This is a genomic window from Dactylosporangium sp. NPDC000244, assembly GCF_040300725.1.
Lineage (GTDB): Bacteria > Actinomycetota > Actinomycetes > Mycobacteriales > Micromonosporaceae > Dactylosporangium.
The window spans coordinates 1-55,603 of sequence record NZ_JBEPEH010000035.1 but is presented as its reverse complement, the minus strand read 5'-3'; the positions used below and the strand labels follow the sequence as shown (position 1 = coordinate 55,603).

Below are 55,603 nucleotides of genomic sequence, written 5' to 3'. Positions count from 1 at the left end.
GCGTTGGCCAGCGAGGTCGCGGCGTTCGCGGCGTTGCGGAACGGGGTCGCGATCGAGTCGCCGACGCCGGGCACCTTGTCGATCTTGTCGCCGGCCGAGTTGAGGTTCGAGGCCAGCCCGTTGCCGGCGCCCTCGAGCTTCTGGCCGGGCACGGCGAGCTTCTGGATGAGGTCGAACAGGCTCATCCCGAGCCGGATCCAGGCGTACACCCACACGACGACGAGCGCGTCGGTCAGGAACTGCCGGAAGGCGACGGGGGCGCGGTCGGCATAGAGCTTCATGGCTCCCAGCGTCGCGTACGCCGCGGGTTATTGCAGTGTCTGGTAGAGGGAATCGGGCGCCTGCTCGACCGTGGAGGAGTCCGGGCGTTCGATCTTGATCGTCTTGCTGCCGAAGTTCGCGAACTTCGCCGTGGTGCTCGACGCGGGCGCGGAGCCGAGCGGCGGGGTGTGCGTGACGAGCTGCGTGACGTATCCGTTCGCGTCGACCGTGGCCTCGAACGGCACGCTCTTGAGCGCCTCGGTCGCGCCGGCGCCGGCCGCGACCGGGTTCTTCGTCTTGTCCAGGGTGCCGCTGAACGTGCCCGGACCCGTCTGCGTCACGGTGACGATCTCGCCGGGGAGGGCGCCCAGGCCGGTCGGGCTGCCGGTGGCGTCGAGCCCGAGCTTGGACAGCGACTTGACCTTGGTGACGTCCAGGTGTGCCCAGCGGTCGGTGGTGATCCCGGTGACCTGCAGGTACAGGTCGGGGCTGACCAGTACCGCCGAGATGTCGATCTTCCGGTCGGGGGTGAGCAGCTCGGCCTTGTAGGCGGTCGCCTTCTTGGCAGGGTCGGACGCGCCGTCGCCCTGCATCTGCCCGAGCGCGCCGAGGTCCGAGTCGATCGTGAACGACAGCGCGACGCCGTTCGTCTTCGCGACGGCCGCCTTGAACACGGACGCCGGGTCGGTCGCCACGGGCGCGGCGCTGCTCGTCGCCGGGGCGCCGGACGACGACGAGGGTTTGGCGCCATCGGTACAGCCGGTCAGGGCCAGCGCCGCCACCAGGACCGCCGCCGCGAGGCGCTCAGCCCTCGCGCGCATGGCTGACGGCGTCGGCGACGATGTGCGCGATGTGCTCATCGATCAGAGCGTAGGCGATCTCGCGGCCGCGCCGGGAACCGCGCACGACGCCGGCGCCGCGCAGGACGCGCAGGTGCTGCGACACGAGCGGCTGCGGGGCGCCGAGGGTCTCGACCAGCTCGTGGACGCAGCGCGGCCCGTCGGCGAGCTCGGTCACGATGCGGATGCGCAGCGGGGCGGAGAGGGCCTTGAGCAGCTCGCCGGCGGCCTCGTACCCGTCGTTCGGGTGCCCGTTCCGGTGCCCGTTCGACGGCTCAGGCGACGGCACTTGGCTCGACCTCCTCCGCCTCGGCGGGGGTGCTGCGATGGCGGGCGCGGCGGGCGGCGCGCAGCGCGGAGACGGCGACGGTCACGGCGAAGAAGCCGGCGATGGCGAGCAGGACGACCGTGGCGCCCGGGCCGGTGTCGATCGCCGTCGACAGCCACACGCCCAGGCCCGACACGAGCAGGCCGATGCCGATCGCGGTCAGCATCGTGGCGCGGAAGCCGCGGGTGATCTGCTGGGCCGTCGCCACCGGGACGACCATGAGCGCGCTGACCAGCAGCAGGCCGACGGCGCGCATGGCCACGGTGACGGTCACCGCCGTGGTGATCGCGAGGATCAGGTTCAGGGTGCGCACCGGCAGGCCGGACACGCGGGCGTACTCCTCGTCGTGGCACACGGCGAACAGCCAGGGCCGCAGCAGGATCGCCACCGCCAGCACGGCGACGCCCAGGATCAGCATGACCGTCAGGTCCTGGCGGTTCGTGGTGAGGGGGCTGCCGAAGAGGTACGTCACCAGACTCCGGCTGCTCTGCTCGTCCGACAGGTTCACGAGGACCACGCCGCCGGAGATGCCGCCGTAGAAGAGCATGGACAGGGCGATGTCGCCCGAGGTGCGGCCGCGCTCGCGGACCAGCTCGATGACCACGGCGCCGGCCGCGGCGGCCAGGACCGCCATGATCACGGGGGAGCGGTGCAGCAGCAGGCCGAGGCCGACGCCCGTGAGCGCGACGTGGCCCAGGCCGTCGCCGATCAGGGAGAGGCGCCGCTGCACCAGGTAGGTGCCGATGGCGGGCGCGGACGCGCCGGTGATGAGCGCGCCGAGCAGGGCGCGGATCATGAAGTCGTAGGCGAAGATGCTCACGCCGGCCCCGCTCAGGCCGCGGCGACGTTCGGGCGCACGCGCCCGTCGGCCGCGGTGTGGACGTCGGCCGCGGTGTGGACGTGGCCGTCGGGCGCCGGGTGGGTGTGGACGTGCAGGTCGGCGGCGTCGGCGTGGGGGTGCACGTGGTCGTTGTCCGTCGTCGGCGGGGCGCCGTCGTGCACGATCTCGCCGCGGTTCACCACGACCGCGCGGGTGATCAGGGGGCGCAGCGGGCCCAGCTCGTGCGCGACGAAGACGACCGTGCCGCCCTGGGTCACGAAGCGGCGCAGGCACCCGGCGAACAGCTCCTGGCTCACCGCGTCGACGCCCGCCGTCGGCTCGTCCAGCACCAGCAGCTCCGGGCCGCCGGCCAGGGCGCGGGCGATGAGCACCCGCTGCTGCTGGCCGCCGGACAGCACGGAGACCGGCTCGCGGGCGCGATCGGCCAGGCCGACCGCCTCGAGGGCCTCGGCCACGGCGCGCCGGTCGGCCGGGGACGCCGGGCGCAGGAAGCCGCGGCGGGCCAGCCGGCCCTCGGCCACGACCTCGCCGACGGTCGCGGGCACGCCGGAGCCGGCGCCGACGCGCTGGGGCACGTAGCCGATGCGGTGCCAGCCGCGGAAGCGCCGCAGCGGGGTGCCGAAGAGCCGCACCTCGCCGCCGGCCAGCGGGGCCAGCCCCATCGAGGCCTTCACGAGGGTGGACTTGCCCGAGCCGTTGGCGCCGAGGACGGCGACCACCTCGCCCGCGCGCACCGAGAGCGAGACCCCGTCGAGGACGGGCCGGCCATCGTAGGCGACGACCGCCCGTTCGACCTGGAGAACCACCCTTCGAGCCTGCCCGATAATGGGAATCGTTGTCAACTTGCCTTGTAGGCCGCGGCGACCACGAGCAGTGCGAGGATGATCACGCGGGGGACCCGCATCTGGGGCGGGGTGATGGCCCACGTCTTCGTGATCAGCCAGATCAGGGCGGCGGCGAACACCAGCAGCACCGCCGAGCCCACGATTCCCGGCAGCAACAGCCCGAGGAAGACCAGCACCGCGGCGGCGAGGAACGCCACGGTCTTGTTCATCCGATTGAGGCGGAGGAGCACACGCTCGGTCATGGGGCCAGACGTCCTTCCGTATGCTCGGCGGCATGCTCGTGATGACCAGGTTCGTCGTCGAGGAGGACGACGGCTTCGCCGGCCGTGCTCACACCGCGCTCGCCGCCCTCGCGGCCTGCCCAGGGTACCTTCGCGGCCGCCTCGGACGCGCGTTCGACGATCCGGCCCACTGGAGCATCGTCACCGAGTGGGAGTCGGTCGGGGCCTACCGCCGCGCGCTGTCGAACTTCGACGTCAAGATGCACGCCACGCCGCTGCTGGCCCAGGCCCTCGACGAGCCCTCCGCGTTCGAGGTGCTGGCCGAGGCCGCGCCGGGCGGCGACCTGACCGTGTCCACCAGTGACCGCGCCTGAGCGCAAGCGCTCGCCCGGCGCGCTTGGATAGGCTGAACGCCATGATGCCGCCGCAGGCCGGCCCGACTCCCCTCTGGGAGCAGGCCGACGAGGTCCCGCCCCCGCCGCGCGGGCCGGGCGTGGCCGCGCCGTTCGCCTCCCCGCCGCGGGACCGTGACCTGCGCGGACTGTGGTGGGGGCTGGGCATCGGCGGGCTGGTCCTCGTGCTGTGCTGCGTCGGCGGCATCGTCGGCGTCACGCTCCTGGTGCCCTACGCCGACTCGATCGGCAAGGGCCAGGTCGCCGCCGTGGTCGAGGACTACCTCACCGCCGTGCGGGACCAGGACTACGCCACCGCCCGCCGTCAGCTGTGCGACGCGCAGCAGCGCACACACTCGGTCGGCTGGTTCTCCGACCACTTCGGCGCCACGCCGGTCACCGACTTCAAGGTCAACGCGGACGACGTCACGATCAGCAACACGATCACCGTCCCGGCCCAGGTGCGCGAGCGCACGACATGGGTCGATCACGAGTACACAATGGAACAGGCCGGCACCCGCTACGTGATCTGCGGGGGCATCGACTAGACCGACCGCGGCGCGGGGCCGCCCGGCGCGCCCGTTAATCTGGTGCGGCTCGCCGCGGCGTAACCGTACCGTCGATGGTGACGTTTGACGGTTTGCCCGGGTAACGACCCAAGTCCGGACACCACACGACCAGCCTTGCCGACAGCCAGTCGCCGTGAGGCTTAGGAGGAACCATGGCCGCAGATCGCATCGATTCCGTCGTCAGCCTCGCGAAGCGCCGCGGCTTTGTCTTCCCGTCGAGCGAGATCTACGGAGGCACGCGCTCGGCCTGGGACTACGGCCCGCTGGGCGTGGAGCTCAAGGACAACGTCCGCCGGCAGTGGTGGCGCACCATGGTCCAGCAGCGCGACGACATCGTCGGTCTGGACTCCGCCGTGATCCTGGCCCGCGACGTCTGGGTCGCCTCCGGCCACGTCGACGCGTTCGTCGACCCGCTGACCGAGTGCGCCTCGTGCCACAAGCGCTTCCGGGCCGACCACCTCGAGGAGGCCTGGGTCGAGAAGAACGGCACCGAGAAGCCGTTCGTGCTCGGCGAGATCAACTGCCCGAACTGCGGCAACAAGGGCACCTTCAGCGAGCCGCGGATGTTCAACGGCCTCATGAAGACCTACCTGGGCGCCGTGGAGAACGACGAGGGCCTGCACTACCTGCGCCCCGAGACCGCGCAGGGCATCTTCGTCAACTTCAACAACGTGGCCGGCGCGGCGCGCAAGAAGCCGCCGTTCGGCATCGCGCAGATCGGCAAGAGCTTCCGCAACGAGATCACGCCGGGCAACTTCATCTTCCGCACGCGCGAGTTCGAGCAGATGGAGATGGAGTTCTTCGTCGAGCCGGGCAGCGACGAGCAGTGGCACGAGTACTGGCTGCAGGAGCGCTGGAACTGGTACATCGGCCTGGGCATCTCCGAGGCGAACCTGCGCTTCTACGAGCACCCGAAGGAGAAGCTCTCGCACTACTCGAAGCGGACGGTCGACATCGAGTACCGCTTCCGCTTCGGTGGCCAGGAGTTCTCCGAGCTCGAGGGCATCGCGAACCGCACGGACTTCGACCTCACCACGCACTCCAAGCACTCCGGCGTCGACCTGTCCTACTTCGACCAGGAGAAGAAGGAGCGGTGGGTGCCGTATGTCATCGAGCCCGCCGCCGGCCTCACCCGCGCGGTGCTGGCGTTCCTGCTCGAGGCCTACGACGAGGACGAGGCGCCGAACACCAGCGGCTCCGTCGACAAGCGCACGGTCATGCGCTTCGACAAGCGGCTCGCCCCGGTGAAGGCGGCCGTGCTCCCGCTGTCGCGCAACGCCGACCTCTCGCCCAAGGCCCGCGACCTCGCCGCCCAGCTGCGCAAGCGCTGGACGGTGGACTTCGACGACGCCCAGGGCATCGGCCGGCGGTACCGCCGCCAGGACGAGATCGGCACCCCGTACTGCCTGACGGTGGACTTCGACACGCTCAACGACAACGCGGTCACCGTGCGGGACCGCGACACGATGAGCCAGGAGCGGGTGTCGATCGACCAGGTCGAGTCGTACCTGATCGAGCGCCTCCCGGGCTGCTAGTCCACGCAAGAAGGCGAACCCCGCCGGGCCGGTCGTCGCTTGTCGGCGACCAGCCCGGCGTCGGGGGTTCACTCTCCGAAGTGTTCGTCGGCGCTTCATGCCGGCGGTACCGATCGACGGGGTAGCCTCCTGGTCGTGACGGTGACCGAGGAGCACGTACCCCCCGCGGAGGCCGAGGCGCCCCCACGCAAGCGCTGGCGGCCCGGGTCCGTCGAGGTGCTCGCGGCCCTGCTCGTGCTCGTGGTGCTGCTGCGCGGCCCGATCACCCGCTCGCTGGCCACGCCGGCGCTGCAGACCTGGCTGACGGTGTTCGTCTCGGTGCTCACCCAGGCGATCCCGTTCCTCGTCTTCGGCGTCGTGCTCTCCGCGGTCATCGCCGTGTTCATCCCGCCGTCGTTCTTCGCCAAGGCGCTGCCGTCGCACCCGGCGCTGGCGGTGCCGACGGCGTCCGTGGCCGGCGTGGTGCTGCCCGGCTGCGAGTGCGCGTCGGTGCCCGTGGCCGGCGCGCTCGTCCAGCGCGGGGTCACCCCGGCCGCGGCGTTCGCGTTCCTGCTCGCCTCGCCCGCCGTCAACCCGATCGTGCTGATCTCCACCGCGGTCGCCTTCCCGGGCCAGCCGCAGATGGTGGTGGGCCGGGCGGTGGCCAGTCTCGTGGTCGCCTGCCTGATGGGCTGGCTGTGGCAGGCGTTCGGCAAGGGCAGCTGGCTGCGGATGCCGTCGCGGGCGCACCTGGACGGCATGGCCAAGTGGCCGGCGTTCTGGGCCTCGGTGCGCCACGATGTGCTGCACGCCGGCGGGTTCCTGGTCATCGGGGCCGCGTCCGCGGCCGTCATCGCCGTCGTGGTGCCCAAGACCTGGCTGGAGCACGTCGCGTCCAACCCGGTCCTGGCGATCGTCGTGATGGGGCTGCTCGCCGTCCTGCTGTCGATCTGCTCGGAGGCCGACGCGTTCGTGGCCGCCTCGCTGACCCAGTTCTCGCTCACCGCCCGGCTGGCGTTCCTCGTCGTCGGGCCGATGATCGACCTGAAGCTCTTCGCGATGCAGGCGGGCATCTTCGGGCGCCGGTTCGCGCTGCGCTTCGCGCCCGCCACGTTCGTCATGGCGATCCTCGTCTCCGCGATCCTGGGACCGGTGCTGTTGTGAACAAGCAGGCGCAGGCCGTCATTCTGCTGCTCATCGGCGGGGCGGTGCTGCGGGCGTCGCTGTCGGGGCAATACCTCAACTACGTCAAGGCGGGCCTGCAGCCGTATCTCATCGCCGCCGGCGCGATCCTGGTGGTCGCGGGGGCCTTCACGTTGTGGTACGAGCTGCGCGGCGCGAAGACCGCGCGCGGCGGCGACAACGCGCACGGGCACGCCCACGGCGACGACGACGGGCACGGTCACGCCCACGGCGGCCCGAAGGTCGCCTGGCTGCTGCTCGCGCCGGTGCTGGGGCTGCTGCTGTTCGCGCCGCCCGCGCTCGGCTCCTACGCCGCCGGGCGCTCCGGTTCGGCGGTGACCGCCCGCTCGGAATACGCGCCGCTGCCCGCCGGCGACCCGCTGAGCCTCACGATGCTCGACTACGCCTCGCGGGCCGTGTTCGACAAGGGCGTCTCGCTCGGCGAGCGCCGCATCCAGCTCACCGGCTTCGTGATGCGCGGGCCGCAGGACCAGTGGCTGCTGGCCCGGATGATGGTCAGCTGCTGCGCGGCCGACGCCCGGCCGGTCAAGGTCGCGCTCGACGGCGAGCTGCCCGACGGGTTGCAGGACCAGCAGTGGGTGCGCGTCACCGGCCGATACAGCGGGCGCGAGGTCACCGACAACGTCAACGGCGAGGCGATTCCCTTCATCTCGGTGTCGGATGTCACCTTGATCGCGGTGCCGCAGGAGCAGTACGAGTCGTAGATGGACTCTTCCCGACCCGCCCTCCTGGTGCTCGTCCGCCACGCCGAGTCGGCGCGCAACCAGGCCAAAAAGGGCAGTGTGTACTTCGCCGACGACGCCGCCCGCCAAGTGGTCCGCGGTGTGCCGGACCACCTCATCGACCTGACCGCCGACGGGCACAAACAGGCCGAGCAGACCGGGCACGCCGTGCGGGACCGGTTCGGCTCCTTCGACTACGTGTTCACCAGCGGGTACGCCCGGACCGACCAGACCGCCGAGGGCGTGCTGAGCGCCTACTCCGCCGCGGAACGCGCCCGGATGCGGGTCAAGACCGACCTGTTCATCCGCGAGCGGGACCCCGGATTCGCCTACGACATGACGACCGCCGAGGCCGAGGCGGCGTTCCCGTGGCTGAACGAGTACTGGCAGACGTTCGGCGGGTTCATGGCCCGCCCGCCCGGCGGGGAGAGCCTCGCCGACGTCGTCGGCCGCGTGCACACGTTCCTCAACTCGCTGTTCCGCGACCACGCCGGCCAGAAGATCATGATCGTGACGCACGGCGGGACGCTGCGCTGCTTCCGGTTCCTGCTGGAGGGCTGGACCTACGCGCAGGCGCAGCGGTGGCCGTCGGGGCAGTCCCCGGCCAACTGCGGCATCACGACCTATCAGGACACCGGCGAGCGGCTCGAGCTGCTCGACTACAACCAGGTCTACTGGACGGTCGGCTCCGCCTGAGCCGCGCCGTGACCGCGCGGCCGTGAGGTCGCTTCCGCGGGCGTCGGCGTGCTGGTCGCCGTGGATGTTCACGGGCTCGGCGGGCACCCCCGCGATCGTGGGGGTCGCTTCCGCGGGCGTCGGCGTGCTGGTCGCCGTGAATGTTCACGGGCTCGGCAGGCACCCCCGCGATCGCCGTGGTGGCGAGAAATTTTCGCGTGGGGGCCGCGCCGCGGCTCGGGCCGGATGGCGTACCCTACGGCAGCAATCGATGAACGGGGACTGATGCTGATCACGCTGACGGTCCAGCCCGATCGCGGCCGGACGCGCAGGTCGGTGCGGGCGCGCATGCGGGGCAGCCTGCGCTCGTGGAACCTGGTCGGCGGCGGTCTGTCGGTGGCCGGCCTCAGCGCGCTCGTGCTCGGCCTGCCTGTCGGCGCCGGCGTCCTGCTGACTCCCGGCGTGATCATCCTCGTCGGCCCGTGGCTGCTGACCCGCGCCGCGGCGAAGGCGCGCACCGGGGTCTTCGCGGAGACGGCGACCTACGAGATCACCGACGAGGGCGTGCGGGTCTTCACGCCGAGCCTGCGGGCGGGGTACTCGTGGCCGGCGGTCGAGCGCGTCGAGGACAACGGCGAGTTCTGGATCGTCGTGGTGAGCGGGACCGGGATGCTGGTGGTGCCGTTCACGCTGCTGCCGGAGCCTGAGGAGCGGAAGGTTCGCGATTTCCTCTCCGAGCGGGGTCTGCTCGTTCCGGTGTAGGGGTCTCGCTTCCGGCGTCGGGTTCGCTTCGGCTGTGGGGCTTCCGCTTCCGCCGCGGGTTTTCGCTTTCGCTGTGGGGCTTGCGCTTCGCCGCGGGTCTTCATGTTCGCTGCGGGGCTTCCGCTTCCGTGGCGCTTGTGGGCCTTCCGCTTCCGCTTCCGCGGGTTTTCGCTTCCGCTGCGAGTTTTCGCGAAATATCCGGCGCTTCGCTAACCGGATATTTCGGACTTATCAGCATTTTTGCGTATCGCCAGCGCGTAGAAGTGATCCTCGGCGTCGTCGTACTCGGTCAGCGTCCAGCCCGCGAGCTCGCAGGACTCCGCGAGCGGGGCCTCGGCCAGCGGCTCGTCCGGGCGCAGGGTGCGGCCGTGACGCGCGGCCAGCCTCGCGCGGCCCGAGGGGTGGAACAGCACCAGCCGGCCGCCGGGCCGGACGGCCCGGGCCAGTTCGCGCAGGCCCTCGGTCGCGTCGGGCAGGTGCGTCACCAGGCCGGCGGCGAAGATCGCGTCCAGGGCGCCGGCGGCGAACGGCAGCCGGCGGGCGTCGGCGAGCACCAGGGGCTCGTCGCGGCTCCTGGCCACGTCGAGCATCTGCGGGGTCACGTCGACGCCGACGACCACGCCCGCGGGGCCCACGGCGGCGCGCAGGGCCGGCAGGGCGCGGCCGGTGCCGCAGCCGGCGTCGAGCACGGTGCCGCCCGGTCGCAGCCCGGCCCGCCGCACGGCGGCCGCGTACGCCGGGGCGTCGTCGCCGAACCTGGTGTCCCAGGTGGCCGCGCGGGCGCCGAAGAAGGCGCGGGACTCGCGGAGGTACCACATGCCGTGCTCGGCCAGATGGGGCGCGACGTGGCGGACCACCGGCCAGGCCCGGTCGTGCAGGTCGACGACGATGTCCGCGCGGTCGCCGCGGGCCGCCTCCCCGGCGTGGCGGTCTCGTGCCGTGCGCAGCCAGACGACCACACGCGGGCCGCCGCCGCCCACGCTGATCGTCGTGCCCTCGCGGCAGACGCCCCGGGCCGCCTCGCCCAGCGCGGTCGTCAGCCGGTCGGCGGTCGCCGCCACGACCTCGGCATCCGTGCCGTCGACTACGACCGTGGCCGGACCCGGACCCACCGCGTACGTCACCAGGCTGAGCACCTCGGACCATCGCTGCGTCATAGGTCCATCATGCCCCGGGCCGATTTCCTTGGGCAGATACCAGCCTCCAGACCGATTCGTGGCCGCAACTGCGAGATATAGGCTCTCCGTCATGACCACCTTCCGGATCGGCGAGGCCGCCGAGCTGCTCGGCATCAGCGCCGACACGCTGCGGCGCTGGATCGATGCCGGGCGGCTCCCCGCCGGGCGCGACGACAACGGCCACCGCGTGATCGACGGCGTCGACCTGGCCGCGTTCGCGCGCTCGCAGGCCGCCGAGGCGGACGCGGGCACCGAGGGCTCGTCCGCGCGCAACCGGCTGCGCGGCATCGTCACCGCCGTGGTCAAGGACACCGTGATGGCCCAGGTCGACATCCAGGCCGGGCCGTTCCGGGTGGTGTCACTCATGAGCCGGGAGGCCGCCGACGAGCTCGACCTCAGGGTCGGGTCGCTGGCCGTCGCCGTGATCAAGTCGACCACCGTCGTGGTGGAGCGTGTTGACAAAGGGAGGAGCCACTCATGAGGCGTGCCGTTCTGGCCGGGCTCGTGGCCATCACGGTCGGTCTGACCGGGCTGGCCGGGTGCGGTGACGACAAGACCGACAACGGCTCGGCACCGGCCGCACCGTCGTCGGGCGCCGCGAAGGGTGTCACCGGCACCATCACCGTCTTCGCCGCCGCGTCGCTGACCGAGTCGTTCAACAAGATCGGCCAGGCGTTCGAGGCGGCCAACCCGGGCAGCAAGGTGACCTTCAACTACGCGGGCAGCTCGGCGCTGGCGACCCAGATCAACCAGGGCGCCCCGGCGGACGTTTTCGCCTCCGCCGCGCCCGCGAACATGAAGACGGTCACCGACGCCGGCAACGCCTCCGGCGACCCGACCACGTTCGTGAAGAACCAGCTCGTGATCGCGGTGCAGAGCGGCAACCCCAAGGGCATCAAGGGCCTCGCCGACCTGACCAAGCCCGGCACGAAGGTGGCCCTGTGCGCGGAGCAGGTGCCGTGCGGGGCGGCCGCGAAGACGGCGCTGACGGCGGCGAACGTGAAGCTCACCCCGGTGACGCTGGAGCAGGACGTGAAGGCGGCGCTGTCGAAGGTGACGCTCGGCGAGGTCGATGCCGCGCTCGTGTACCGCACGGACGCCCGGGCGGCCGCGCGGGATGTGGACGACGTCGAGTTCCCCGAGTCGGCGGGGGCCATCAACAGCTACCCGATCGTGGTGCTGAAGAGCGCGCCGAACGCCGCGGGAGCGAAGGCATTCGTCGAGTACGTGCTGTCGGACAAGGGCAAGGCCGTCCTCTCGGATGCGGGCTTCCAGGCTCCGTGATCCGGCACCGGATCGACGGGGGAGCGCGGCCGGGCCGCTGGGCCGGGCGCGCTCCCGGTGCCGTTCGGCATGGGCTGGCTGTTTGTGTACCGTCGCGCGGCCCGGGTCGCGGTGCGTCAGTGCTGGTTCGGGCTGGGGCTCGGCGGCTCCGGGCTGCGGTTCGGCAGGCGGCTCCGGGCTTCGGGCTGGGGTTCGGCGGCGGCTTCGGGCTGCGGTTCGGCGGCGGCTCCGCGCTGCGGTTCGGCGGCGGCTCCGCGCTGCGGTTCGGCGGCGGCTTCGGGCTGGGGCTCGGCGCGGCTTCGGCCGCGGTTCGGCGGTGTGAGGTGAGGTTGCTTGCGCAGGCGTGACGGGGGTCGGCGGGTGCCGATCGGGTTGCTCGTTCCGGCCGGGCTCGGGCTGGTGTTCCTGGTGTTGCCGCTCGCGGGGCTGCTGATCCGGGCGCCCTGGACGACGCTGCCTGAGCGGATCGCGCAGCCGGGGGTGCTCACGGCGCTGCGGCTGTCGTTGCAGAGCGCGACGATCGCGACGGTGCTGTGTCTGGTGCTCGGGGTACCGCTGGCGTGGTTGCTTGCGCGAGTGGACTTTCCGGGGCGGCGGTTCGTGCGCGCGCTCGTCACGGTGCCGCTCGTGCTGCCGCCCGTCGTCGGGGGTGTCGCGCTGCTGCTCGTGTTCGGGCGGCGGGGGCTCGTGGGGGAGTGGCTGGACAGTACGTTCGGGATCACGCTGCCGTTCACCACCAGCGCGGTCGTGCTCGCCGAGGCGTTCGTGGCGATGCCGTTCCTCATCATCGCCGTGGAGGGGGCGCTGCGCGGGGCGGACAGTCGCTACGAGGAGGCGGCGGCGACGCTCGGGGCCGGGCGGTGGACGACCTTCACGCATGTGACGCTGCCGCTGGTGGCGCCGGGGATCGCGGCCGGGGGCGTGCTGTGCTGGGCGCGGGCGCTGGGGGAGTTCGGGGCGACCATCACCTTTGCCGGGAGCTTTCCGGGCACGACTCGGACGATGCCCCTTGAGGTGTACCTCGCGCTGGAGACCGATTTGCAGGCCGCGATCGTGCTGAGCCTGATCCTGCTGGCCGTTTCGGTCGCGATCCTGGCCTCGCTGCGCGACAAATGGATCACCGCATGAGCGCGGGCGACGTGCTCGGCGGCGCGGGGGCTTATCTCGATGCGCGGGTTGTGGTCGAGCGCGGGGCGTTTCGGCTTGATGCGCACTTGCGCATCGCGGCGGGCGAAGTCGTTGCGCTGCTCGGGCCCAACGGGGCCGGGAAGACCACGGCGCTTCGGGCGCTCGCCGGCCTGACGTCGCTCACCGACGGGCACATCGTGCTGGACGGGAAGGACCTCGACCGGCCGGCTCGGCGGGTGTGGATTCCGCCGGAGCGGCGGGCCATCGGCGTGGTGTTCCAGGAGTACCTGCTGTTTCCGCATCTGACCGCCCTCGACAACGTGGCCTTCGGGCCGCGGCGGCATGGCCGGGACCGGAAGACGGCCCGCGCCGAGGCAACAGCATGGCTCGGCCGCGTCGGATTGGCCGATTTCGTTCGGCGCAAGCCGCGGCAATTGTCGGGCGGGCAGGCGCAGCGGGTGGCCTTGGCTCGGGCATTGGCGGTACAGCCGCGGCTTTTGCTGTTGGACGAACCGCTCGCCGCGCTCGACGCGGGCACGCGGGCCGACACGCGGGCCGAGCTGCAGCGGCACCTCGCCGACCATCCGGGCGCGACGCTCATCGTCACGCACGATCCGCTCGACGCGCTCGTACTCGCGGACCGGCTCGTGATTCTCGAAAACGGGGCCGTGGTGCAGGAAGGAGATTCGGCGGAAATCACGGCGCGACCCCGCACCGAATATGTGGCGCGGCTGGTGGGGCTGAACCTGTATCGCGGGCGCGCCGACGGGCACGCGGTCGACGTCGGCGGCGTCGTGCTGACGGCGGCCGATTCGCTCGACGGGGAAGCGTTCGTGGCGTTTCCGCCCTCGGCCGTCGCGCTGCATGCGACGCGGCCGGATGGGAGTCCGCGCAATACGTGGCCGGCGACGATCGCGGGGATTCAGCGGCATGGGGACAATTTGCGGATTCGGCTGGAGGGGGCGCTCGCCGCGGCCGCGGACGTCACGCCTGCGGCGGCGGCGCATTTGGAGCTGACGCCGGGCCGCGAGGTTTGGGCGGCGGTGAAGGCGGCGGAGACGCGGGCCTATCCGGCCTGAGCCACCGCGCGGCGGCAGGAAGGCCGACTCCACCAGGGCCTGACGCACGGTCTTGTCCGCCACGGTCTGCGACGCGGTCTTATGCGCTGCGGCCCGGGACGCGGTCTCGTCCACTACGGCGTGGCACGCCACGGTCTTGGGCGGCTGTGGGCGGTCTGGGCTCCCGACCGTGCGGCGCGTCCGCCGGTGCCGTCCGTCGCGTGCTGTCGGCCTGGTTCTGTTCGGCCTGATTCTGTTCGAGCTAGTGCTGTTCGCCCGATGCTGTTCGGCCCGGTGCTGTTCGCGTCATGCGGCGTGCCCGATGCTGTCGGCCTCCCTGCACGCGTCGCCGAATGCTGTCGCGGCGCCGAGCGGTGGGCCGATGCCGTTTTATCTGCGCGTTCGGGCGGTCGTTTTGTGCGCGTCGTTTGGTCTGCGCGCTCGGACGGTCGTTTGTGCGCGTCGTGCGCCTCGCTGTCGGCGGGTCTCGCTCGCACGCGTGTGATGGCGCCAGTCTGAGGCGGTCGGCACCCGCGCCTGGTGCGTCTGCCGCGCGCACTTACGATGGGCGGCATGCGCAAGGTGTTGATCATCGGGGTGGGTGCCGGTGACCCGGAGCACGTCACCGTCCAGGCGATCAATGCCATGAACGCCGTCGACGTATTCTTCGTGCTCGACAAGGGCGAGGCGGCGGCGGAGCTGACCGACGCGCGCAAGGCGCTCGTGGCGCGGTACGTCGAACGGACAGATTCGCGCACCGTTGTGATCGCCGACCCGCCGCGCGATCGGGCCGCGGCCGACTACGCGGGCGCGGTCAAGGACTGGCGGGACGAACGCGCGCGGCTGCTCGGCGAGGCGATCAAGCGCGAGCTCGGGCCGGACGGCGTCGGTGGCATACTGGCGTGGGGGGACCCGGCGCTGTACGACGGCACCATTCGCATTCTCGAGGGCATCGGCGGCGTCGAGTACGACGTCATTCCGGGCATCAGCAGCGTGCAGATCCTGACGGCCCGGCATCGCGTAACGCTCAATCGGGTGGCCGGATCCGTGCACATTACGACAGGACGGCGGCTCGCGGCCGAGTGGCCGGCCGGATGCGACGACGTCGTCGTGATGCTCGACGCCAACCTGGCCTGCCGCCGCTACCGCGACGAGCCCATCGACATCTACTGGGGCGCATACCTGGGCACGCCCGACGAGATTCTCCGCAGCGGCCGGCTCGCCGATGTCCTCGACGACATCGAGTCCGTGCGCGCCGATGCGCGAACGCGCAAGGGCTGGATCATGGATACGTATCTGCTGCGGCGGCGTACGGAAGGCGTCTAGGTCCGAACGCGTCCTGTCGGCTGATTGTGTTTGACGTTATGGCGCCGGACTGGTGCGCGAACGCGCAAGGCTGGGTGACGGACGCGTATCCGCTGCGACAGGCAACGGAAGGCGCCTAGGCTCGGGGGCATGCATCAGCCGATCATGCCCGACTCGATGCCCCGGCCCGCGGCGCGATACGCGCACGCCACGCTCGTCACGAACCCGGCGCGCTGGCTGCACACCGCCGGTCAGGTGGGCATCGACGCCGACGGCAATGTGCCCGACGGGGTGGCCGCGCAGGCGAAGGTCATCTGGCACAACATCGCCGCGCTGCTCGCGGCGGCGGACATGTCCGCGGACGACATCGTGAGCATCACGACGTACGTGGTCGCGTCGGCCATGGAAGACGGGCTCGCCGAGGCCATGGCCGAGCGGGACACGTTCATGTCGGGGCGGCTCGTGGCGAGCACGCTGCTGACCGTGCCCGCGCTCGTCCGGCCCGAGTGGCTGATCGAGATCGTGGTCGTGGCCGCGGACCAGAAAGCCGCCTGAGCGGGTTGCCGGAGGCGCTGCCCGCGGGTTTGGCGGGCAACACCTGCTGAGCGACCGCTCGGGCGCCCAGCGCGGTTCGGGCGCCCAGCGCCGCTCGGGCGCCCAGCGCGGTTCGAGTGCCCATCTCCGCTCGAACCCTGGGGCGCCGTTCGAGCGCCCATCTCTGCTGGCTTAACCGACAGCGCCTGCTGAGCGAACGCTCAGTGCGCCGCTCGGCCAGGCTCCACCTGCTTTACGAACAGCCGTGGCTGAGCGAACGCTCAGTCCGCCACTCGGCCAGGCTCCACCTGCTTACGGACAGCCGTGGCTGCGCGAACGCTCAAAGCGCCGCTCGGCCCAGCACCCACTGCTCGGTCTGCGCGATGAAGTCGGTCGGAAATCCGGGCTTGAACCCGGTCGCGGCCTCGAGCCGTTCGCGCAGTTCCGGCGTGAGCTCGATGTCCGTACACCGGAGATTGTCCAGAATCTGCGCCTCCGTGCGCGCGCCGAGCATGGGCAGCACGCCGGGCCGCTGCCGGGTCCAGGCGAGCGCGACCTGCGCGGACGTGGCGCCGAGTTCGTCCGCCACTTCGCGGACTGCGCGCGCGATGTTCAGGTCGTGCTCGCTGATGTCCGCGCGGGTGAGTCGCGTGTGTTGCGCATTCGCGCGGTCGTCCTTGTCGTACTTGCCGCTCAACACGCCGCCGCCGAGCGGGCTCCACGCCGTCACCGACAGGCCGAACGCGTCCGCCATCGGCAGCAGTTCGCGCTCGGCGTCGCGGTTGACCAGGCTGTACGGAATCTGGAGCCCGGCGAAAGGGGTCCATCCGCGCCACTCGGCGAGCGTGTTCGCGCGGGACACGAGCCAGGCGGGGGCGTCGGAGATGCCGATGTACAGCACCTTGCCCGCCGTCACCGCGTCGTCCAGTGCGCGCATCGTCTCCTCGATCGGCGTGTGCCGGTCCCAGATGTGCACCCAGTACACGTCGATGTGGTCGGTGCGCAGGCGCCGCAGGCTCGTCTCGAGCGACAGGCGCAGGTTGCGGCGGTGGTTGCCGCCGCCGTTGGGGTCGGTGGCGTCGCGCGTGACCGTGTACTTCGTGGAGAGCACGAACCGGTCGCGGCGCCCCTCCAGCAGCTCGCCGACGATCTCCTCGCTGGCGCCGCCGCGATAGTTGATCGCCGTGTCGACCATGTTGCCGCCCGCGTCCGAGTACGCGTCGAGGATTCGGCGGCACTCCTCGAGCGGCGCGCCGACGCCGCCCTGCTCGCCGAAGGTCATGGCGCCCAGGACGAGTTCGGAAACGCGCAGACCCGTGCGTCCGAATGTGCGGTACCTCATGCGAACATCGCCGCCACGTGCTGCGCGATCTCGTCCGGTTCGACGTCGCGGACGTGCTGATCGATCGCCCAGCGGTGTCCGGACGGGTCGAGGAACTGCGCGGTGCGGTCGCCCCAGAAGGCGTCGTGCGGCTCCTCGAACGGCTCGGCACCCGCGGCGATCGCCCGCCTCCAGGCGGCGTCGACGTCGTCGACCGGCACGTGGAACGCGGCCGGCGAACCGCCCAGCGCCGCGGGCGTGCGCAGGCTCCGGCCGATCATCTCGCCGGCGACGGCCAGCACCGTGTCGCCGACGCGCAGCTCGATCGTGAGCGGACGGCCATCGGGCAGGTTGACCCGGCCGGTCTCGCCGGCACCGAGGGCCTCGGCATACCAAGCGGCGGCCGCGGCGGGATCGTCCACGACGAGATGGACGGCGATCTGTGTCATGCGAGCGACCATACAAGCTGTCTGGTCACACTGTCCAGACATTGCATACGGTACGGTGTGTGCCGTGAACGCCCGCCGCGATGAACCCTCGGACACCGAACTGCGCGAACGTGTCCTGGACGCACTGCGCGAACTGCTCGACACGCGCACTTTCGACTCCCTCAGCGTGGCGGAGATCATCGCGGCCGCCGGGGTGTCGCGGGCGAGCTTCTACTTCTACTTCCCGTCGAAGCAGGCGGCGCTGGCCGAGCTCGTCCGGCGCGCGGTGGGCGCGGGGCATGTGGCCGCCGAGCCGTGGCTGTCCTCGGCCGCTCCCTCGGCCGACCCGCGCGCGGTTGACGCCTCGGCTGGCCCGCTTCCGGGGGCTGGCGGCGCCTCGGCTGGCCCGCTTCCGGGGGCTGGCGGCGCCTCGGCCGGCCCGCTTCCGGGGGCTGGCGGCGCCTCGGCCGGCCCGCCTCCGGGGGCTGGCGGCGCCTCGGCTGGCCCGCCTCCGGGGGCTGGCGGCGCCTCGGCCGGCCCGCCTCCGGAAGCGGCCGGCGATCTGGATGCGGCGCGGCAGGGGGCCGCCGACTCGCGTCCCAGCGCGCTCGGCTCGTCGACGGCGCAGGGGGTGCCAGGCTCGCAGACGGCCGCCGGGCTGCCGGATGCGCTCGGCCCACAGACGGCGGCTGGGCCGCCGGAAGCGCTCGGTCCGCGGGAGGCGCTGCGGCACGGGATCGCGGCCGGCGCCGACCTATGGCTAGCCAACGCCGGTGTATTGCGCGCGATTGTGGAGAGCTGGGCCTCGGACGCACAGCTTCGCGAACTCTGGCTTGCACAGATGGACACCTTCACCGCCGCGACCCTCGCGCGCATCGCGGACGATCCCGGCCTCGAAGGCGTAGACCTCCCCGCGCTCGCGGCGTCGCTGACCTGGCTCGGCGAGCGGCTGTACTACCTCGCCGCCTCCCGCATCCCGCCCTTCGACGACCGGGAGGTACTTGTGGACACCCTCACGCACTTGTGGATTCGCGCACTCGGAGTTGCGTGAGTCTGGCCCTTCGCGCGCGTACCGAGGCTGATTCCGTCTGATCGCGCGTGGAGATCTGCCCCGTGCGTGGAGATGCGGAGCAGCCGGCGTCGCACTGCCCTTGGCTGGGGCGTGCATTCGCGCGGAGCGGTGAGTGCCGGAGGCTGCACGCGGGGTTGACCGCATGTGGGCCTCACGTGCGGTTACCTGGCTTCGGCTGGAACTAACCCGCCGTGTGCGGCGACAATCCAACCGTGGAGTGTGAGCGGTACCGAGAGGCGCTGTCGGCCCGGCTCGACGGCGAGGACGAACCGATCGAGCCGGCGCTGGTCGACGCGCACCTGGCGGGGTGCGCGGCGTGCCGCCAGTGGGAGCGCGAGGCCCAGGCCGTGACGCGACTGGTGCGGCTGCAGCCCGTGCCCGGCACCCCGCCGCCCGTGGAATCCCTGCTCGCAGGCTTCAAGCCCAGGAAGCGGCGGGTGCTCGGCAAGCGTCAACTCGTACTGATGCTGAGAGTCCTTCTTGGCCTGTTCGGTCTCGCGCAGTTCGTGCTCGGCATCACCCAGGCCGCGACCGCCGCGAGCACGAACCACATCCACGGCTCCGGCCACGTCTTCCACGAGTCCGCGGCCTGGAACGTGGCCATCGGCGCCGGCTTCGCCTGGATCGCGACCCGCCGCGCCACGCCGGCCGGGGCGCTGCCCATGCTGACCGCGTTCGTGGCGCTGCTGGCCCTGCTGAGCGCGAGCGACCTGATGAACGGCACCGTGGAGACGACCCGGCTGATCTCGCACGGCTTCGTGCTCGCCGGGTACGGCATCGTGCTCGCCCTGTCCCGCCCGGCGCTCGACCCGGGCCGCCCGCCGGCGGGTCGTCAGGGGCCGCCGTGGCAGTGGCGTCGCCCGGCGGCGTTGGACGAGGTGCCGCCCCCGGCCGCGACTCCTTCGCGCCTGCGCCTTATCCAGGGCCAGGCCAGGGTGGAGGACCCGGCGCATCGTCGCGCTGCGTGAGATTGAAGTTGCTCACGGATACGACAAGATCGATAGTTTGGAGCCATCGGGTACGGTGAAACAAGCGGAACGACACCGAGCCCGGGGTGCGATCGAGAGGGTGCGCGTCTGGCACGTGCTGCGGTAAGGCGCCGACCCGGCGGAGTTTCAGGCGTAGATCTTCTAGCGCGTCCGCGGTTTCCCCTCGGTTAGGCTCTCCTGCGGCCAGGTCAGGTCATGTGAGCGCACCATGGCGTACCCGGGGATGCTTAGTGATTTTGCATGCGATGCTGTTCGGGGAGTACCGATATGGTGAGGAACCGGACGCGATGCTTCCCATCGTGGACGACGTCGTGACGCTGCTCCGCTCCGACGGGCGGAGCGCGGACTCAAGCCACGTCGCGTTGCTCATGCTTGCGGAGCGTCGGCACACGAGCGAAATCCGGGACTGGTGGCCTGACAACTACCTGCAGGTTTCGATAAACCCCGATACCGGCTTCGGCGGGTTGATCTGGTGGGTCAGCCCCAGTCGTGCTGCGGCCACGCTCAACGAGGATGACGAGTTCGTTTGGGTCCTGAACAATCCGGAGCCGCCTTCAATCGACCCGCGGGTCGTGGCCGACCCCGGATTCGTCTCGTTGTTCAGCCCTCGGTCGGTGCTTCCGATTCCGCAACTGCGCTCCGTGCTCGAAGAATTCTGTTCCGTCGGCACTGGTGATCGTCCGAGGTCCGTCGAGTGGGCCAAGGGCGATCTCAGTGGCCGACGTCTCGACGAGGATGGCGTTCATGGAGTGTGAAAGGCCATCCCGATGTGGCACGGTCAGCCGCCGGAGTCGTCCAGTTCGGCGCCTTCCGGAATGAGGTCCGAGTCGCGGTCCTGGAGCCAGCCATCCGGCAGAACGACCTTGCCCGGCGTGCCCGTCCGGCCCCGTGGCTGGCCCAGGATTTCGCGTGGGAATGGTGCCGAGTGGTCCAGCTCGTCCAGCAGGTCGGCCAGTTCGCCGAGGGACGAGGACATGGCCAGGGAGCGCCGTAGTTCGCCGCCCGCTGGGAAGCCCTTCAAATACCAGGCCACGTGCTTGCGGAAGTCGGTCACGCCGTCGCGCTCCGTGCCCAGCCACTCCGTCAGCAGCTCCGCGTGCCGATACATCAGAGCCGCCACCTCGCCCAGCGAAGGCAGCACCCGCGAAGAGTGGCCCGCGAAAGCGGCGGCCAGGTCGGCGAACAGCCAGGGGCGGCCCAGGCAGCCGCGGCCGATCACCACGCCGTCGCAGCCGGTCTGGGACATCATCTCGAGGGCGTCCGTGGCCTCCCAGATGTCGCCGTTGCCCAGCACCGGGACGTCCAGGGCCTGCTTCAAAGCCGCGATCGCGTCCCAGGCCGCCGTGCCCGAGTAGCGCTGGGCGGCCGTCCGGGCGTGCAGGGCGACCCAGGCCACGCCGGCGTCCTGGGCGATGCGGCCGGCGTCCAGGTACGTCTGGTGGTCGTCGTCGATGCCGATGCGCATCTTCACCGTGACCGGCAGGCCCTCCGCCGCGTCCACCGCTGACGACACGATCGAGGCGAACAGGCGGCGCTTCCACGGCAGGGCTGAGCCGCCGCCGCGGCGGGTCACCTTCGGGACCGAGCAGCCGAAGTTCATGTCGATGTGGTCGGCCAGGTCTTCCTCGACGACCATTTCCACGGCCTTGCGGATCGTGGCGGGATCTACGCCGTAGAGCTGCAGGCTGCGCGGGTGCTCGCCCTCGGCGAATCTGATCATCGACATGGTCTTCGGGTTGCGCTCGACCAAGGCTCTTGTGGTGATCATCTCGCACACGTAGAGGCCGGCGCCCTGCTCGCGGCACAGTCGGCGGAACGCCTGGTTCGTGATGCCCGCCATGGGGGCGAGCACGACCGGCGGGTCGACGACGTGGGGTCCGAGCTGCAGGGGCACGTCCCCGATGGTCCCACGGCCGCCGCCGCGCCCCCAAACGAGCGCGAGAGCGCCCCCAAACGAGCGCGAGAGCGCCCCAAGGCGAGCGCGAGAGCGCCGCTGCGCACCCAAACGAGCGCCAGGGGGCAAAACGAGAAAGTTCGTTTCTGCGCGGAAAAGGGACCGCCGAATCAACAAAGCGCATCGGATGCTGAGACGGGAAAGAGAGCGCTCTCAGCAGTGAAGATGCGCGTTTCTGCTCGTGGGATCGCTCCCAAATGCAGGGAGAATCGAAGGGTGTGCCGATTCTTGTCAGACTTGTCACCTGGCATGGCCACCAACCAAAAACACGACTTACGGTGTCCGGCACACCCAGGACCTAAACGTGGGCTCAGTGGGTATGGAGGCGTTGTGCAGAAGTTCGTGTATGACTTCGAAGAGGGCAACCGCGACCTCAAGGACCTGCTGGGGGGCAAGGGCGCCAACCTGGCCGAGATGACCAACCTCGGTCTGCCGGTGCCGCCCGGCTTCACGATCACGACCGACGCCTGCCGCGCGTTCCTGGAGACCGGCGAGATGCCCGGCCAGGACGAGATCTCCAAGCACCTCGCCGCCCTCGAGGAGAAGATGGGCCGCCGGCTCGGGGAGCCCGCCGACCCGCTGCTGGTCTCGGTGCGCTCGGGCGCCAAGTTCTCCATGCCCGGCATGATGGAGACCGTTCTCAACGTGGGGCTGACCGACGACAGCGTCGCCGGGCTGGCCGCGCAGGCGGGCGACGACGAGCGCTTCGCGTGGGACTCCTACCGCCGGCTCATCCAGATGTTCGGCAAGACCGTCTGCGACGTGCCGGGCGAGGAGTTCGAGCACGCGCTCGACGACGCCAAGCACCGCGCCGGCACCCGCGAGGACGTGGGGCTGAAGGCCGAGCACCTCAAGGGGCTCGTCGCCGACTACAAGCGGATCTTCTCCGAGCACACCGGGCGCGACTTCCCGCAGGACCCCCGCGAGCAGCTCGACCTCGCCGTCGGCGCCGTGTTCCGGTCCTGGAACGCCGACCGGGCGGTGCTGTACCGCAGGCAGGAGCGCATCCCGTCGAACCTCGGCACCGCGGTCAACGTGGTCGCGATGGTCTTCGGCAACCTGGGCGCCGACTCCGGCACCGGCGTCGCGTTCACCCGCGACCCGGCGACGGGGGAGCGCGGGGTGTACGGCGACTACCTGGCCAACGCCCAGGGCGAGGACGTCGTGGCCGGCATCCGCAACACGATGCCGCTGCAGGACCTCGAGCAGCGGGACAAGGCCAGCTACGACCAGCTGATGTCGATCATGACCACGCTCGAAGAGCACTACAAGGACCTGTGCGACATCGAGTTCACGATCGAGCGCGGCAAGCTGTGGATGTTGCAGACCCGGGTGGGCAAGCGTACGGCCGCGGCCGCGTTCGTGATCGCCACGCACCTCGTCGACGAGGGCGTCATCGACCTCGACGAGGCCGTGCACCGGGTCAGCGGCGCCCAGCTCGCCCAGCTCATGTTCCCGACCTTCGACCTGTCCGCGGAGCCGGCGCAGCTCACCCGCGGCGTCGGGGCGTCCCCGGGTGCGGCCGTGGGCAAGGCGGTCTTCGACGCCCAGCACGCGGTGGCCATGGCCAAGGAGGGCGAGCAGGTCATCCTGGTGCGCCGGGAGACCAACCCCGACGACCTGCCGGGCATGATCGCCGCGCAGGGCATTCTCACCAGCCGGGGCGGCAAGACCTCGCACGCCGCCGTCGTGGCCCGCGGCATGGGCAAGACGTGCGTGTGCGGGGCGGACGAGCTCGACGTGAACCTCCACAAGGGACAGTTCACCGTGGGCGGCCACGTGGTGTCCGAGGGTGACGTCATCTCCGTCGACGGTACGACCGGCCGCGTCTACCTCGGCGAGGTGCCCGTGCAGCCCTCGCCGGTGGTGCAGTACTTCGAGGGCACCCTCGACCCCCAGGCCGACCCGCTGGTCTCGGCCGTGCACCGCATCCTCACGCACGCCGACGAGCGGCGCCGGCTGCGGGTGCGCACCAACGCCGACACCGGCGAGGACGCGGCCCGGGCCCGGCGCTTCGGCGCGCAGGGCATCGGCCTGTGCCGCACCGAGCACATGTTCCTCGGCGAGCGCCGCGCGCTCGTGGAGCGGCTGATCCTGGCCCGCACCACCGAGCAGCGCGAGGCCGCGCTGGCGGAGCTGCTGCCGCTGCAGCGCGAGGACTTCACGGAGCTGTTCCGCGAGATGGCCGGACTGCCTGTGACGGTACGACTCATCGATCCGCCGCTGCACGAGTTCCTGCCGCCGCTGGAGGACCTCGCGGTGAAGGTGGCCGTGGCCGAGGAGCGCGGCGAGGACCCCGGCCACGACCGGGACCTGCTCGACGCCGTGCGCCGCATGCACGAGGAGAACCCGATGCTGGGCCTGCGCGGCGTGCGCCTCGGCCTGGTCATCCCGGGCCTGTTCGCGATGCAGGTGCGCGCGATCGTCGAGGCGGCCGCGGCCGTGCCGGACGCCCACCCGGAGATCATGGTGCCGCTGGTCGGCGCCGTGCAGGAGCTCGAGACGATCCGCGCCGAGGCCGAGAAGATCATCGGCGAGTTCGCCGTCGACGTGAAGATCGGCACCATGATCGAGGTGCCCCGGGCCGCGCTCACCGCGGGCGACATCGCCCAGGCCGCGGACTTCTTCTCGTTCGGCACCAACGACCTGACCCAGATGGGCTGGGGGTTCTCCCGCGACGACGTCGAAGGAGCCTTCTTCTGGCGGTACCTGGAGCTGGGCATCTTCGGCGTCTCGCCGTTCGAGTCCATCGACCGCGACGGGGTGGGCCGGCTGGTCCGCATCGCGGTCGACGAGGGCCGGGCGGCCCGGCCCGAACTGCACTTCGGGGTGTGCGGCGAGCACGGCGGCGACCCCGACTCCGTGCACTTCTTCCACGAGGTGGGCCTGGACTACGTGTCCTGCTCCCCGTTCCGCGTGCCGGTCGCCCGCCTGGAGGCCGGGCGCGCGGCCATCGAGACCACCGGTTCCGACTCCCGATGACGTGGGTCGGCGGCAGGTGACAGTTCACCGGGTTTCGAGTCCCCGGTGAGCACTGAGAAGGCCGGGGCAACGGCGCCCCGGCCTTCTTCTCATGTGCGGCGGACTCAGACTTCCATCTCGTCCTCGACGCGGGACAGCTGGTGGCGGGCGAGCGCCAGGTTCGCGCGCTGCCGGTTGAGGGCCAGGTAGAGGAACAGCCCCTTGCCCGAGCGGCCGGTGACCGGGCGGATCAGGTGGTACTGGTTCGCCAGCGTGATGAGGATGTCCTCGATGCCCTCCTTGAGGTTCAGCATCTCGATCGTGCGCATCTTGGCCCGCACCACGTCCGTGTTGCCGGCCGCGGCGACGGTCAGGTCGAGGTCCTTGGACCCGCCGAGCACACCGAGCGCCATCCCGCTGTTGTAGTCGACGAGCGCGACGCCGACGGCGCCGTCGATCTGCATGAGTTCCTTGAGCGCAGTCTCCATGTCCGCCATGGCTACCTCCGAGAGTTTTCTACTAGTAGGGGAAGTGGGGGAAGGTTCGGTACTTCGTCTGGTTCTGCGGTGCATGCCACCGCCCCGGCTCACCATGCCGCCGGCTCCGGCACGGACTTTGCGAAGCTCAGCGCGGCGTCGGCCATCACCCGGGACACCACCGCGATCGCCCGGCGCGCCTCGTGGTGCAGCCGGGCCACGTTCGCGTCGGGGCGGGCCATCAGCACCAGCACCGCGCCGTGGCCGGCCATGTACATGGCGACGTGCCCGCCTGTGCTGCTGATGAGCACCTCCTGAAAGTCCTGGTGGCCGGCGCTGTCGGCGATGCGCTGACTCACACCGAGGCAGGCCGCCGAGAGGGCCGCGACCCCCTCGACCGCGAGCGCGTGGGCGTCCTCGGCGATGAGCAGGCCGTCCGTGCTGGCGACCAGGCACCCGGTGATCTCGGGCACCGTCCGTCGCAGCCGGCTGAGCTCCGCCAGTAATTCGCCGCGCAGCTCCGCGTCGGTCCTCATCGAGTCGTCTCCTCCCTTCCGCCGCGGCCGGGCCGGTGGGCCCTACCGCAGCGCCAGCAACGCCGCGCGAATCCGTCTCAGCAGCGACTCGTCCGGCGACTTGTCGATCGCCCCCGGCAGTACCGCCAGCGCGCTGACCCCCGCCGGCAGTTCCCGGCGCGCCGGGGAGGGCGCCGCTTCCTCGAACGTGAAGGTGCCGGGGACGCGCTGGGGCAGCACCTCCTTCGGCGGAGGCTCGGGGGGTGTCTCGTGCGGTACCGGTGCGACGGCTCTGACCGGCGGCGCCTCCGCCGGAGTCTCCGGCACTGAGACCAGCCCCGCCGCCGCCAGCCGGCGCACGTCCAGCGTCACGGCGTAGGCCGAGCGTCCCAGCAGGCCGGCCAGCTCCTGCGGGGTGCGCTGCCCGTCCGCGTGCAGGACGATCTCCCACTGCAGGCCGGACAGCAGCACCCGGTCGAGTCCCGGTCGCAGGACCGGCACGACCGGTGCGAGGTCGGTTGCTTCGGAGGGGTGCACCTCGTCGAGCATGCGCCGCTGGCGGGCGACGTGGTCGCACACCTGGTCCGCCGTCACGGTGCCCTCGGCGCCGAGCCAGTGCTCGATGCCCTCGTCGAAGCGCAGCTCGGCCCGGGCGGTGCTGAGCACGAAGAAGGCCGCGTCGTAGAGCGCCTGCAGCGCGCAGAGCTCGATCTCGGCCACGGTGACGTGCCCGCCCTCGACGAGCGCGCGGGCGGGCCGGGACGGGATGGTCTCCCACACCCGCTCCTCGACCTTGCCGCACGCGGTGAGCAGCCGGTCGACGCTCGGCGCGGCCGGCGACTCGCAGCCGTTGACCAGGCCGCCGCGCAGGAAGATGACGCCGCCGGGCTCGCCGCGCACGGTCAGCGCGCCAGTCGCGCCCTGCGCCGCGAGCTGGCCGAGGGCCTTGACGGGTGAGGTGCCCCGCGGGAACTGGGGCTGCTTGCCCGGGGTGCTCGCCTTCGCCCCTGATGCGACCGCGTTCACGCGAGGTCGTCGGCGAGCGAGCGGACCCGGCGGCGGGCCATGGCCAGATTCCCCTCGTTGCGGTCGAGCCAGACGTAGAGCACGAGGCGGGAGTCGAAGCTGGTGCGTACCGGCCGGATGAGGTGGTACGCGGCCGATGTGCTGATGATGACGTCCTCCACCGAGTCGCCCGGGACCGCCGGGGCATAGGCCGCGGTCTGCATGGCTGCATGGATCACGCTCGCCGTGCCCAGGGCGGCGGCGGTGGGATCGGCGTGGGGTGCGATGTGCTCCTGGCCGCCCTCCAGCCCGAGTGTCTGGCCGGTGGTGTAGTCGATGAGGCTGGCCCCGATCGCGCCCCGGATGGACATGGCACGGCGGAGACATTCATCGATAGCAGGCAACACTTGCTCCTGGTTTCGCGGCTTAGCAGGACGCGCGGGTACGGCGGAAGCACGGCGCGTTCACGGCAAATTACCCCGCAGTCATCGATCCACTACTCCGTGCTTCGGCTATGAACCGCTGACTGATCGGTCTTTGAATTTTGCAATTTGCACGTTTGGCCCCCAGGAGGGCCGGAAACGTACTAAGCTGCCCAACCCCCCGCCGCAGCGGACGGCTGCGACGGCCCTCCGCTCGGCGTAAGGTGAGTCCCCACGCAAGGCGGAGGTGTGTATGGGGAGTCGTTGGTACGCGCTGATCGTGGACGCCATCGACCCGGAGCGCCTGGCCCGCTGGTGGGCCGAGGTGCTCGACCACCGCGTCGAGAGCGTCGCCCCGCACGAGGTCGTGATCGGCCCGGCCGTCGACGGCCATCCCCGCATCGTCTTCACCCTGCAGCACCACGAGGAGCGGGCCCGCAACCGCCTGCACCTCGACCTGCGCCCCGACGACCTCGACGCCGAGCTCGAGCGGCTGGTGAACATGGGCGCCCGGCACGTGGATCTCGGTGAGCCCGAGCATGCCGCCTGGGTGGTGCTCGCCGACCCCGAGGGCAACGAATTTTGCATCATCCGGCCAAACCGATGACCTTCGCAAAAACCTACCGGCTGGCCATCGCGGCCGGGCTGGGCCTGCTCACGGTGGGCGTGGGCGCGTTCGCGCTCTACTCCGTGCGCCAGGTGCTCGTCCAGGTGATCATCGCGCTCTTCGTCGCGGTCAGTCTCGATCCGGCGGTACGGCTGCTGATCCGCCACGGCGTGCGCCGCTCGATCGCCGTCGCCGTCATCGGGGCGCTGGTCCTGGCGATCCTCGCCGGTTTCGTGTGGTCGCTGGTGCCCCCGCTCGTCGGGCAGGCCGGCGACCTGCTCGCCAACATCCCCCACTACCAGCAGGAACTGCAGGACCGCTCGCGCACCTACCAGGAGATCGCCGACCGGTACGGGCTGACCGAACGGCTCACCGAGTTCGCCAAGACGCTGCCGGCCAAGGTCGGCGGGGGCGCGCTCGGGGTCCTCACCGGCGTCTTCAGCGCGCTGCTCAACGTGCTGCTGGTGACCGTGCTGACCGTCTACTTCATGGCCGACCTGCCGCGCATCCGCCGCGGCCTGGTCCGGCTGGTCCCGCGGGCGAACCGGCCCCGGGCCGCGCAGGCGATCAACGTCGTCGTCGACAAGGTCGGCGGCTACATGATCGGCAACCTGATCATCAGCCTCTTCGCCGGGGTGTCGTCGTTCGTCTGCCTCTTCGCGCTCGGCGTGCCCTTCGCGCTGCCGCTGGCCGTGTGGGTCGCGCTCACCGACCTCATCCCGATGATCGGCGCCACCGTCGGGGCGGCCGGCTGCTGCGTCGTCGCGCTGGTCACCGGCGACCTGACGTCCACGGTCGTGCTGATCGTGTTCTTCGTCGCGTACCAGCAGGTCGAGAACTACCTCATCGCGCCGCGCGTGCTGCGCAACACGGTGGACCTGTCCTCGGTCGCCGTCCTGCTCGCCGCGCTCACCGGCGGCGCGATCCTCGGCGTCGTCGGGGCACTCATGTCCATCCCGATCGTCGCGGCCGTCAAGGTGCTCATGACCCCGATGGTCGAGGCGCTGAACGAGCCCCCCGCCCGCGAGCCCCCCCGCCGAGCCACCGGTGCCGATCCCGGAGCCCAGGGGTGAGGACTCTTCTAAGCTCGAATCGTGACCTCCGCAGATGCCGACCGCTTCGTGCCCGAGTCGGAGAAGGACACCGTCACCACATCGGCCGACAACGGCCGGACACCCTTCCAGCGCGACCGCGCGCGGGTGCTGCACTCCGCGGGCTTCCGCCGGCTGGCCGCCAAGACCCAGGTGCACACGGCCGGCACCGACGCCTTCCTGCGGACCCGGCTCACCCACTCGCTGGAGGTCGCCCAGATCGGCCGGGAGATGGGGGCCCGCCTCGGCTGCGACCCGGACGTGGTCGACACCGCCGGGCTCGCACACGATCTCGGCCACCCGCCGTTCGGGCACAACGGCGAGGACGCCCTCGACGCCGTCTCCGGCCCGTGCGGGGGCTTCGAGGGCAACGCGCAGACACTGCGGGTGCTGACCCGGCTGGAGGCCAAGGTGCCCGGGGCCGGGCTCAACCTGACCCGGGCCGCGCTGGACGCGGTGTCGAAGTACCCATGGTTCCGCGAGGAGGGCCGGCGCAAGTTCGGCGTGTACCCGGACGACGCCGCCGTCTTCGCGTGGCTGCGAGCCGAGGCCGGGCCGGGCCGCTGCCTCGAGGCGCAGGTGATGGACTGGGCCGACGACGTCGCCTACTCCGTGCACGACCTCGAGGACGGGATTCACGGGGGGTACGTCCACCTCGCCCCGCTGCGCGTCGACGCCGCCGAGCGCGGGGCCCTGTGCGCCGACGTGGCCGCCGCGTACTCCCACGAGTCCGCCGCCGACCTCGAGGCCATCCTGCTCGACCTGCTCGCCGACCCAGTGTTCGAGCCGCTGGACGACTACGACGGCAGCCACCCCGCGCAGATCGCCCTCAAGCGGATGACGAGCGTGCTGACCGGCCGGTTCGCGGCCGCGGCGGTCGCGGCGACCCGGGAGCGCCACGGCCCGGCCCCGCTGCGCCGCTACGCCGCCGACCTGCTCGTGCCGCCCCTGGTGCGCGCGCACTGCGCCCTGCTCAAGGGCATCGCGCTGCGGTACGTCATGCGCAGGCCGGGTTCTTCGCAGCGGTACGCCGACGAGGTACACCTGCTGCAGTCGCTCGTCGCCGCGCTGCTGGAGCGCGGCCCGGACGCGCTCGACCCGGTCTTCGCGCCGATGTGGCGCGCCGCGCCCGACGACGCGGCCCGGCTCCGCGTGGTGATCGACCAGGTGGCGAGCCTGACCGACCAGTCCGCCGTGGCGTGGCACGCGCGTCTCGCTGCTTCGTGACACGCGCGTCTCGCCACTTCGTGACACGCGCGTCTCGCTGCTTCGTGACACGCGCGTCTCGCCACTTCGTGACAGGCTTGACGTATGGCTGACGAGCGCACGTTTGTGATTGTCGGAGCGAGCCTGACCGGTGCGAAGGCGGCGGAGACGCTGCGCGCCGACGGCTTCACCGGCAGGATCATCCTGATCGGCGAGGAGACCGAGCGCCCCTACGAGCGCCCTCCGCTGTCCAAGGACCACCTGCACGGCAAGGAAGGCGCCCGGGAGAAGGCGTTCGTCCACAAGCCCGGCTGGTACGCGGAGCACGACGTCGACCTGCGCCTCGCCACCCGGGTCACCCACCTGAACCCGGCGACGCATGTTGTTGTTCTGGACGGCGTCGACGAGCTGCACTACGACAGGCTCCTGCTCGCGACGGGCTCGCGGGTGCGCACCCTGGACGTGCCTGGACATGCTTTGCACGGCGTCCGCTACCTGCGCACCCTCGACGAGTCCGACGCGCTGCTGGAGCACCTGCGCACGGCCGCGAACGTCGTCGTCATCGGCGCGGGCTGGATCGGCCTGGAGACCGCCGCCGCGGCCCGCCACCACGGCGCGAACGTGACCGTGGTCGAGCAGGCCTCCCTGCCGCTGCAGAAGGTCCTCGGCGACGAGGTGGCGGCGGTCTTCCGTGATCTGCACGAGGCCCACGGCGTCACGTTCCGCTTCGGTACCGGCGTCGCCTCCTTCGGCGGAACCGGCGCGCTCTCGTCGGTGGTGCTCACCGACGGCACCGAACTGCCCGCGGACGTGGCCGTCGTCGGCATCGGCATCCAGCCGAACACCGAGCTGGCCGTGGACGGCGGCCTGGCGGTGGACAACGGCGTGCTCGTCTCCGCGGGCCTGGCGACCTCGGCCCCCGACGTCTACGCCGCGGGCGACGTGGTGAACCTGGACCACCCACTGCTGGGCCGACGCGTGCGGGTCGAGCACTGGGCGAACGCGCTGAACGGCGGCAAGGCGGCGGGGAAGGCCCTGCTGGGTACGGAGGAGGTCGTGTACGACCGGGTGCCGTACTTCTTCTCGGACCAGTACGACCTCGGGATGGAGTACAGCGGCTTCGCGGTGCCGGGGGAGTACGACACCGTGGTGTTCCGCGGCGACCCGGCCATCCGCGACGGGAAGGCGCCGGAGTTCATCGCCTTCTGGGTCAAGGACGGGCGCGTGCTGGCGGGCATGAACGCGAACGTCTGGGACGTGACCGACCCGATCCAGGCGCTGGTCCGGGCCGGCTACAAGGGCACCGCGGTCGACCTGGCCAAGCTCGCCGACCCCGACGTTCCGCTGGATCAGCTGCTCGACTGAGGCTCCGCGCCTGCCCGCTCTCGCACGATGGCTGGCGGGCCGGCCGGCGATCTTCACCGGCGGCGCACGGGTTCCGCACATGGCGTCGTTAGGGTTCGCGGGGTGGAGCGACTGCGAGGTCTGTGGGCCTGCCTCATCGGGTTCGCCGTGCTGGCTGTGCTCGTGCTGTACCTCAACCCGATCACCGACCAGCGGCAGTGCCCGAACTGGGGCGGCAACGGCAACGCCAGCGCGTTCCGGGACGATCGCTGGGACCTCTACCTGCCGCTGCTCTGCACCGTCTGGCTGGCCGCCGTCATCGTCGAGCAGGCGCTGCCGTCCGCGCGCCGCTCGGAGACCAGGGGCGCCCGAGCGCTGGCAGCGGTATTGATCACGGTCGGCGTCGGCTGCTGCGGTGTGGGGCCGCTGCTGGTGGTGTGCCGGTAGGCTCAGAGCGTAATCACCGGGGGCCGCAGCGCGGCTACCGTGAGTGTGCGGGGCAGTGTCCGGTCGGGCCCTGCAACTACCATGACCAGCGGCTCTTTCGACGGCGCATGATCATGATCGGTTAGGTGGCGCTGGGTACGCTGGTGGGGAAATCGGAACAACGCCCGCCGACGACTAGAACTCTTCCCAGGTAGCCGGGTCCTGTTTGACGGGCATCTGGGCAACGGAGTCGACGACGGCCAGGTCGGCCGCGGAGAGCTCGAACCCGAACAGGTCGGCATTCGCGCGCTGCCGCGAGGGGTCCGACGAGTGCGGGACGACGGTGACCTGGCGCTGGAGCAGCCAGCGCAGCACGACCTGAGCGGGGGTGACGCCAAGCCGATCGGCCACAGCCACGATCCCGGAGTCTTCGAGCACGCCGGTGTTGCGCTCGAGCGGGCTCCACGCCTGCACCACGGTGCCCTTGCCCTGCACGGTGCTGACGATCTCGGCCCGCGCGTGCGACGGAGAGACCTGGAGCTGATCGACGGCGGGGACGATGCCGGTCGCGGCGACCACGGCGTCGATGTGCTCGGGGAGGAAGTTGGAGACGCCGAGCGAGCGGATGAGGCCCTCGCGGTGCAGCTCGGCCATCTCGGCGTACGAGTCCACGTAGCGGCCGACGGCCGGCAGGGGCCAGTGGATGAGGTACAGGTCTACGTGGTCCAGGCCGAGGCGCTCGAGCGAGGCTTCGAGCGCGGCGCGGGTGGAGCCGCGGCCCTGGTCGGCGCCGCGGAGCTTGGTGGTGATGAAGAGGTCGGCCCGGCCGAGGCCGGATTCACGCACGGCGGCGCCGACGGCGTCCTCGTTGCCGTAGGACGCGGCGGTGTCGAGCAGGCGGTAGCCCGACGCTATGGCGGCGAGGATGGCTTCGGTGGCTGGGCGGCCCTGGAGGGGGTAGGTGCCGTAGCCGACGACCGGCATCTCGTGGCCGGAGTTCAGGGTTACGGTCGGGATCTTCATGATTCAACCCTACGCACGCGGTCGCGCCGGGCGGCGCGCGAAGCGGGTCGCGCCGAGCGAAGCCGGTTGCGCCGGGCGGCGCGCGAAGCGGGTCGCGCCGAGCGAAGCCGGTCGCGCCGAGCGGCGCGCGAAGCGCCTCACGGGCGGTGGGGCAAGGCGTCCACCAGCGCCGACAGGCCGTCCAGCAAGCGTGCCAAGCCGAACTCGAACAGCGCATCCAGCTCGTAGTCCACCGCATCCGGGCCGAGGGCGGCAAGTCGGGAAAAAGCCGGAAACGCGCCCGTTGCGGTGATTTGGGCGAAGCGTGCCTCCTGGGCCGTGAACCACTCCACGTTGTCCACGCCCGTGTCCTGTTCCGCGTTCGCCTCCCACTCCAGGTTCACCGCGGTACCGCGAACGTGGTTGGCCAGCATCATCGTGGCGTGCATGGCCACCGGCAGCGCCAGGCCCGCCCGTTCCAGCGCGGCCAGGCACCACTCCGTGTGCGCCATCGCCCGCATGGCCATCGGGGGACGCGTGAACGACATGACCTCCGCGACCCACGGATGGCGGCGGTACACCCCCCACTGCAACCGCGCCGAGATCGTCAAGTGAGCCCGCCAGCCCGCGGCCCGACCGGCGGAGTCCGGCAGCGGCGCCTCGCCGAAGGCCGCGTCCGTCATGAGCAGCAGCAGCTCCTCCTTGTTCGTGACGTGCCGGTACAGCGTCATCGTCGGTATCCCGAGCGCGGCCGCCAGCCGCCGCATCGACAGCGCGGCCAGCCCGTCGGTGTCGGCCAGCCGGATCGCGGTCGAGACGAGGCGGTCGGAGTCCGCCGCCGGACCCGCCGCGGGGGAGCGAGGGCGGCGCGCCACCACGGTGCCGATGCCCGGCTGCGGCTCGACCAGGCCCTCCTGCCGCAGCGCGGTCAGCGCCTTGGTCGCGGTCGCCATGGCCACCCCGTACGTCCGCATCAGCTCGCGCGTCGAGGGCACGCGGTCGCCTGGACGCAGGTCGCCCGCGGCGATGGCGGCCCGAATCCGGGCGACGATCCTCAGGTAGGGGGGCACTAGTGCACACCCTACCGCCGTGCACGCGTCGTTGAGCGCCCCGTGGCGGTGTTCGTACGGTGTACGCATGACACGGGTTCTGATCTCCGGCGCGAGCGTCGCCGGCAATGCCGCCGCCGCGCTGCTGGCCCGGCGGGGGTGCGCGGTGACGGTGGTCGAGCGGGCGCCGGCGATCCGCACGGGCGGGTACGCGATCGACATCCGCGGCGTCGCGCTCGAGGTCGCCGAGCGCATGGGAGTGGCGGCGAAGGCCCGTGCGCACGGTACCGACACCGAAGGCACGAGCTTCGTCGACGCCGCCGGCAAACGCATCGCCACGCTGCCGCTCGGTTTCGGGGTGCTCGACCCCGCCGACATCGAGATCATGAAGGGCGATCTCACCCGGCTGCTGCACGCCGAGGTCCCCGCGGGCGTCGAGTGGATCTTCGGCGACACGATCGAGGAGATCGCCGGGGATCGGGTCACGTTCCGTCACGCCCCGCCCCGGCGGTTCGACTACATCATCGGGGCGGACGGCATCCACTCGCGCGTCCGGGAGCTCGTGTTCGGGCCGTCGCGGCAGTACCTGCACCACCTCGGCAGCAGCAGTGCGGTCTTCACGGCCCCGAACGAGCTGGGCATCGAGCGCTGGCAGCTGGTGCACTCGATGCCGGGCCGCGTCGTCAGCGTCAAGACCGACAAGGGCTCGGAAACGGTGAAGGTGACGCTGCTGTACGGCGGCCCGATGCCCTCCCGCGACCGCGCCGAGCGCCTGAGCGCCATCGAGACCGCGTTTCAGGGCTCGGGCTGGGTCGTGCCGCGGCTGCTCGAGCTGATGCGGGCCGCTCCGGACCTGTACGTGGCCCCGAACGCCCAGGTCAGGATGCCCGGCTGGACGGCCGGTCGGGTCGCGCTGGTGGGCGACGCCGGCTACGCGCCCTCCTCGCTGACGGGCCAGGGCACCGGCATGGCGCTCGTGGGGGCGTACGTGCTCGCGGCGAATCTGCACGATCTGCCCGCATATGACCGTCAGATGCGCGGCTTCGTCGACGCCAACCACAAGGCCGCGCTCGCCCCGGCCCGCGGCTTCGCGCCGAAGTCCGAGCTGGCCGTGAAGCTGCAGAACCTGAGCATCCGCATGCTGCCGTACCTGCCGGGCAAAGGCCTGATGATCGCCGCGATGACCCGCGAGGCCCGGCGCGCCGCGGGGGCTCTGCGACTGCCCGCGGCAATCTCGTGACGCCGAAAGGGTTTACTTCAGATCCGGTTTGATGCGTCGATGTAAGGATGCAAGGTCGGCCGGATGCGGGTAGGCGAGCGATGCGTGATCGAGACGCGGCGATGGACGCGATCCGCTCGGTGTACCGCATCACGGGCCGCATCAACACCGGCACCACGCTGGCCGAGACCCTGCAGCTCATCGTGGACGCCGTCGTCGACGGGACCGGGTTCGCCGTCGCCGTGGTCAACTACCTGCACCCGGAGGGCGAGTACGAGGCGATCGCGCTGGCCGGCTCGGAGGAGGCGCGCGCGACGCTGCTCGGGACGCGGTACCCGGCGGCGGAGCTCGACGAGTACCTCGGGCGCACGGAGGCGTGGGGGCAGCTGCGGTACCTCCCGCACGAGCGGCACAGCGATCACATCCACTCCTGGGTGCCCGACGCCGCGCCCGGCTTCGAGGACGTGCCCGAGGAGGAGCGCTGGCACCCGCTCGACGCCCTGTTCGCCCCGCTGCGGGCGCCCGACGGCGAGCTGGTCGGCATCCTCGGCGTCGACCTGCCCACCGACGGCCGACGGCCCGGGCCGCCGCAGCGCGAGCTGCTGGAGATGCTCGCCGCGCAGGCCGGCATCGCGATCAACAACGCCAATCTGGTCGAGGCCCTGCAGCGGGAGCGCCGTCACCTCGCCGCCAGTGAGGAGGCCTTCCGGCTGGCCTTCACGGGCGCTGGTACGGGCATGTGCATGCTCGGCCTCGACGGCGCCACCCAGGCCCGGATGACCCGCGTCAACCCCGCCCTGTGCGAGCTGCTCGGCCGCACCGAGGCGGAGCTGCTCGAGCTGCGCATCGCCGACCTCATGCACCCGGACGACCTCGACCTGGCCCGGCTCGCCTTCGCCGTCGCGACCACGGGCAAGGGCACCCAGGTGCGCGACTACGAGATCCGCTGCGTGCGCGGCGACGGCACGGTGATCTGGGTCGCCACGACGCTGTCCATCGTGGCCGGTCCGCCCGCCTTCGGCATCCTGCAGGTCCAGGACATCACCGAGCGCAAGGCGGCCGAGGCCGACCTGGTACGCCGGGCGTCCCGGGACCCGCTCACGGGCCTGGCCAACCGCGACGCGCTGGCCGCGCCGCTCGCCGCCGCGGTCCGCCGGGCCCGGTCCGGGCACGGTGTCGGGGCGCTGCTCTTCTGCGACCTCGACGACTTCAAGACGGTCAACGACACGCTCGGTCACGACGCCGGGGACGCGGTGCTCGTCGCCGTGGCCCAGCGGCTGTGCGCGCTCGTCCGGCCCGGCGACACCGTGGCCCGCCTCGGCGGCGACGAGTTCGTGGTGCTCGCCACCGACCTGCCCGGCACCGACGCGGCCGGCCTGGCCGCGCTCGTCGACCGGGTCGAGCGGGCCGTCTCGGCGCCGGTGGTGCACGACGGGCACGTGCTGCGGGTGCGGGTCAGCGTCGGGGCGGCCGTGATCGATGACACGGTGCTCGATGCCGGGGCCGCCCTGCGCCTGGCGGATCGGGCGATGTACCAGGTCAAGGGCGCTCGGCACGGGCGCGGGATGACCGATCGTGTGACAGCGCACGGTGAGCGTTCCGGTGCGCCGGGTGGGATCCCGTTGCTGTGGCTGGCCGAGTCCTGAAGTCCCCGTTACTGTCGGGTGGTCTGCCACGGGCGACGCGCCCCGAAAATGCGGGGCCACCGGGCAGGCGCCGTCGAGTCGCGACGCTCACTTCGGTGTCGCGAGCCGGGGACCCATCGCAGTCCTTGGGGTGTATCCGTGACCGAGTCACGGTAGGGCGAATCCTCCCGTCCGAACCCGTCAGCTAACCCGGTAGGCGGCACCGGAAGGAGAACTTCTCGTGCTCGTCGACGCCCTGTGTCGTCTTTCCCTCGGACGGGTGATCGCCAGGACCTGACCTGGCCCGTGTCCACCCGCTGACCGTTCGCCTCGCCGCCGCGCGATCCCTTTCGCACCACGGGATCGTGCCGATGGCGTGCGCCCGCATCCGTCTGAGGAATGATCTTGCTGAAACCTTTACCGCGCCAATTCCAGCCGCGCCACCGCCGATCACTGCTGGCCGTCAAGCCCGTGGCCGTGTCCGCCGTCGTCCTGTCCGCCACCCTGCTCGCGTCCGGCTCGGCCGGCCACTCCGCCTCCGCCGGCGCGCCACGCCCGCCGGTCGCCGCGCCCGCCGCACCCGCGCCGCTGTACACCGAGGACACCTCGCTCGTGCTGTCCTCGCTCGACGGGCAGGCCGCACTCTCCGACGCGCCCGCCCCCGTCCCCCCGCCCCCGCCCGCCCTGCCGCGGCCGGTCGCCGGGCTGAACCAGACCCAGATGAACAACGCGGCCGCGATCGTCCGGCAGGGCCGCGCCCAGGGCGTGCCCGAGAAGGGGCTCGTCGTGGCGGTCGCCACCGCGATGCAGGAGAGCGACCTCTACAACGTCGCCAGCCCGGCCGTCCCGTCCTCGATGAAGCTGCCGCACGACGCCGTCTCGACCGACCACGACTCGGTCGGGCTGTTCCAGCAGCGCGCGAGCCAGGGCTGGGGCAGCGTGCCCGAGCTCATGAACCCGGCGCACTCGGCCGCGCTGTTCTACTCGGCGCTCGCCCGGGTGTCGGGCTGGCAGAGCATGAGCGTCACGGCCGCGGCCCAGGCGGTGCAGCGCTCCGCGTACCCGGGGGCGTACCAGAAGCACGCCGGCCGGGCCGCGGAGGTCGTCGCCGCGATCGCCTGAGCCGCTCAGCGAACGGGATCGATGGTCCACTCGTCCTCGTGGTCGGCCAGGTGTACCGTGCCGGCGGTTCCGCCCGGCGTCAACGTGACCTCGATGCCGGGCCGGGGCCGGCCCTCGGGCGGCGGCACGTACGCGTAGCGGTTGAGGACCAGCACCGTGGCCCACCGCTGCCGGGTGCGGTCGAAGACCCGGTCCATGCCGATCAGCGCCATGCCGGCCGGCGTGTCCGTGACGTATCCCGGCACGGGCACCGGCCGGCGCGCGTTCGTGACGAGCTGTTCGGCGACGTGGCGCCACACGGCCCGGTCCTGCGCCGCCGAGCCGGGCGTGATCCCCTCCACGCTGGCGTACGCGTCCGGCGCCCACTGCCACAGCAGCCCGCTGCGCTGGGGGTGGGCCTGTTCGCTGTACCACTGCGCCGGACGCCCGCCGAGGGAGTCCGCGGGTTCGAGGAGCATCGCCGGCTCGTCCGCCTTCGTGGCCGGGTCGAGGAAGCGCGGCACGAACCCGGGCGCGTAGAGCGAGATCGTGAAGTCGGTGGTCGCGGGCTGGTCGGCGTACCGCTCGGACTGCCGCGCCGCCCACAGCGACGGGTTCGGGTCGGCCGCGACCCCGTCCGGCAGCCAGCCCGGCCGCAGCCGCAGGACCAGCACCGGATCGAACCCGCCGACCCCGGCCCCCGCGTCTGACGCGTCCGCCGCCCCGGACGCGCCGGGCACCGGCTCGCCCCCCGGCCACCCCGGCAGCGCGACGGCCGCCCCGGCGACCAGCGCCAGCACCGCCGCGGCCACCGCCCCGCTCGCGGCCCGCCGCCGGCGCCGCCCATCGGTCACCACCCGCCCCAGGTCGACGCGCGAGGCCGGGGCCGCGCCGCCGTCGCGCATGAGGACCCGCAGGCCCTCCTCCCAGTCGTTCACCGTGCCCTCCCCGCGTGCTCGGTGGTGTCCTCGAGCAGCCGCCGCATCGTGGCGAGCGCCGCCGAGGTCTGACTCTTGACCGTGCCGGGCGCGCAGCGCATTGCCAGCGCCGTCTGCTCGACGGACATGTCATAAAAGAACCGCAGCACCAGTACCGCCCGCTGCCGGTCGGGCAGCCGCGCCATCGCCTGCCGCAGCTCGAGCCCGGCGGGGATGCCCTGCAGTGCGACGTCCTCGGCGGGCCGCTCCGGCACCCGGTCCACGAGCGACACGCGCGCGGACCAGCCGCGCCGCCGCTCGTCGATGAACCGGTGCACCAGGACTGTGCGCACGTACGCGTCGATGTTCTCGGCCCGCCGGACCCTCCGCCAGCGCACGTAGACGTCGGTCAGCGCGCGCTGCACGATGTCGTCCCCGCGCGTCCAGTCGCCGCAGAGCAGGTACGCCGCCCGCCGCAGCCCGGGCAGCCGCACCCGCACGAACTCGTGAAACTCTTGCTCGACGGCATTCGCCATGGTCGCTGCCTCCCCGCTTCACCCCTTAGGCGTACGCGGGCCTCGCCCCGGTTCGCCGGAACCGAAGATTCCGTGTGCCAGGTGTTTTGTTGCGGCGGGCCGGCGGGTCTCAGCAGGCAGCGGCGGTCGCGTTCAGCGCGCAGCGGCGGTTGCGCTCCGGCGCGCAGCGGCGGTTGCGCTCGGCGCCGAGTGGCGGTTGCGCTCGGCGCCGAGCGGCGGTTGCGCTCGGTGTGGAGTCGCAGTCGGGCTCAGCGTGGGGTGGCGGTCGCGCGGCGGGCCAGCGCGACGAGCTCGGCGACGGCCGTGGGGGAGGGTGACGCGAGGTCGAGCGCGAGCAGCGCCTGGGAGAGCAGCTCCTCGGCCTGACGCCGGCACCAGTCGCGGGCGCCCGACTGCTCGATCGTCTTCGCGGCGCGCTCCACGTCCGCGTCGCTGAGCCGGGCCCGGCCCTCGAAGAGCGCGGCCAGCTCGTCGGCCCCGGCCGCGATCGCCGCGGCCACCGGCAGCGACCGCCGCCGCCGGCGCAGGTCGGGCCCGATGCCGCCGCGCTCGCCCCAGATGCCCAGGAGGTCCTCGGTGAACTGCACCGCGAGGCCCAGCCGCACGCCGAACAGCCGCAGCCGCTCCACCTGCGCCGGGTCCCCGCCGCCGGCCACCGCGCCGAGGGCACAGGCGGCGCCGAACAGCGCACCGGTGCGCTGCTCGACCATGGCCAGGCAGTCGCGCAGGAGATCGGTCCGCTCCTCGCCGCCGCCCACCGGGGCCGGCTGCGTGCGGGCCAGGGGCGGGGTGTCGCGAAGGGCCAGGGAGGCGTGCTGCCCGTGCAGGAGCTCCTGCACCGCATCGCCGAGGATGCGCAGCATGGCCCGGTCGGGTCCGGGGCGGCCGGGGCGCTGGCGGGGGCGGGCGGGGCTGCTGTGGGTCGGGTCGCCGGTGGCGATCACGTCGAAGGCCAGGGCCAGCAGGGCCTCGCCGCCGAGGGAGGCGGGCTCGGCGCCGACCACGCTCCAGGCGGTGCCGTCGGGGTGCTCATCCACCAGGTCGCGGCGGATCGCGGACCAGTGGTGCATGAGCTCGACGGCGACCGCCGAGGGCACCGCGTCGTGGGGGTCGCCGCCGACCGCGTCCGCGCATACCAGGGTCACGGCGCTGCGAATCGAGGCGGCGGGGGCGTCCTCGCCGCCCCAGGTGCGGTGGTGCCAGCCCAGCTGCAGCTCGGCGACCTCCCGGGACGGCTCGGGCAGGCGCCCGATCGCCGTTCGCAGGGGCGGGTCGACCAGCCGGCCGGCCCAGCGCAGGACGTCGTCCGTGGTCCGCAGCACGATGACCACCGCGGTCGCACCACCCATCGCCAAAGAGGGAGCACGCAGCAGGTGCTCGAGATCGGGTTGTGCCGATGCGAGCTGCCGGCGCCCGTGAACCTGGTCAAGTATGCCGGGGTGGCCCGGCGCGCATGCCGGATTCCGCAATGGAGGGGCCGTGTGGCGAAGACCGCAGTCGCCCGTACGGTGCGTGTCGCGCCGAAATCCGCGTGTCGCCCGCCGGAGCGTGTCCCGGCCCCGCGGAGCCGCCGGTCCGCGCGTCGGCCGCTGAAGCGTGTGCCGGCCTCGGGGAGCCGTGATCCGCGTGTCGCCCGTCGTGGCCTGCGCGGGCCCGCGATCCGCGCGTCGGCCGCTGGAGCGTGTGCAGGCCCCGCGGGCCCGTGGCCGACCGGCGAGCGCGCCGGCTCCACTGTGGAGGGTGGCGGGTCGGAGGCCATAGGGCCTTATTGCCCCGGCCGGTGTCCGGGTGAGGTGCGGGTGAGGCGCCCGGCGAGGCGGTGGCGGCGCGCGAGTCGTAAATTGTCGTAGCCGCGAGGCAGGATGTATGACAGCGCGCAAGCCGGACTGGTGGGGAGGTGGCGGTTGGCCGGCAAGATCAAGGACGAGGACATCGCCCTGGTCCGGGAGCGCACGTCGATCGAGGACGTGATCTCCGAGCACGTCACGCTGCGGTCGGCGGGTGGCGGCAACCTCAAGGGGCTGTGCCCGTTCCACGACGAGAAGACCGCCTCGTTCAACGTCTCACCGACCCGCAACGTGTACTTCTGTCACGGCTGCGGCGCCGGCGGTGACGCGATCAAGTTCCTGATGGACCACGATCATCTCTCGTTCGTGGAGTCCGTCGAGCGGCTGGCGTCCAAGGCCGGGCTGCAGCTGCACTACGTCGAGTCCGGCAGCGCGCCGGTGCGGCCCAGTGGCCAGAAGCACCGGCTGATCGCCGCGCACGCCGAGGCCGCGCGCTTCTACGCCGCGCAGCTCGGCACGCCCGGGGCCCGCAAGGCGCGCGAGTTCCTGGCGCAGCGCGGGTTCAGCAAGGAGGCGGCCGAGCGCTACGGGTGCGGGTTCGCCCCGGAGGGCTGGGACAACCTGGCCAAGCACCTGCGGGTGCAGGGGTTCTCGGCGCAGGAGCTGACCACCGCCGGGCTGTGCCGCGAGGGGCGCTCCGGCGGGCTCATCGACCGGTTCCGGCGACGGCTCGTGTGGCCGATCAAGGACATCTCGGGCGAGGTGATCGGCTTCGGCGCGCGGAAGCTGTTCGACGACGATGACGGGCCGAAATACCTCAACACGCCCGAGACGCCGCTGTACAAGAAGTCGCACGTGCTCTACGGCATCGACCAGGCCAAGCGCGAGATCGCCAAGCAGAGCCGGGTCGTGATCGTCGAGGGGTACACCGACGTGATGGCCTGCCACCTGGCCGGCGTCCCGGTGGCCGTGGCGACCTGCGGCACCGCGTTCGGCGGCGACCACATCTCCGTGCTGCGGCGGCTGCTCATGGACGCCGACGGCTACGGCGGCGAGATCATCTTCACGTTCGACGGCGACGCGGCCGGGCAGAAGGCGGCGCTGCGCGCGTTCGAGGACGATCAGCGCTTCGTCGCCCAGACGTTCATCGCGGTCGGCCCGGACGGCATGGACCCCTGCGATCTGCGGCTGGCCAAGGGCGATGCGGCCGTGCGGGACCTGGTCGCCGACCGGCAGCCGCTGCTCGACTTCGCGCTGCGCTCGGTCATCCAGCGCTTCGACCTCGACACCGCCGAGGGCCGCGTCGGCGCACTGCGGGCCACCGCGCCGCTGGTCGCGAAGATCAAGGACCGGACGCTGCGGCCCGAATACGCGCGCAAGCTCGCCGGGGACCTCGGCATGGAGCTCGAGACGGTGCAGCGCTCGGTGGCCTCGGCGGCCAAGGGCGTCATCGACCCGATGCCGCCCACGCAGCAGCGCCGCGTGCTCGCCCCGGACAGCGCCGAGGCGCTGGTCGAGCGGGAGGCGCTGAAGCTCGCGCTGCAGCAGCCGGCGCTCGCCGGGCCGATGTTCGACGCGATCGGCCCGGAGACGTACACGCATCCGACCTACAGCGTCCTGCGCACCGCGGTGCTGGAGGCGGGCGGCGCCTCGAGCGCGACCGGCGGAGCGGTCTGGATCGAGCAGGTCCGCGAGGCCTGCCTGGACCTGGCCGCGGGCGCGATGGTGGCCGAGCTGGCGGTGGAACCACTGCGCCTGGACGGCGACCCGGACCCGCGCTACGTCGAGGTGACGATCAACCGCCTGCAGCTCATGGCGCTGAACCGCACGATCGGCGAGCTGAAGTCGAAGCTGCAGCGGATCAACCCGGTGAGCAGCGCTGACGAGCACCTGCGGCTGTTCAGCGAGCTGGTGTCGCTGGAGCAGCACGCCCGCGCCCTGCGCGATCGGGGTGCGAGTCGTTGGTGAGGCGCGGCTCGCGCGTTCCGGTGGCGAGGCGCGGGCCGTCGCGCGGAGGGGGCGCGCGGGTCGCGGTGTCGTGTCCGTGCGCCGCAAGATCGACGCGTGGGCTGGTTACGACGCGCCGGCCGGTGACGAGGCGCGGGTCGTCGCGCGGCTGGGGCGTGCTGCGGGTGGCGGTGCCGTGTCCGTGCGCTACGAGGTCGACGTGCGGGCTGGTTGCGACGCGCAGGCGGCTGGTTGCGACGCGCGGGCTGGTGGGGAGGCGTGGGCCGGTGAGCGGGTCGTCGGCGTGGCCGGGGATGTTCGGCGCCGGTTCCTTCGTTCTTGCCGCGGCGGGCCTGGCAGAGAGGCCCGCCAGGGCCGAACGGTGTCTGACGGGAGCAACGGTCCGGACCCCCGCGGACCTGAGTCATGAACTTCGGAAATGGGAGTATTAGCCGTGTTTGGCGTTTTCAAGCGGCGGAAGCTGCCGGCCGGGCGCCGGCCGAGTCTCGGGGCGGACGAGCGCGTCGTCGCGTGGGCGGGGGCCACCGGCGATGACGTCGTCGTGGTGACCAATCACGGGGTGTGGCTGCCGGGGGCCGGGGAGCGGCTCGGGTGGCACGAGATTCACAAGGCGACGTGGTCGGGGCGGCAACTCTCCGTGACCGCCGCTCGGGAGGTGCCGGTGGATGACGACGCGTACGCGGTGATGGAGGACCGGCCGCCGCTCGTCGTCACGCTGCTCGATCCCGATCGGGTGCCGGATCAGGTGCGGGTGCGGGTCAACAAGTCGATCGCGCACACGTCGCATCATCCGCTCGAGGAGATCACCGGGGTGAAGGGCGGGGTGCGCGTCGTGGGGCGGCGGGTGCCGGGCGTCAACGGGCTGCGGTGGACGGTGCGCTACGACGAGGGTCTCGATGCGGCCGCGCCCGGGGTGGCCGAGCACACGGCGGCGTTGGTGGCCTGGGCGAAGTCGGGCGTCGGCGTGGTCGCGTGAGCGGCGGCGGGCCGGGCGCGCGGCGAGTGTGACGACCGGAGTGTCGACGCGGCCGCGGCCCGGGGTGGCCGAGCACACGGCGGCGTTGGTGGCCTGGGCGAAGTCAGGTGTCGGCGTGGTCGCGTGAGCGGAGGCGGGCCAGGCGCACGGCTAGCGTGACGACCAGGGCGACGTCGAGGAACGCGCCCGGGACCTTGGTCTTCGTGGCCAGGCCGAGGCTGTCGGGCAGGGTCAGGAACGGCAGGGCGACGACGGCCACGTGCACGCCGGTGCGCAGGCGGCCGGTGAGCTGCGTCGCGGCCAGCACGGCGATGCCCGCGAGCGCGTACCAGGCGTAGAACACCGGTCCGAGCACCGCCGTGACGAGCAGTGCGAGGCCGGCCAGGGTCAGGACGGCGTTGTGGTCGGTCGATCGGCGCACGGCCCGCAGCCACAGCCAGAGCAGCAGGGCGGCGAGGACCACCAGGCCGATCGCGCGGGCGATCGCGACGGAGGTGCCGAACGCGCCCGGCAGGCCCGCGACCCGCAGGACGTATCCGACCGCCATCCCGACGCCACTCGGGATCGACAGCCATTGCACCAGCCCCGCCGTGGCTCCCAGCGCGCGCAGGAAGCCCAGGCCGTGGCCGGTCAGTGCGGCAAGAACAGCGTAGGTCGCCACCGTCGCCGCCACAAATGTCGTTCGCTTCCGAAGGGACAGCAGCAGCAGTACGGCGAACGGCGCCGCCACCAGCCCGGTCACCTTGACCGCGGCGGCCAGCCCGAACGCGATGCCGCCGAGCGTGGCCCGGCCGCGGGCCGCCAGCGCGAAGCCGGCGAGCGCGAACCCGGCCACCAGGATGTCGTTGTGCGCGCCGGATATCACGTGTACGAGCACCAGCGGGCTGGCCGCGAGCGCCGCGTTGCCGTCCGTGAACCGGTGCGCGGCCGCCACGCACAGCACCAGCCCGAGGACCGCGACCAGGCGGAACAGCCCGACGGCGACGAGCAGGTGCCCGTGTGCGGCCCAGGCCACGGCGCCGGAGATCGCGAACCACAGCGGGCCGTAGGGCGTCGGGGTGTCGCGCCACAGCGGCGGGACGTCCGACAGCCACGTGCAGGGCAGCGCCGACGGGCCGTGCTCGTAGAGGTTGATGCCGGCGTTGAAGAGCTGGCCCTGGCAGGCGTACGCGTACACGTCGAGGGCGCCCATGGGCGGGGCGACGAGCAGCGGCAGGCTCCACAGCGCGGCCGTCACGAGCAGGCTCCCCGGCTCGCCGCGCAGGTTCCACCAGGCGTAGGCGAGGATGCCCAGCGCCACGAACCAGACGCACACGCCCGTCACCCAGGCGGCGTCGTGGGTCCCGGGCCGGCCCGCCAGGTATCCGCTGAGCGCCAGCAGGGTTGAGGCCGCGAGCCCGAGCCATCGCACGAGGGGCATCGTAATCGCCGCGAAAATGTCGTACCCCGCCGCTATGGTCGGGTCGTGGTCGACGACGGGGCATTGATCGCGGCGAGCGGGCTGGTCAAACGGTTCGGGAATTTCACGGCTGTCGATGGGATCGATGTCCGGGTGGCGCCCGGCGAGGCGTTCGGGTTCCTGGGGCCCAACGGGGCCGGCAAGTCCTCCACGATGCGCATGATCGGCTGCGTGTCGCGGCCCACCAGCGGGCGGCTGCGCATCCTGGGCCTGGACGCGGCGCGCGACGGGCCGGCGATCCGGGCGCGGCTCGGGGTGTGCCCGCAGCAGGACACGCTCGATCCCGAGCTCACCGTGCTGGAGAACCTGGTGGTCTACGCGCGCTACTTCCGCATCCCGCGGCGCGTCGCGCGCGAGCGGGCCCGGGAGCTGCTCGACTTCGTGCAGCTCGGTGACCGGGCCGGGGACCAGGTCGAGCCGCTGTCCGGTGGCATGAAGCGGCGGCTGACGATCGCCCGGGCGCTGATCAACGAGCCCGACCTGGTGCTGCTCGACGAGCCGACGACCGGGCTCGACCCGCAGGCCCGGCACCTGGTGTGGGAGCGGCTGTTCCGGCTCAAGCAGCGCGGCGTGACGCTGGTGCTCACCACGCACTACATGGACGAGGCCGAGCAGTTGTGCGACCGGCTCGTGGTGATGGACGGCGGGCGGATCGTGGCCGAAGGCTCGCCGAGGGAGCTCATCGCGCGGCACTCGACGCGCGAGGTCGTCGAGGTCCGCTTCGGCCTCGAAAGTCCGGCCGACCCGGCGCAGGGCGACAAGCTCGACGGGATCGGCGAGCGGATCGAGGTGCTGCCGGACCGCACGCTCGTCTATGCCGACGACGGCGACGAGGCGCTGGCCGAGATCGCCGCGCGGGGGCTGGCCCCGTCGAGCACGCTGGTGCGCCGCGGCTCGCTCGAGGACGTGTTCCTGCACCTCACCGGCCGGACGCTGGTCGAGTGATGGGGACGCTCGCGGTCCTCGAATACCACCTGGTGTGCTATCGGCGCATCTGGCGCAGCTCGGTGCTGAGCTCCTTCGCGCTGCCGGCGATGTTCCTCGTCGCCATGGGGGTGACGGTCGGCGGATACGTGGACGCGCGGCCGTCCGGGCTCGGCGCGCCCTACCTCGACTGGATCGGGCCGGGGCTGCTCGCCTCGACGGCGCTGCAGGTCGCGGTGAACGACGCGACCTGGCCCGTGTTCTCGATGTTCAACTGGATTCGCACCTATCACGCGATGCGCGCCTCGCCGGTGACGTCCGCCGACATCCTGCGGGGGCACCTGCTCTACGTGTGCCTGCGCGTCGGGGTCGCGGCGATCGCCTTCCTGCTGGTGCTGCTGCCGTTCGGCGCCCTGCACTCGTGGTGGGCGCCGGCGACGCTCGGGCCCGCGATCCTGACCGGGCTCGCGTTCGCGGCGCCGTCGTTCGCGTTCGCCTCGGTGGTGGCCAGCGACAACTACTTCGCGGTGCTGTTCCGGCTCGTGGTCGTGCCGATGACGCTCTTCGCCGGGGTGTTCTTCCCGGTCGGCGCGCTGCCGGCGCCGGCCCGCGTCCTGGCCTACGCGTCGCCGCTGTGGCACGGCGTGGAGCTCTGCCGCGCGGCGACGCTGGGCACGGCGACGGCCTGGGGCGTGTGGGCGCACCTCGGGGTCCTGGCCGCCTACGCCGGGCTCGGCTACGCGCTCGCGGTGCGCGGGTTCACCCGGCGGCTGGAGGACTGAGGGGATGCTGCTCGGGGGTGCGCTCTCGGTGATGTTGCGCAACGTATCGGCGGCGCGGCACGTGACCTACTGGCTCGTGCTCGTGTCGGGGATCGCCGAGCCGATGCTCTACCTGTTCTCGATCGGGGTCGGCGTCGGGCAGCTCATCGGCGACGTGCCGGTCGGGGACGGGCGGCTGGTGTCGTATGCCGAGTTCGTGGCCCCGGCGACGCTGGCCGCCTCGGCGATGACGGGCGCGATGGCGGAGACAGTCATGAACTTCTACGGGAAGCTGAAGTTCATGAAGCTGTACGACGCGACGCTGGCCACGCCGGTGACGCCGCTGCAGCTGGCCTCGGGCGAGCTGCTGTGGGCCATGACGCGGGGCGCGTTCTACTCGGCCGCGTTCCTCGTGGTGATGGTGGCCCTCGGCCTGACCTCGCCGCTGCGGGCGGTCGCGGCCTTCCCCGCCGCGCTGCTCGTCGGGTTCGCCTTCGGCGGGCTGGGGATGGCGCTGTCGACGTTCCTGCGCTCGTGGCAGGACTTCGACTACGTGAACGTGGGGCAGTTCGCGCTGTTCCTGTTCAGCGGGGTGTTCGCGCCGCCGTCGGACTACCCGCTCGTCGCGCGCGTGCTGGTGGAGGCCACGCCGCTGTATCACGGGGTCGAGCTCGTGCGCGGGCTGTGCCTGGGGCTGTGGTCGTGGGGGATGGCCGGGCACGCGGCATACCTGGCGGCGCTGGCCGTGGCCGGCCTGTGGCTGGCGGGCCGCCGCCTCGGCCGGCTCCTGCTGACCTGACGGTCCGGCGGCCCGGGCCGGGCGCCGGTGTGTGTGGGAGCGTGCACACACCGTGGCCGACCCCTGCGTGTGAGAAAGTGTCTTGTCCCATTTGTGGGCAATTCCGAAAGCGGTGGCGAGGCTCCGGCAGGCCTCGCGAGCTGCGAAAACGCTCTTATTTTCGAAGTCGCACGAACTTCCGCTGGAATCAGCAAAAGTTTGGTAACGGGCGCCAGAAGGTCTAGACGGGGGGTCCCGGAGGCGCCTAGAGTCTCGTCGCAACACGGGTGTAACGCGGGCCACACGGGTCGGCAATCAACCGTGGTCTGCCGGTGTGGTGGTGTAGCCGCATGTCGTGGTGCACCAGGGCTCTGCGACCTGACGAGGAGGTGCCTCAATGAACACGGTCAGCGCCACCGACAATCCGGTTCAGTCGCGCCTGCTCCGGCTGTTGCGGGACACCGGAGCGCTTTCGCGGGCCGAGCTGGCGGATCGGCTCGAGGTGCCGCGGCCGCGGCTGCTGGCCGACCTCGACGCGCTCGTCGCCACGGGGCTCATCCGCGAGGCCGGACCGGCCGCGAGCCGGGGCGGCCGGCGCTCGACGCTCGTCGAGCTGAACCCCAGCCTGCGCTTCGCCGCGGTCGACCTCGGGGCGAGCTCGATCGACGTCGAGATCACCGACGGGCGGCTGGAGCCGATCACCGCGTACGGGGAGCCCGCGGACATCCGCTCGGGCCCCAAGGTCATCCTGCAGCGCGTCAACGAGATCCTGCACAAGTTCCGGGCGGAGGGGGCGTACGAGCGCCTTCACGCCATCGGGATCGGGGTGCCCGGGCCGGTCAGCTTCCGCGACGGGGTGCCCGTCTCGCCGCCGATCATGCCCGGATGGGACCGGTTCCCGGTGCGCGAGGTGCTCGGCCGCGAGCACAACTGCCCGGTCGTCGTCGACAACGACGTCAACATCATGAGCATCGGCGAGCGCTACGGCGGCGTCGCGCACTCGGTCGACAACCTGCTGTTCCTCAAGGTCGGCACGGGCATCGGGTGCGGCATCTACCTCAACGGCGAGGTGTACCGGGGCACCGACGGCTGCGCCGGCGACATCGGCCACATCCAGGTCGACAGCCACGGGCCGGTGTGCTCGTGCGGCAACGTCGGCTGCCTGGAGGCGCTCTTCGGCGGCGGCGCGCTCGCGCGGGACGCCATGGCGGCGGCGCGCAGCGGTGCGTCGCCGGCGCTCGCGGACCGCCTCGAAGCCAACGGCTCGGTGACCGCCAAGGACGTCGCCGACGGGGCGGCCGAGGGCGACGTCAGCTGCATCCGGCTGATCCGCGACGGCGGACGGCGCGTCGGCGGGGTGCTCGCCGGCCTGGTCAGCTTCATCAACCCGTCGATGATCGTGATCGGCGGCGGCCTGGCCGGGCTCGGGCACATCCTGCTCGCCGAGATCCGCAGCGTCGTCTACCGGCGCTCACTGCCTCTCGCGACCGGCAACCTGCCGGTCGTCCTGTCCGAGCTCGGCCCCCGTGCCGGCGTCGTAGGCGCCGCGGTGCTGGCCAGCGAACTCGCGTATGGACGGCCATCATGACAGATCCACCGGCACACCAACCGGCACATCAACACGACGAAGTCCTTCGCCTCACCGACGTGGTGAAGACCTTCCCCGGCGTGCGCGCGCTCGACGGGGTTCAGCTGGAGGTACGGGCGGGCGAGGTGCACTGCCTGCTCGGGCAGAACGGCGCCGGCAAGTCCACCCTCATCAAGGTGCTCGCCGGCGTGCACGCCCCGGACTCCGGCGAGATCCGCTGGCAGGGCGAGCCCGTCTCGTTCGGCAACCCGCAGGCCGCCATGAAGGCCGGCATCGCCACCATCTACCAGGAGCTCGACCTCGTCGACGGGCTCAGCGTGGCCGAGAACATGTACCTCGGCCACGAGCCCAACGCCGGCGGCTTCGTGGCGCGCCGGTCGATGCGCCGCGGCGCGGCCGCGATCCTGGAGCGCCTCGGGCACCCGGAGATCCCGGCCGCCCGCGAGGTCGGCAAGCTGCCCGCCGCCGCGAAGCAGATCGTGAGCATGGGCCGGGCGCTGTCGCGCGAGGCACGGCTGCTCATCATGGACGAGCCGAGCGCCGTGCTCGCCCACGACGAGGTCGAGAACCTCTTCCGCATCGTGCGCGGGCTCACCGCCCAGGGCATCGCGGTCATCTACATCTCCCACCGCCTCGACGAGATCCGCGAGATCGGCGACCGGGTCACGGTGCTCAAGGACGGGCGCACCACCGCCGCGAACCTCGACGCCAAGACCACGCCGAACCGCGAGCTGGTGAGCCGGATGACCGGGCGCACCATCGAGTACGTCTTCCCGGAGCGCCCCGCCGCGCGCACGTTCACCGAGGCGCCGATCCTGCGGGTGGAGAACCTCACGCTGCCGGGACGGTTCGCCGACGTGTCCCTCGACGTGCACGGCGGCGAGATCGTGGGCATCACGGGACTCGTCGGCTCGGGCCGCTCCGAGGTGCTCGAGTCCATCTACGGGGCTCGCCGGCCGACCACCGGTACCGTGGAAATGCTTGGAAAGAAGGTGCGCCGGGGCGACGTCGGCGCCGCCGTGCGGGCCGGCATCGGCATGGCGCCGGAGGAGCGCAAGAGCCAGGCGCTGCTGCTGGGCGAGCCGATCTACCGCAACGTGACCCTGGCCGGGTTCGCCCGCTTCGCCAAGGGCGGCTTCACCGACGCCGGTCGCGAGCGCACCGTCGCCGAGGACATCACCCGCAGCCTGGACCTGCGCCCGGCGGACGTGCGCCGCCCGGTGCGCACGCTGTCCGGCGGCAACCAGCAGAAGGTCGTCGTCGGGCGCTGGCTGCTCGGCGGCACCCGGCTGCTGCTGCTCGACGAGCCGACCCGCGGCGTTGACGTGGGCGCCCGCGCCGAGCTCTACCAGGTCATCCGCCGCCTCGCCGACGAGGGCGTGGGCGTGCTGCTCGTCTCCAGCGAGGTGCCCGAGGTCCTCGGCCTCGCCGACCGCGTGCTCGTCATGCGCGAGGGCCGGCTCGTGCACGAGGCGCCCGCCGGCGAGCTCGACGAAGACACCGTGCTCGACCTGGTCATGGCCGGATCGCTGCTCGACGGCGCCGACCTGTCGAGCAACACCCCCGAAGGGACCGCAGCATGAGCGGTTCGGAGCGAAGCGGAGAGGCCGTGAAACAGGAAACGCAGGTTTGGCTCAGGCCGGCGCCGGAGCTTGCGGAGGCGTCGGCATGAGCACCACCATCGAACCACCGGTGGACGTCCACGACCGGCCGCGCGTGACCGCCCAGGGCTTCTGGCAGCGCGAGGGTTCGGATCACGCCAAGCGCAACCTGGCCCTGATCGGCGTGCTGCTCCTGCTGCTGATCATCGGCATGTTCACCCGGCCGGACATCTTCCTGAGCGGGTCCGGCCTGTGGCAGAACGAGGTCGTCGTGCTCAGCCAGGCCTCCTCCATCGGCGTGATCACGGTCGGCATGACCTTCGTGATCATCGCCGGCGGGATCGACCTGTCCGTCGGGGCGATCCTGGCGCTGGCCAGCGTGTGGTGCACGACGGTGGCCACCCAGAGCTACGGCCCGGCCGTCATGGTCTTCGCGGCGCTGGCCGTGGGCGCCCTGGCCGGCCTGGTCAACGGGGTCCTGATCGCCTACGGCCGGCTGGTGGCGTTCATCGCGACGCTGGCCATGATGGTCTCCGCCCGCGGCCTGGCCCAGAACATCTCCCAGTCGCACACCCAGATCACCAACGACCCGTTCATCCGGTCGCTCGCCAGCGACAAGATCCTCGGCGTGCCGTACATCGTCCTCATCTTCCTGGTCGTGACCGCGCTCGGCTGGGTCCTGCTCAACCGGACCACGTTCGGCCGGCGGACCGTCGCCATCGGCGGCAACCCCGAGGCTTCCCGCCTCGCCGGGATCAACGTGCGGCTGCAGACGATGCTGCTGTACGTCCTGTCGGGCCTCTGCTGCGGCATCGCCGCCATCATGGTGGTCTCCCAGACCTGGTCGGGCAGCAACACCAACGGCGAGGGATACGAGCTCAGCGCGATCGCCGCCGCGATCATCGGCGGCACCCTGCTCACCGGCGGCCGCGGCACCATCGTCGGCTCGCTGCTCGGCGTGCTGATCTTCAGCCAGATCACGAACCTGTTCATCGTCAACGGTCTGCCGCTGGACATCCAGCGCGTCATCAACGGCGGCATCATCGTCGTCGCCGTGCTCGTCCAGCAGTTCCGGGTCGGGTCCTTCCCGTTCCTGAAGCGCACAGCCGCGAAGTAACCAACGCCTCGTATCACCACGCGACCGTCCACGCCGGGACGGTGGCGCTGATCAACACACCCACAAACACCCCCAATTGGAGGTCGCGATGAGCGACATGTCCCGGCGCCGGCTTCTGCTCGGCGGGGCCGCCCTCGGCGCTGGTGCGCTGCTGGCCGGCTGCACCTCGAACGACACGAAGGACAGCGAGCCGCAGACCAACACCAAGGCGGGCAACGCCGCCAGCGAGGCCCCGGGCAAGCCCGTCACCATCGGCTTCTCCGCCCCGGCGGCCGACCACGGCTGGATCGGCGCCATCACCGCCAACGCCAAGGCCCAGGCGGCCAAGTTCTCCGACGTCACGCTGAAGGCGGTCGACGCCGGCAAGGACGCCCCGGCGCAGATCGCCGCGCTGGAGACCCTGATCGCCAGCAAGCCCGACGCGATCGTCCTGCTGCCGCAGGACGGCGCCCAGCTCACCACGGTCGGCAAGAAGGCCATGGACGCGGGCATCATCGTCATCAACCTCGACCGCGAGTTCTCGGACGCGGCCGCGTCGTTCTGCCTCATCAAGGGCGACAACTACGGCATGGGCGTGGCCGCCGGGCACTACGTCGGCGAGAAGCTCAAGGGCAAGACCGACGCGGTCATCGGCGAGATCCCCGGCATCGACGACCTGCAGCTGACCAAGGACCGCTCCAAGGGCTTCGCCGACACGCTCAAGGGCTACGGGCTCAGCGTCAAGCACCGGGTCGCGGCCGGCTTCACGGTGCAGTCCGGCCAGGCCGCCGCGGCGAACCTGCTGCAGGCCGCGCCGAAGCTCGACGCGGTGTGGAACCACGACGACGACCAGGGCGTCGGCGTGCTCGCCGCGATCCAGCAGGCCGGGCGCAAGGAGTTCTTCCTGGTCGGCGGCGCGGGCTCCCGCGACGCGATGGACCACATCAAGTCCGGCGACACCGTGCTCACCGCGACGGTCACGTACCCGCCGTCGATGGCCTCGTCGGCGATCATCCTGGCCCGGCTCGCGGCCCAGGGCAAGGGCATGGGCGACCTGGTCGAGCTGCAGGTTCCGAAGATGATCGTGCTGCAGTCCGAGACGATCACCAAGGACAACGTCGACAAGTATCTGCCGCTCGGCTTCAAGTCCTGAACCACCGTTCTTGAGAGAGGAACCGCCAGTGTCCAGTCAGGAGCTGCGCGTCGGCATGGTCGGCTACGCGTTCATGGGGGCCGCCCACTCGCAGGCTTGGCGCACGGTGAACCGTGTCTTCGACCTGCCGGCCAGGGCGAGCATGGTCGCCGTGTGCGGGCGCGACGCGGCCTCGGTGGCCGAGGCCGCGCAAAGGCTCGGCTGGGCCGAGGCGGTGACCGACTGGCGTGAGCTGATCGCCCGGGACGACATCGACGTCATCGACGTGTGTACCCCGGGCGACAGCCACGCCGAGATCGCGATCGCCGCGCTCGAGGCGGGCAAGCACGTGCTGTGCGAGAAGCCGCTGGCCAACACCGTCGAGGAGGCCCGGGCGATGGTGGCCGCGGCGGCCAAGGCCCGGGCCGTGGGCGTGCGCTCCGCGTGCGGGTTCAACTACCGCCGCGTGCCCGCCGTCAGCCTCATGCGCAACCTGATCGCCGCCGGCCGGCTCGGCGCGATCCGCCACGTCCGCGCCGCGTACCTGCAGGACTGGATCGTGGACCCGAACTTCCCGCTGGTGTGGCGCCTGCAGCGGGAGAAGGCCGGCTCGGGCGCGCTCGGCGACATCGGCGCGCACATCATCGACCTCACCCAGTTCGTCACCGGGCAGCGCATCACGGGGGTGAGCGGGCTGACCGAGACGTTCATCAAGGAGCGGCCGCTGCCGGAGGCCGCGAGCGGGCTCTCGGCGTCGGCGGGCACGGCCACGGGCGAGGTGACGGTCGACGACGCCGCCCTGTTCATCGCCCGGCTCGACGGGGGAGCGGTGGCGACGTACGAGGCGTCCCGGTTCGCGACCGGGCGCAAGAACGCGCTGCGGGTGGAGGTCAACGGGGAGCACGGCTCCCTCGCCTTCGATCTCGAGCGCCTCAACGAGCTCGAGTTCTTCGACGCCACCCGGCCCGCGGCCGAGCAGGGCTGGTCGCGCATCCTGGTGACCGAGGGCGAGCACCCGTACCTCGGCGCCTGGTGGCCGCCGGGCCACATCCTCGGCTACGAGCACTCCTTCACCCACGAGATGCGCGACTTCATCGAGGCGATCGCGACCGGCGCCGACCCGACGCCGTCCTTTGAGGACGCGCTGCAGGTGCAGCTGGTGCTCGACGCGGTGGCCCGGTCGGACTCCTCGTGGGTGAGTGTGGCGTCATGAGCGATCCGTACGCTCCCACGCCGGCCGACCGGTTCTCGTTCGGGCTGTGGACCGTGGGCTGGCAGGCCCAGGACGTCTTCGGCTCGGCGTCGCGCCCGGCTCTCGACCCGGTCGAGACCGTGCACCGGCTGGCCGGGCTGGGGGCGTACGGCGTCAGCTTCCACGACGACGACCTGATCCCGTTCGGCAGCGACGAGGCCGCGCGGGACAAGATCGTGGCGCGCTTCCGCGAGGCCCTCGACGACACCGGGCTGGTCGTGTCCATGGCGACCACGAACCTGTTCGGCCACCCGATCTTCAAGGACGGCGCGTTCACCGCCAACGACCGTGCCGTGCGGCGCTACGCGCTGCAGAAGGTCCTGCGCAACATCGATCTCGCGGCCGAGCTGGGCGCGCCCACCTACGTGCTCTGGGGCGGCCGCGAGGGCGCCGAGTCCGGGGCGGGCAAGCAGATGCGGGCCGCCCTGGACCGCTACCGCGAGGCCATCAACGCCATCTGCGCCTACATCCGCGAGCGCGGGTACGACATGCGCCTGGCCATCGAGCCCAAGCCGAACGAGCCGCGCGGCGACATCCTGCTGCCGACGATCGGCCACGCGCTCGCGCTGATCTCGACGCTCGACGAGCCGTCGCGGGTCGGGCTCAACCCCGAGGTCGGCCACGAGGAGATGGCCGGGCTGAACTTCGCCCACGGCATCGCCCAGGCGCTCTGGCACGGCAAGCTGTTCCACATCGACCTCAACGGCCAGCACGGGCCCCGCTTCGACCAGGACCTGCGCTTCGGGGCCGGCAACCTGCGGGGCGCGTTCTGGACCGTCGACGTGCTCGAGAACTCCTCCGGCTACCCGACCGCCTACGCCGGCCCGCGCCACTTCGACTACAAGCCCCCGCGCACCGAGGACGCCGACGGCGTCTGGGTCACCGCGGCGGCGTGCATGCGCAACTACCTGATCCTGCGCGAGAAGGTCCGCGCGTTCCGCGACGACCCCGAGGTGTCGGCCGCCCTGGCCACCGCCCGGGTCGACGAGCTGTCGGTGCCGACGCTGCTGCCGGGGGAGTCCCTGGCGCAGCTGCGCGCCGAGGAGATCGACATCGACGCCGTCGCCGCGCGCGGCATGGCGTTCGAACGCCTCGACCAGCTGGCCATGGAGCATCTGCTGGGCATTCGAGGCTGAGTCTGCTTCGCCGGGCCCGGTAGCGAGGGCCCGCCCGCGGTTGCGCCCCGCGGGTGGGGGTACCGGATCCGGTGGGGAGTAAGACCGGAGCGCCGGGGGGGGGGGCCCCCCCCCCCCCCCCCCCCCCCCCAAAAAAAAAAAAAAAAAAAAAAAAAAAATCGGGGGGGTGGGGGAGAAGGTGGATGGGGGTGGGTTGTTTAAGGGGGGGGGCGGGGGAATA

The 55,603-nt window shown here is 71.8% G+C and carries 57 protein-coding genes and 1 riboswitch (1 of these 58 cut by a window edge); of the genes, 37 read left to right on the top strand and 20 right to left on the bottom strand.

The features are described 5' to 3' along the window. The 6 genes in view from ABT369_RS40745 to ABT369_RS40720 are tightly spaced (at most 32 nt apart) and all read right to left on the bottom strand, a layout consistent with a single transcriptional unit that may run on beyond the window. Positions 1-281, bottom strand: partial view of a hypothetical protein gene (locus ABT369_RS40745; RefSeq protein WP_350620777.1) — the start only. 316 nt of this gene lie to the left of the window's left edge; only the first 281 of its 597 coding nucleotides appear in the window; it begins with the start codon at positions 279-281; its stop codon lies off the left edge, out of view. Between the two features lie 27 nt (positions 282-308). Next, on the bottom strand, positions 309-1,082 hold the full coding sequence (locus tag ABT369_RS40740) for a hypothetical protein (RefSeq protein WP_350620775.1): 774 nt from the start codon (positions 1,080-1,082) through the stop codon (positions 309-311). Then, the gene (locus ABT369_RS40735) at positions 1,066-1,389 is read right to left on the bottom strand and encodes an ArsR/SmtB family transcription factor (RefSeq protein ID WP_350620773.1); all 324 of its coding nucleotides are present in this window, start codon (positions 1,387-1,389) and stop codon (positions 1,066-1,068) included. The genes ABT369_RS40740 and ABT369_RS40735 overlap by 17 nt, the downstream gene beginning before the upstream one ends. Beyond that, positions 1,376-2,248, bottom strand: coding sequence for a metal ABC transporter permease (locus tag ABT369_RS40730; protein WP_350620771.1), 873 nt, complete (start codon positions 2,246-2,248; stop codon positions 1,376-1,378). The genes ABT369_RS40735 and ABT369_RS40730 overlap by 14 nt, the downstream gene beginning before the upstream one ends. 11 nt (positions 2,249-2,259) lie before the next feature. Further along, positions 2,260-3,075 (bottom strand): metal ABC transporter ATP-binding protein, encoded by an 816-nt coding sequence (locus tag ABT369_RS40725; RefSeq protein WP_350620769.1) that lies wholly within the window; start codon positions 3,073-3,075, stop codon positions 2,260-2,262. Positions 3,076-3,107: 32 nt separating this feature from the next. Further along, positions 3,108-3,356: a DUF6703 family protein gene (locus ABT369_RS40720; protein WP_350620767.1), complete on the bottom strand. Its 249-nt coding sequence runs from the start codon at positions 3,354-3,356 to the stop codon at positions 3,108-3,110. A gap of 32 nt (positions 3,357-3,388) precedes the next feature. On the opposite strand from ABT369_RS40720, the gene ABT369_RS40715 reads away from it, so the two are divergent. From ABT369_RS40715 to ABT369_RS40685, 7 genes are all read left to right on the top strand, one after another. Continuing rightward, positions 3,389-3,709 carry an antibiotic biosynthesis monooxygenase family protein gene (locus tag ABT369_RS40715; RefSeq protein ID WP_350620765.1) on the top strand — a complete coding sequence of 107 codons (321 nt, stop codon included), beginning with the start codon at positions 3,389-3,391 and terminating at the stop codon, positions 3,707-3,709. A gap of 41 nt (positions 3,710-3,750) precedes the next feature. Next, positions 3,751-4,275: a hypothetical protein gene (locus tag ABT369_RS40710; RefSeq protein WP_350620763.1), complete on the top strand. Its 525-nt coding sequence runs from the start codon at positions 3,751-3,753 to the stop codon at positions 4,273-4,275. A 173-nt stretch (positions 4,276-4,448) separates the two neighbouring features. After that, positions 4,449-5,831, top strand: coding sequence for a glycine--tRNA ligase (locus tag ABT369_RS40705; RefSeq protein ID WP_350620761.1), 1,383 nt, complete (start codon positions 4,449-4,451; stop codon positions 5,829-5,831). A gap of 135 nt (positions 5,832-5,966) precedes the next feature. Continuing rightward, on the top strand, positions 5,967-6,974 hold the full coding sequence (locus ABT369_RS40700) for a permease (protein ID WP_502891882.1): 1,008 nt from the start codon (positions 5,967-5,969) through the stop codon (positions 6,972-6,974). Next, a complete protein-coding gene (locus ABT369_RS40695) occupies positions 6,971-7,717 on the top strand; it encodes a TIGR03943 family putative permease subunit (protein ID WP_350620759.1) in 747 nt (248 codons plus the stop codon). The genes ABT369_RS40700 and ABT369_RS40695 overlap by 4 nt, the downstream gene beginning before the upstream one ends. Next, positions 7,718-8,431, top strand: coding sequence for a histidine phosphatase family protein (locus ABT369_RS40690; protein ID WP_350620757.1), 714 nt, complete (start codon positions 7,718-7,720; stop codon positions 8,429-8,431). A gap of 264 nt (positions 8,432-8,695) precedes the next feature. After that, on the top strand, positions 8,696-9,172 hold the full coding sequence (locus ABT369_RS40685; protein WP_350620755.1) for a YcxB family protein: 477 nt from the start codon (positions 8,696-8,698) through the stop codon (positions 9,170-9,172). Positions 9,173-9,381: 209 nt separating this feature from the next. On the opposite strand, the gene ABT369_RS40680 is transcribed toward ABT369_RS40685, so the two are convergent. Further along, positions 9,382-10,329: a class I SAM-dependent methyltransferase gene (locus tag ABT369_RS40680; RefSeq protein WP_350620753.1), complete on the bottom strand. Its 948-nt coding sequence runs from the start codon at positions 10,327-10,329 to the stop codon at positions 9,382-9,384. 91 nt (positions 10,330-10,420) lie between these two features. Between ABT369_RS40680 and ABT369_RS40675 the strand changes: the two genes are divergently transcribed. The 7 genes from ABT369_RS40675 to ABT369_RS40645 all read left to right on the top strand — a co-directional run bounded on the left by ABT369_RS40675 (position 10,421) and on the right by ABT369_RS40645 (position 15,680). Further along, a complete protein-coding gene (locus ABT369_RS40675) occupies positions 10,421-10,831 on the top strand; it encodes a TOBE domain-containing protein (RefSeq protein WP_350620751.1) in 411 nt (136 codons plus the stop codon). Then, positions 10,828-11,634: a molybdate ABC transporter substrate-binding protein gene (gene modA, locus ABT369_RS40670; RefSeq protein WP_350620749.1), complete on the top strand. Its 807-nt coding sequence runs from the start codon at positions 10,828-10,830 to the stop codon at positions 11,632-11,634. Before ABT369_RS40675 ends, modA begins: the two co-directional genes overlap by 4 nt. 119 nt (positions 11,635-11,753) lie before the next feature. After that, positions 11,754-11,981, top strand: a complete 228-nt coding sequence (locus ABT369_RS40665) for a hypothetical protein (RefSeq protein ID WP_350620747.1) — start codon at positions 11,754-11,756, stop codon at positions 11,979-11,981. Beyond that, on the top strand, positions 11,968-12,762 hold the full coding sequence (locus ABT369_RS40660) for an ABC transporter permease (protein WP_350620745.1): 795 nt from the start codon (positions 11,968-11,970) through the stop codon (positions 12,760-12,762). The genes ABT369_RS40665 and ABT369_RS40660 overlap by 14 nt, the downstream gene beginning before the upstream one ends. Continuing rightward, positions 12,759-13,841, top strand: a complete 1,083-nt coding sequence (locus ABT369_RS40655) for an ABC transporter ATP-binding protein (RefSeq protein ID WP_350620743.1) — start codon at positions 12,759-12,761, stop codon at positions 13,839-13,841. Before ABT369_RS40660 ends, ABT369_RS40655 begins: the two co-directional genes overlap by 4 nt. A gap of 552 nt (positions 13,842-14,393) precedes the next feature. Continuing rightward, the gene (gene cobF / locus ABT369_RS40650) at positions 14,394-15,146 is read left to right on the top strand and encodes a precorrin-6A synthase (deacetylating) (RefSeq protein ID WP_350620741.1); all 753 of its coding nucleotides are present in this window, start codon (positions 14,394-14,396) and stop codon (positions 15,144-15,146) included. 129 nt (positions 15,147-15,275) lie between these two features. Continuing rightward, positions 15,276-15,680, top strand: a complete 405-nt coding sequence (locus tag ABT369_RS40645) for a RidA family protein (protein WP_350620739.1) — start codon at positions 15,276-15,278, stop codon at positions 15,678-15,680. A gap of 319 nt (positions 15,681-15,999) precedes the next feature. Here ABT369_RS40645 and ABT369_RS40640 read toward each other — a convergent pair whose 3' ends face one another. Then, positions 16,000-17,001, bottom strand: a complete 1,002-nt coding sequence (locus ABT369_RS40640) for an aldo/keto reductase (protein WP_350620737.1) — start codon at positions 16,999-17,001, stop codon at positions 16,000-16,002. Continuing rightward, complete coding sequence (locus ABT369_RS40635) at positions 16,998-17,429, bottom strand: VOC family protein (RefSeq protein ID WP_350620735.1); 432 nt, start codon at positions 17,427-17,429, stop codon at positions 16,998-17,000. Before ABT369_RS40635 ends, ABT369_RS40640 begins: the two co-directional genes overlap by 4 nt. 64 nt (positions 17,430-17,493) lie before the next feature. On the opposite strand from ABT369_RS40635, the gene ABT369_RS40630 reads away from it, so the two are divergent. The 3 genes from ABT369_RS40630 (at position 17,494) to ABT369_RS40620 (ending at position 20,224) form a co-directional block, all read left to right on the top strand. Further along, positions 17,494-18,459, top strand: coding sequence for a TetR/AcrR family transcriptional regulator (locus tag ABT369_RS40630; RefSeq protein ID WP_350620733.1), 966 nt, complete (start codon positions 17,494-17,496; stop codon positions 18,457-18,459). Positions 18,460-18,692: 233 nt separating this feature from the next. Beyond that, the gene (locus ABT369_RS40625; protein ID WP_350620732.1) at positions 18,693-19,448 is read left to right on the top strand and encodes a zf-HC2 domain-containing protein; all 756 of its coding nucleotides are present in this window, start codon (positions 18,693-18,695) and stop codon (positions 19,446-19,448) included. 320 nt (positions 19,449-19,768) lie between these two features. Next, entirely contained in the window at positions 19,769-20,224 is a 456-nt protein-coding gene (locus tag ABT369_RS40620) for an Imm1 family immunity protein (RefSeq protein WP_350620730.1), read from the top strand. 23 nt (positions 20,225-20,247) lie between these two features. Here ABT369_RS40620 and dusB read toward each other — a convergent pair whose 3' ends face one another. After that, positions 20,248-21,363 (bottom strand): tRNA dihydrouridine synthase DusB, encoded by a 1,116-nt coding sequence (gene dusB, locus ABT369_RS40615; protein WP_350620728.1) that lies wholly within the window; start codon positions 21,361-21,363, stop codon positions 20,248-20,250. Between the two features lie 390 nt (positions 21,364-21,753). Between dusB and ppdK the strand changes: the two genes are divergently transcribed. Continuing rightward, positions 21,754-24,405 carry a pyruvate, phosphate dikinase gene (ppdK, locus tag ABT369_RS40610; RefSeq protein ID WP_502891881.1) on the top strand — a complete coding sequence of 884 codons (2,652 nt, stop codon included), beginning with the start codon at positions 21,754-21,756 and terminating at the stop codon, positions 24,403-24,405. 104 nt (positions 24,406-24,509) lie between these two features. Here the strand turns inward: ppdK and ABT369_RS40605 are convergent, their stop codons facing one another. The 4 genes from ABT369_RS40605 to ABT369_RS40590 all read right to left on the bottom strand — a co-directional run bounded on the left by ABT369_RS40605 (position 24,510) and on the right by ABT369_RS40590 (position 26,751). Then, positions 24,510-24,881, bottom strand: coding sequence for a hypothetical protein (locus ABT369_RS40605; protein WP_350620724.1), 372 nt, complete (start codon positions 24,879-24,881; stop codon positions 24,510-24,512). Positions 24,882-24,970: 89 nt separating this feature from the next. Continuing rightward, a complete protein-coding gene (locus ABT369_RS40600; RefSeq protein WP_350620722.1) occupies positions 24,971-25,396 on the bottom strand; it encodes a roadblock/LC7 domain-containing protein in 426 nt (141 codons plus the stop codon). Positions 25,397-25,438: 42 nt separating this feature from the next. Further along, the gene (locus tag ABT369_RS40595) at positions 25,439-26,401 is read right to left on the bottom strand and encodes an ADAM 12 protein (protein ID WP_350620720.1); all 963 of its coding nucleotides are present in this window, start codon (positions 26,399-26,401) and stop codon (positions 25,439-25,441) included. After that, the gene (locus tag ABT369_RS40590; RefSeq protein WP_350620718.1) at positions 26,398-26,751 is read right to left on the bottom strand and encodes a hypothetical protein; all 354 of its coding nucleotides are present in this window, start codon (positions 26,749-26,751) and stop codon (positions 26,398-26,400) included. Before ABT369_RS40590 ends, ABT369_RS40595 begins: the two co-directional genes overlap by 4 nt. A 304-nt stretch (positions 26,752-27,055) precedes the next feature. Here ABT369_RS40590 and ABT369_RS40585 point away from each other — a divergent pair, with 304 nt between their 5' ends. The 5 genes from ABT369_RS40585 (at position 27,056) to ABT369_RS40565 (ending at position 31,497) form a co-directional block, all read left to right on the top strand. Beyond that, entirely contained in the window at positions 27,056-27,409 is a 354-nt protein-coding gene (locus tag ABT369_RS40585; RefSeq protein WP_350620716.1) for a VOC family protein, read from the top strand. Then, on the top strand, positions 27,406-28,482 hold the full coding sequence (locus tag ABT369_RS40580; RefSeq protein WP_350620714.1) for an AI-2E family transporter: 1,077 nt from the start codon (positions 27,406-27,408) through the stop codon (positions 28,480-28,482). Before ABT369_RS40585 ends, ABT369_RS40580 begins: the two co-directional genes overlap by 4 nt. Positions 28,483-28,503: 21 nt before the next feature. Next, positions 28,504-29,727: a deoxyguanosinetriphosphate triphosphohydrolase gene (locus ABT369_RS40575; RefSeq protein ID WP_350620712.1), complete on the top strand. Its 1,224-nt coding sequence runs from the start codon at positions 28,504-28,506 to the stop codon at positions 29,725-29,727. Between the two features lie 84 nt (positions 29,728-29,811). Then, on the top strand, positions 29,812-31,071 hold the full coding sequence (locus tag ABT369_RS40570; RefSeq protein WP_350620710.1) for an NAD(P)/FAD-dependent oxidoreductase: 1,260 nt from the start codon (positions 29,812-29,814) through the stop codon (positions 31,069-31,071). 102 nt (positions 31,072-31,173) lie between these two features. Then, on the top strand, positions 31,174-31,497 hold the full coding sequence (locus tag ABT369_RS40565; protein WP_350620708.1) for a hypothetical protein: 324 nt from the start codon (positions 31,174-31,176) through the stop codon (positions 31,495-31,497). Positions 31,498-31,671: 174 nt separating this feature from the next. Here ABT369_RS40565 and ABT369_RS40560 read toward each other — a convergent pair whose 3' ends face one another. Both ABT369_RS40560 and ABT369_RS40555 read right to left on the bottom strand, forming a co-directional pair. Next, complete coding sequence (locus tag ABT369_RS40560) at positions 31,672-32,499, bottom strand: aldo/keto reductase (RefSeq protein WP_350620706.1); 828 nt, start codon at positions 32,497-32,499, stop codon at positions 31,672-31,674. A gap of 137 nt (positions 32,500-32,636) precedes the next feature. Then, complete coding sequence (locus tag ABT369_RS40555; RefSeq protein ID WP_350620704.1) at positions 32,637-33,548, bottom strand: TetR/AcrR family transcriptional regulator C-terminal domain-containing protein; 912 nt, start codon at positions 33,546-33,548, stop codon at positions 32,637-32,639. 67 nt (positions 33,549-33,615) lie between these two features. Between ABT369_RS40555 and ABT369_RS40550 the strand changes: the two genes are divergently transcribed. The 3 genes from ABT369_RS40550 to ABT369_RS40540 all read left to right on the top strand — a co-directional run bounded on the left by ABT369_RS40550 (position 33,616) and on the right by ABT369_RS40540 (position 37,493). Next, positions 33,616-34,767, top strand: a complete 1,152-nt coding sequence (locus ABT369_RS40550; RefSeq protein ID WP_350620702.1) for an FAD-dependent monooxygenase — start codon at positions 33,616-33,618, stop codon at positions 34,765-34,767. Between the two features lie 80 nt (positions 34,768-34,847). Next, entirely contained in the window at positions 34,848-36,392 is a 1,545-nt protein-coding gene (locus ABT369_RS40545) for a diguanylate cyclase domain-containing protein (protein WP_350620700.1), read from the top strand. A gap of 74 nt (positions 36,393-36,466) precedes the next feature. Beyond that, positions 36,467-36,606, top strand: a riboswitch (cyclic di-AMP (ydaO/yuaA leader). Between the two features lie 242 nt (positions 36,607-36,848). Further along, positions 36,849-37,493 carry a hypothetical protein gene (locus ABT369_RS40540; RefSeq protein ID WP_350620698.1) on the top strand — a complete coding sequence of 215 codons (645 nt, stop codon included), beginning with the start codon at positions 36,849-36,851 and terminating at the stop codon, positions 37,491-37,493. 5 nt (positions 37,494-37,498) lie between these two features. On the opposite strand, the gene ABT369_RS40535 is transcribed toward ABT369_RS40540, so the two are convergent. The 3 genes from ABT369_RS40535 to ABT369_RS40525 all read right to left on the bottom strand — a co-directional run bounded on the left by ABT369_RS40535 (position 37,499) and on the right by ABT369_RS40525 (position 40,274). Continuing rightward, positions 37,499-38,410, bottom strand: coding sequence for a hypothetical protein (locus ABT369_RS40535; protein WP_350620696.1), 912 nt, complete (start codon positions 38,408-38,410; stop codon positions 37,499-37,501). Beyond that, positions 38,407-38,925, bottom strand: a complete 519-nt coding sequence (locus ABT369_RS40530) for a SigE family RNA polymerase sigma factor (protein WP_350620694.1) — start codon at positions 38,923-38,925, stop codon at positions 38,407-38,409. Before ABT369_RS40530 ends, ABT369_RS40535 begins: the two co-directional genes overlap by 4 nt. Before the next feature lie 248 nt (positions 38,926-39,173). Then, positions 39,174-40,274, bottom strand: coding sequence for a polyprenyl synthetase family protein (locus tag ABT369_RS40525; RefSeq protein ID WP_350620692.1), 1,101 nt, complete (start codon positions 40,272-40,274; stop codon positions 39,174-39,176). A gap of 555 nt (positions 40,275-40,829) precedes the next feature. On the opposite strand from ABT369_RS40525, the gene dnaG reads away from it, so the two are divergent. Continuing rightward, on the top strand, positions 40,830-42,680 hold the full coding sequence (gene dnaG, locus ABT369_RS40520) for a DNA primase (RefSeq protein WP_350620690.1): 1,851 nt from the start codon (positions 40,830-40,832) through the stop codon (positions 42,678-42,680). 433 nt (positions 42,681-43,113) lie between these two features. Next, positions 43,114-43,656 (top strand): hypothetical protein, encoded by a 543-nt coding sequence (locus ABT369_RS40515; RefSeq protein WP_350620688.1) that lies wholly within the window; start codon positions 43,114-43,116, stop codon positions 43,654-43,656. Between the two features lie 103 nt (positions 43,657-43,759). On the opposite strand, the gene mptB is transcribed toward ABT369_RS40515, so the two are convergent. Then, a complete protein-coding gene (gene mptB, locus ABT369_RS40510; RefSeq protein ID WP_350620686.1) occupies positions 43,760-45,067 on the bottom strand; it encodes a polyprenol phosphomannose-dependent alpha 1,6 mannosyltransferase MptB in 1,308 nt (435 codons plus the stop codon). Between the two features lie 54 nt (positions 45,068-45,121). On the opposite strand from mptB, the gene ABT369_RS40505 reads away from it, so the two are divergent. The 9 genes from ABT369_RS40505 to xylA all read left to right on the top strand — a co-directional run bounded on the left by ABT369_RS40505 (position 45,122) and on the right by xylA (position 55,383). Beyond that, positions 45,122-46,060 (top strand): ABC transporter ATP-binding protein, encoded by a 939-nt coding sequence (locus tag ABT369_RS40505; protein WP_350620684.1) that lies wholly within the window; start codon positions 45,122-45,124, stop codon positions 46,058-46,060. Then, complete coding sequence (locus tag ABT369_RS40500) at positions 46,060-46,821, top strand: ABC transporter permease (protein ID WP_350620919.1); 762 nt, start codon at positions 46,060-46,062, stop codon at positions 46,819-46,821. The genes ABT369_RS40505 and ABT369_RS40500 overlap by 1 nt, the downstream gene beginning before the upstream one ends. Before the next feature lie 31 nt (positions 46,822-46,852). Continuing rightward, positions 46,853-47,599, top strand: coding sequence for an ABC transporter permease (locus tag ABT369_RS40495; protein ID WP_502891880.1), 747 nt, complete (start codon positions 46,853-46,855; stop codon positions 47,597-47,599). 376 nt (positions 47,600-47,975) lie between these two features. After that, positions 47,976-49,166, top strand: a complete 1,191-nt coding sequence (locus ABT369_RS40490) for an ROK family transcriptional regulator (RefSeq protein WP_350620682.1) — start codon at positions 47,976-47,978, stop codon at positions 49,164-49,166. Then, a complete protein-coding gene (locus tag ABT369_RS40485) occupies positions 49,163-50,749 on the top strand; it encodes a sugar ABC transporter ATP-binding protein (protein ID WP_350620680.1) in 1,587 nt (528 codons plus the stop codon). The genes ABT369_RS40490 and ABT369_RS40485 overlap by 4 nt, the downstream gene beginning before the upstream one ends. 85 nt (positions 50,750-50,834) lie before the next feature. Next, the gene (locus tag ABT369_RS40480) at positions 50,835-51,884 is read left to right on the top strand and encodes an ABC transporter permease (protein ID WP_350620678.1); all 1,050 of its coding nucleotides are present in this window, start codon (positions 50,835-50,837) and stop codon (positions 51,882-51,884) included. 88 nt (positions 51,885-51,972) lie between these two features. Further along, on the top strand, positions 51,973-53,016 hold the full coding sequence (locus ABT369_RS40475) for a substrate-binding domain-containing protein (protein ID WP_350620676.1): 1,044 nt from the start codon (positions 51,973-51,975) through the stop codon (positions 53,014-53,016). 55 nt (positions 53,017-53,071) lie between these two features. Beyond that, on the top strand, positions 53,072-54,208 hold the full coding sequence (locus tag ABT369_RS40470; RefSeq protein ID WP_350620917.1) for a Gfo/Idh/MocA family protein: 1,137 nt from the start codon (positions 53,072-53,074) through the stop codon (positions 54,206-54,208). Next, a complete protein-coding gene (xylA, locus tag ABT369_RS40465) occupies positions 54,205-55,383 on the top strand; it encodes a xylose isomerase (RefSeq protein ID WP_350620674.1) in 1,179 nt (392 codons plus the stop codon). The genes ABT369_RS40470 and xylA overlap by 4 nt, the downstream gene beginning before the upstream one ends. Positions 55,384-55,603 lie beyond the last annotated feature (220 nt).

Coding starts and splice junctions, on each gene's coding strand:
- ABT369_RS40640 (WP_350620737.1), bottom strand. CDS start 17,001: ATGAGGTACCGCACATTCGGACGCACGGGTCTGCGCGTTTCCGAACTC.
- ABT369_RS40675 (WP_350620751.1), top strand. CDS start 10,421: ATGACCACCTTCCGGATCGGCGAGGCCGCCGAGCTGCTCGGCATCAGC.
- ABT369_RS40570 (WP_350620710.1), top strand. CDS start 29,812: ATGGCTGACGAGCGCACGTTTGTGATTGTCGGAGCGAGCCTGACCGGT.
- ABT369_RS40560 (WP_350620706.1), bottom strand. CDS start 32,499: ATGAAGATCCCGACCGTAACCCTGAACTCCGGCCACGAGATGCCGGTC.
- ABT369_RS40685 (WP_350620755.1), top strand. CDS start 8,696: ATGCTGATCACGCTGACGGTCCAGCCCGATCGCGGCCGGACGCGCAGG.
- ABT369_RS40525 (WP_350620692.1), bottom strand. CDS start 40,274: ATGGGTGGTGCGACCGCGGTGGTCATCGTGCTGCGGACCACGGACGAC.
- ABT369_RS40480 (WP_350620678.1), top strand. CDS start 50,835: ATGAGCACCACCATCGAACCACCGGTGGACGTCCACGACCGGCCGCGC.
- ABT369_RS40475 (WP_350620676.1), top strand. CDS start 51,973: ATGAGCGACATGTCCCGGCGCCGGCTTCTGCTCGGCGGGGCCGCCCTC.
- ABT369_RS40545 (WP_350620700.1), top strand. CDS start 34,848: ATGCGTGATCGAGACGCGGCGATGGACGCGATCCGCTCGGTGTACCGC.
- modA (WP_350620749.1), top strand. CDS start 10,828: ATGAGGCGTGCCGTTCTGGCCGGGCTCGTGGCCATCACGGTCGGTCTG.
- ABT369_RS40655 (WP_350620743.1), top strand. CDS start 12,759: ATGAGCGCGGGCGACGTGCTCGGCGGCGCGGGGGCTTATCTCGATGCG.
- xylA (WP_350620674.1), top strand. CDS start 54,205: ATGAGCGATCCGTACGCTCCCACGCCGGCCGACCGGTTCTCGTTCGGG.
- ABT369_RS40485 (WP_350620680.1), top strand. CDS start 49,163: ATGACAGATCCACCGGCACACCAACCGGCACATCAACACGACGAAGTC.
- ABT369_RS40710 (WP_350620763.1), top strand. CDS start 3,751: ATGATGCCGCCGCAGGCCGGCCCGACTCCCCTCTGGGAGCAGGCCGAC.
- ABT369_RS40690 (WP_350620757.1), top strand. CDS start 7,718: ATGGACTCTTCCCGACCCGCCCTCCTGGTGCTCGTCCGCCACGCCGAG.
- ABT369_RS40550 (WP_350620702.1), top strand. CDS start 33,616: ATGACACGGGTTCTGATCTCCGGCGCGAGCGTCGCCGGCAATGCCGCC.
- ABT369_RS40500 (WP_350620919.1), top strand. CDS start 46,060: ATGGGGACGCTCGCGGTCCTCGAATACCACCTGGTGTGCTATCGGCGC.
- ABT369_RS40705 (WP_350620761.1), top strand. CDS start 4,449: ATGGCCGCAGATCGCATCGATTCCGTCGTCAGCCTCGCGAAGCGCCGC.
- ABT369_RS40605 (WP_350620724.1), bottom strand. CDS start 24,881: ATGGCGGACATGGAGACTGCGCTCAAGGAACTCATGCAGATCGACGGC.
- ABT369_RS40580 (WP_350620714.1), top strand. CDS start 27,406: ATGACCTTCGCAAAAACCTACCGGCTGGCCATCGCGGCCGGGCTGGGC.
- ABT369_RS40590 (WP_350620718.1), bottom strand. CDS start 26,751: ATGTCCATCCGGGGCGCGATCGGGGCCAGCCTCATCGACTACACCACC.
- ABT369_RS40490 (WP_350620682.1), top strand. CDS start 47,976: ATGAACACGGTCAGCGCCACCGACAATCCGGTTCAGTCGCGCCTGCTC.
- ABT369_RS40470 (WP_350620917.1), top strand. CDS start 53,072: ATGGTCGGCTACGCGTTCATGGGGGCCGCCCACTCGCAGGCTTGGCGC.
- cobF (WP_350620741.1), top strand. CDS start 14,394: ATGCGCAAGGTGTTGATCATCGGGGTGGGTGCCGGTGACCCGGAGCAC.
- ABT369_RS40635 (WP_350620735.1), bottom strand. CDS start 17,429: ATGACACAGATCGCCGTCCATCTCGTCGTGGACGATCCCGCCGCGGCC.
- ABT369_RS40585 (WP_350620716.1), top strand. CDS start 27,056: ATGGGGAGTCGTTGGTACGCGCTGATCGTGGACGCCATCGACCCGGAG.
- ABT369_RS40740 (WP_350620775.1), bottom strand. CDS start 1,082: ATGCGCGCGAGGGCTGAGCGCCTCGCGGCGGCGGTCCTGGTGGCGGCG.
- ABT369_RS40715 (WP_350620765.1), top strand. CDS start 3,389: ATGCTCGTGATGACCAGGTTCGTCGTCGAGGAGGACGACGGCTTCGCC.
- ABT369_RS40720 (WP_350620767.1), bottom strand. CDS start 3,356: ATGACCGAGCGTGTGCTCCTCCGCCTCAATCGGATGAACAAGACCGTG.
- ABT369_RS40530 (WP_350620694.1), bottom strand. CDS start 38,925: ATGGCGAATGCCGTCGAGCAAGAGTTTCACGAGTTCGTGCGGGTGCGG.
- ABT369_RS40600 (WP_350620722.1), bottom strand. CDS start 25,396: ATGAGGACCGACGCGGAGCTGCGCGGCGAATTACTGGCGGAGCTCAGC.
- ABT369_RS40680 (WP_350620753.1), bottom strand. CDS start 10,329: ATGACGCAGCGATGGTCCGAGGTGCTCAGCCTGGTGACGTACGCGGTG.
- ABT369_RS40495 (WP_502891880.1), top strand. CDS start 46,853: ATGTTGCGCAACGTATCGGCGGCGCGGCACGTGACCTACTGGCTCGTG.
- ABT369_RS40645 (WP_350620739.1), top strand. CDS start 15,276: ATGCATCAGCCGATCATGCCCGACTCGATGCCCCGGCCCGCGGCGCGA.